The following is a 57,671-nucleotide window of genomic DNA, read 5'->3' as shown; positions in this document are numbered from 1 at the left end:
GCTGCCAAGCGATATTCAGCCGGTCATGAGACGGTGTATGGCTTGGTTGGTGGCATGGGTGTGATTGCAATTAGTTTGGCATTATTTAATTTATAACGCCTATTATTCACCATAAAATAAAGCTCTGTCAGGCGGCAGAGCTTTATTGTTATCATCACGCAATTGGCGAATGATTATTTACCAACCCATTGACGGATTTTTTCACGTTCTTCTTCACTGGCATTGAGCCATAGTTGCATAAAGCCATCCAAGTTGTTAGCCTGTGGTGTGCTAACAGGTGCTGTTGGTGCAGGTGTTTGGCTATTGATGGCTGCGATGGCTTTTTGGTTTGCGACGACAGCTGAATCACCACGACCAAACATACCACCGATTGCACCTGTGATGCCAGTTAGGATACCTGTGCGATTTTCGCTGGTGTTCTCTTGGGCGATGATTGTGCCATTGTGCGATACAGCTAGGCTTGGTGCTTTGGCATATTCTTTGGCAGCGGCATAGTGATTTGGCTGATTTGGCATGATCAGCTGATAAGTTTGATTGTCCGCCAAATCTACAGTGATGGTCACATTGCCTGATTTGAGATAATCGTGATCATTGCTGTTTAGGTTGAACAGGCGATCATAGCGTGCAGTAATCACGTGGCGACCAGCATCCAGTGTAAATTCACGCTGCAATGGCTGTAGCAGACCGTGGCGAATCTCATTACCATTGATGGCGGTAACTTTGATGTTATCATCAACTTTTAATTGCACAGCAGCGAATGCTTGGGTGCTCATGACAGTGGTGATGGCTGCCAAGGCTAGGGCGGTATATTTCATAACTTTATCCTGATAAATAAACTTTTTATAAAATAGCATGATTTATGGGTTTTTGCCACAACTTTATCCATCATTTGAAGAAAATATCAACTGTGCAAGTCTTCATGCTCAATAATCTCAAGCATAAAGGTCTCTCGTAGAATGATATTTTTGGCTTCGGTGATGGTTTTTTTGGGGATTTGCACGCGAGATAGGCGAGTCAACAGCGGTGTGATGTGCTTGAGCACCGTATTGATGTCACCTGCATTGCGTGGGCCTTCTTGGAGTAGATAATCCAAAATCTCATCAGGCAGACGCCAGTTTTTCTTTTTTAGGATGGTATCGAGCAAAATTTTGCGGTCTTCGACATCATCATGAGTAGGCAGAGTGAGCATAGGCGCTAATGATAGGCGAGTGTGTAAATCAAGCAGGCCAATTTGTAGCTCTCGTGCTGGATTGTCTGCTAGATACAAAATCTGCTTTTGGTGCTCTCGAATACGATTGATAAGATGAAACAGACCTTCTTGCCATTCATAGCTGTGGCGTACCAGTTGCAAGTCATCAATGATAATCAAATCAAACATTTCAAGCCCAACCAGTGCCGTTGCGTGTGGGTCTTGTTCGATGAGTTCATCCAAATGTAGGCTAATCGCCATGCGTCCTGTACGCTTGGTATAATAATCGTGAATAGCGTTCGCCAAATGTGTCTTGCCAAACCCATAACCGCCGACGATAAACAGCTCGCGCAGGCTTCCTTCGGTCATCTTATCAATGGCGTCAAGAATAGGGCGAAAACCTTTGGACTTAAAGTCATCCAAGCTGGCTTCTTGGCGAATGTCAATATTCAGCGAGTCTTGGGTAAGTAGGTCGGTCATGGTAACGGTGAGCTCTTAATTATTATCGTTGCGATTATCTTCTATGAAATCAGGCTTTTATCAACTTTTTCAACTGATATATATAGCATATTTACTGGATTTTAAGCAAGATAAATTTCACAAAACTGCACTTAAGTGATGAATTTTTCACCACATAAAAAGCTATTCATCAAACAAGCGATACTATCTGCGACCTTGATGCCAGTCGCTATCAAGATAGGCTTGATAAGCATGATAAAATAGCACATTAATCACCGCTGAAACAGGTAGGGCAATCAGCATACCCACAAAGCCGAACATCGCAGCACCAGCAAGCACAGAGAAAATTACCCACAGTGGCGACAACCCAATCTTATTGCCAAGCAATAGGGGCTGTAGCACATAGCCTTCGAGCACTTGCCCCACCATAAACGCACCGACAATCAGCCCAAGCTGTAGCCAGTCAAAGCCAAATTGAAACACACCAGCAATCAGCGCAGCAATGATACCGACGCCAAAGCCAAGATAAGGCACAAAGCTTGCGATACCTGCCATAATCCCAATAATCAGCCCAAGCTGTAAGCCAATCAGCTCAAGCTGTACTGCATAAATCGTGCCAAGCAGTAGCATGACCAGTAGCTGACCTTTGGCAAAGCTCATCAAGGCATCGTTACAGTCTTGGGCGATTTGTGTGACTTTGGCGGTGTAGGGCTTGGGAATGGCTGATTGCCACGTGGCAAGACGCTTATCCCAACCAAGCAAAAAATAAAACGCAAGCACAGGCACCATCACCACAAGCCCAAAGCTGTTGGCAAAGTTCATCCCTGAGCTTAGGGCTTTTTTGATGAATCCTTGCGCATCGGCAAATTGATAGTTTTTTTGCAAAAATTCTAAAGCAGCATTGGATAAGACATTGGCATCAAGTGGCAACAAATCGGCATTAGTATGCATCGAAATCCAAGGACGCACGACATCATTGTACCAAAGCACCGCAGCAGGCAGCGATTCCCACAGAATCTCAAGCTGTGCCCACAGTAGCGGTACAAGCCATACAAAAAACGCCACCGCAAGCACGGCGCTACTGAGATATACTAGGCTAATCGCCAAAATGCGGGGCATGATACGGCTGACGGCACTGACCAATGGATTCAAAAAATACGCCAAAATAAACGCCGCCACAAAAGGCGTGATGACTGATTTCATCAAAAATAGGGCGTACAACAAGATGCCAATACCAGCCAAAATCAGCAATCTGCGAAAAAATGGGTCAATGCCAGTGCGATACATTAATAAAACTTTCCAATCGGTGAATCACTGTGGACTATTCTAAGCGATTTTGCGCTTTTTAGATATATAAGGCTCAAGATTTTTTGACAAAACTTAAAAAAACTCAATAATTTTGACAACAGAATAAAACTTAACCGAAAAATTTGCTATAATAAACGGCAATATTTTTCCGCCAAATGGCATTGCTTTTTTACAAGGGTAGCTATGACACAGCAAACTTCACTCAGTTATAAAGACGCAGGCGTGGATATTGACGCAGGCGAAGCGTTGGTTTCTCGTATCAAATCAGTGGCAAAAGCCACTTCTCGCCCTGAAGTGATGGGTGGCTTGGGTGGTTTTGGTGCGCTTTGCCGTATCCCAACAGGGTATAAATCACCGCTATTGGTTTCAGGCACGGACGGCGTAGGTACAAAGCTTAAGCTTGCACTACAGCTCAATCGCCATGAGACCATCGGTCAAGATTTGGTGGCGATGTGTGTCAATGACCTATTGGTTTGTGGTGCAGAACCGCTATTTTTCCTAGATTATTATGCGACTGGTAAGCTGGATGTTGATACAGCGGCGACGGTGATTGCAGGGATTGGTGATGGCTGTCAGCTTGCCAACTGTGCGCTCATTGGCGGTGAGACTGCTGAGATGCCGGGAATGTATCAAGATGAAGATTATGACTTAGCAGGCTTTTGTGTTGGCGTGGTCGAAGAGTCTGAAGTCATCACAGGCGACAATGTCCAACAAGGCGATGTGCTGATTGCGCTAGCATCAAGCGGCGCACACTCAAATGGCTATTCGCTGATTCGTAAAGTCATCGAAGTGACTGGCACGGATGTCGCTAGCGAAAAATTGGGCGAGCGTTCATTAGCTGATGCACTGATGGCACCAACTCGTATTTATGTCAAATCGGTCAATGCCCTACAAAAATCACTGGGCAATGCCAATATCCATGCGATGGCACACATCACCGGTGGTGGTCTGACTGAGAACCTGCCACGCGTATTGCCTGAGAATTTGGCGGCGCAAATCGATACTAACAGCTGGCAGCTACCTGAAGTGTTCCAGTGGCTACAAAAAGGCGGCAATATTGAGACGCTTGAGATGTATCGCACCTTTAACTGTGGTGTAGGCTTTATCCTAGCTATCCCAGCAGATAAAGCTGAGCAAGCGATGAGTGAGCTTGCTGCCAGCGGCGAAACTGTCTGGAAAATCGGTGAAATCGTCGAGCGTACCGACAAAGCTGTGGTGTATATCTGATGAGCAATCGTCGTCTCAAGGTCGCTGTGCTGGTCTCAGGTAGCGGCTCAAACCTGCAAGTGATGATTGATGCGATGCAGGCAGGTACTTTGCCAATCGACATCATCGGCGTGATTAGCAATCGTGAAGATGCTTATGCCGTCACACGAGCCACGACTGCCAATATCCCTGTGGCAGTGCTATCACACGCACCAAGTGGCAAGCGGATGAGTATCGCCACTTTTGAAAAGCACGCATTGGCTCAGCTTGAAGCATGGTCGCCTGATTTGGTGGTATTGGCAGGCTTTATGCGTGTACTATCTGCTGAGTTTATCCATGCTGTACCGTGTGCGATGATTAATCTACACCCGTCGCTACTGCCTGCTTATAAGGGGCTGGACACTCATGCACGAGTGATTCGCTCGGGCGACAAGCACCATGGCTGTAGCGTACATCTGGTGACGCCTGAGCTAGACGCAGGGCAGGTATTGACCCAAGCTTGGCTGTCGGTCGATGAGCATGATACCGCTGAGTCGCTTGGCAAGCGAGTGCAAAAGCTTGAGCATCAGCTTGTGCCATATACGCTAGAGCTGATTGCCAAAGGCGTGCTTGATTTGGATGTCATCATGGCAGGTCAAATCGATGGCTTTGTATCTTTGCCATATCGACTGTGGCTTGATTAATCTGTGATTAGTTAAAATAAAATAAATAAGGCTATCGATATGGATAGCCTTATTTTATTGGGTTGGTATAAGAAATCGGATTAATGATTTTCTTTGGCGTGGTTTAGCGTGTATTTTGGAATCTCAATCACCAAATCTTCATCAGCGACGATACACTGACAAGCTAGGCGAGAATCAGGTTCAAGACCCCATGCACGGTCAAGCAAATCACCTTCGATATCATCCATCTCTTCTAGGCTGTCAAAGCCTTGACGGACGATAACATGGCAAGTGGTGCAGGCTTTTGACATATCGCAGGCGTGCTCAATCTTGATGCCACGCTCAAGCAGAGCTTCACACAGATTTTCACCTGAATTAATCTCAACGGTCGCACCTTCTGGGCAGATTTCGTGGTGGGGTAGTAGGGTTACAGTGGTCATAAGTATCTCTTTTGCGTTTAAATTTTACAATAAATTCGTCATTACCAATCACTGGTGCGTGTGCCTGCAAGTGCATCTTTGACATTTTTGTCCATGATGACGCTAGCAAAGTGGTCGCTGGCAGGCTTAAGCTTGGCGACAGCATCATCAAGCACGGCCTTATCATTGCTATCAATGGCTTCACGCACCCCATTCATCAGCACTTGCAAGGTGGCTTGTTCGTCATCGCTCAGTAGTGCACCAAACTCTGCCAATGCTGAAGTCAGCGCAATCAGCTCACGGTCGGCTTCGACTTTGGCTTCGATGAGCATACGGGCTTTTTTGTCTTCATTGGCGTGCGTAAAGCCTGCCATCAGTAGCTGTTCTTGTTGTGCTTCGGTCAGTCCATAGCTTGGGTTGACTTCGATGTGGCTTTTGACGCCGGTGGTAGTTTCTTCGGCAGAGACGGTCAGCTGACCATTGGCATCAATGCTAAAGGTCACTTCGATACGAGCCAAACCTGCTTTCATCGGTGGGATGCTATACAGCTCAAAGCGTGCCAAACTGCGACAATCTGCGACGGTATCACGCTCGCCTTGGACGACATGGACAATCATGCCTGTCTGACCATCTTGGTGCGTGGTAAAGGTCTGACGACGAGCCACAGGAATGGGTGTGTTGCGTGGGATGATGACTTCGACAAGTCCGCCCATCGTCTCAAGTCCAAGCGATAGCGGTGTGACATCAAGCAGCAATAGGCCATCGCCTTTTTTATTAATCAGCTGGTCAGCGGCGATACTTGCGCCAAGTGCAACGACTTCATCAGGGTTGATGCTACACAGTGGCGCACGATTAAAATGCGCTTCGACAGCACGGATAATCACCGGCATACGAGTTGAGCCACCGACTAGGATGACATCATTGAGCGCTGATTTGTCAAGCTTGGCATCCAGTAGCACCTGCTCACAGGCTTGTAGCGTGCGACGGATGACGGGCTCAATGATTTGGCTAAGCGTTTGATTATCAAGCTGTAGCGACAGTGGTGTGCCGGCGATGGTGGTATCAACTGTGACACTGTCGGTATCGGTCAGAGCTTGCTTGTAGTTTTTGGCAAGCTTGGCAAGGCGAGATTTTTCGCTATTATCAATCTGTGCTGGGTCAAGATTCGCCTGCTTAATCAGCCAATTGGCAAGTAGGCGGTCAATATCATCACCGCCTAAGGCTGAGTTGCCCCCTGTGGCAAGCACTTCAAACACGCCATCACTTAGGCGTAGGATAGACACATCAAAAGTACCACCGCCCAAGTCATAAACCAAATAAGTCCCGTGATTGGTCGCCTTATCCAAGCCATAAGCGATGGCGGCGGCGGTCGGCTCATTGAGCAGGCGAAGTACGGTCAAGCCTGCTGCGGTGGCGGCATCTTTGGTGGCGGTACGCTGTGCATCATCAAAATACGCAGGCACAGTAATCACCGCCCCTTGGATACTGTCATTAGGCAAGGCAGCGGCGGCGTGACGATATAGGCGATTTAGGATGTGTGCCGATGTCTCGACAGGGGATTTTTCACCTTGCGCAGTGACAAAGGCGGGCATGGTGGCATCATCGCCAGAGAGTGTATAAGGATGTGAGAATTTGATATCACTGCGAGCTCGCCCCATAAAACGCTTGGCTGAGATGATGGTATTGGCGGTATCATCAGCAAAAGCCAGCGCCTGTTTGCCAGTCAGTGGCGTATCGCTTTGGTCGCCATAATAGACGACAGATGGTAGTAATGGTGTGTCATCAAACGGCAAAACCTGCGCCTTGCCCGAGCGAACCACGCCGACCAATGAATGTGTCGTGCCAAGGTCAATGCCGAGTGCAAAACGATGTTGGTGGGGATTTTTGCTTTGATTGGGTTCGCTGATTTGTAATAATGACATGGCAAATTCTTTAAAATAAATAAAATAAAAGGTGGCTAGTGAAAAGTAAGTTTTCAGTGGCTAATTATACTAAATTTTGATGCCTTATCCAAAGCGCTTCATCACAAAAACACGCCAAAGGGCATCAATTTGGCGTGTGATTTTCCTAAAATTTCCCTAAAATCAAGCGATTAGACATACAAATCGTCATCATCGTTATTTTGGTGCAGGCTTTCGCTGAGCTTGGCGATGATGTCATCGTGTAGTTTGCCGACGAATTGTAATTTTTGGGCAAGGTCACGAGCAGTCGTCCAGTTTTGGGCTTGATAAGCATCATCAAAGCCATCTGCCAACGCTTGACTGGTTTGGCTGACTTCATTTGCCATCTTATCAAGACTTGCTTTATCATCGGTATCATCAAGCGCAATGCGAACTTCCATCATCTCGCCCAAAAAATCCCAATCGCTGATGGATTTATCCAAATCGATATCTTCACCATTTAAGCTAAGCAAATACGCAGCACGGCTATCATCACGCTTTAGGGTGTCATAAGCATGATTAATCAATGATGCGTTTTGGGTGATGGCGATGCTGTCACCGTCTTGGCGGTCAGGGTGATGAGTTTTTTGTAACTCAAGCAAGCGGGCCTTGAGCAGTGTTTCATCAATCCGAAAGCTGATAGGTAAACCAAACAGCGCAAAAAAATGGTTATTCATAGCGTGCCTTAGACAGTGAATGACTCACCGCAGCCACATTCACCTTTTTGGTTAGGGTTGGTGAATTTAAAGCCAGAGTTTAGCCCTTCGGTGACATAATCCATCTCAAGACCGTTGAGATATACCAAGCTTTTTGGGTCAACAAAGACATTCACGCCGCCGCTTGAGAATTTCTCATCGGTATCATTTGGCTCATCGACGAACTCAAGCACATAAGCCAATCCAGAACAGCCAGCCGTACGCACACCGACACGGATGCCTTCGCCGCTACCACGGTTTTCTAAGAAGTCTTTGACATGCTGTGCAGCACGAGCGGTTAGGGTAATCATGACAATTTCCTTCACTAAATTGGCGATGACTGCCGATGTGTATCGGCAGATGTCTAAGTGTTGAACAGGATAATCAAGCGAGCGTCAAACAAGCATTTCATAAATTATGCTTGTGCTTTGGCTTGATAATCTTCAATCGCAGCTTTGATGGCATCTTCGGCAAGTACCGAGCAGTGTACTTTAACCGGTGGCAAAGCAAGTTCTTCTGCGATGTCTTTGTTTTTAATCGCAGCGGCTTGGTCTAGGGTTTTGCCTTTTAGCCATTCGGTGACTAGCGAGCTTGATGCAATCGCTGAGCCACAGCCATAAGTCTTGAATTTTGCATCTTCGATGATGCCATCATCGCTGACTTGGATTTGTAGGCGCATCACATCACCACAGGCTGGTGCACCGACCATGCCAGTGCCGACATTCTTAGCGTTTTTGTCTAGATTGCCCACATTGCGTGGATTTTCATAATGGTCAATGACTTTATCTGAATATGCCATAACTGTATCTCTTATAAGTTTGGTGAATTGGCAAATCGTGCGATGGCTGGATTTGCCAAATTTTCTACTAAATTTTAATCTGTTGTGTTGCAATTAGTATTAGGTAGGCAACACTCGGTAATCGTTTATTTATAGGTGGCTGGTGCTAGGTGGGTAAGCGACGGTGTACTTATGCACATCGAGCATCAGTTCTATAAATAACTATTGTCGAAGTGGTTATCGCCTAGTGCTAGGCAGGCGAACGATGGTGTACATCTAGTACATCAAGTGAGCCTAACGACGCAATAGGCATAACCACACAGACAATCAGTGTTCTTGCCATTCAACGGTTGATAAGTCAATCCCTTCTTTGAACATATCCCACAGTGGCGATAGTTCACGCAGTTTCTCAACCGCTTCATGGATTTGGGCAAGCACACGGTCAATGTCTGCTTCGGTGGTATAGCGACCGATACTAAAGCGAATCGATGAATGTGCCAGCTCATCAGGGCGACCGATGGCACGCAGGACATACGATGGCTCAAGGGTGGCTGATGTACACGCCGAACCTGATGATACTGCCAAATCTTTTAGGCTCATCATTAGGCTCTCGCCTTCGACGAAGTTAAAGCTGACATTAAGCACATTTGGGATACCATGCTCAAGGCTGCCGTTTAGATAGACTTCTTCGATGTCTTGTAGTCCATTCCATAGCTTATCACGCAAAGCCTTGATGTGGGCATGGTCTTCATTAAAACGCTGTACCGATAGGGCAAACGCTTCGCCCATACCGACGATTTGGTGTGTCGCTAGTGTGCCTGAACGCATACCACGCTCATGACCGCCGCCGTGCTGTTCTGCTTTGATGCGTACGCGTGGCTTACGACCGACATACAGTGCGCCGATACCTTTTGGGCCATAGATTTTGTGTGCTGAGAAGCTCATCAAATCGACTTTTAGCTCGCCTAGGTTGATTTTGATTTTGCCAACGGCTTGAGCAGCATCGACATGGAATAGCACGCCTTTGGCACGAGTGATTTCACCAATGGCAGCGATGTCTGTGACTGTGCCTAGCTCGTTATTGACCGCCATTAGGCTGACCAAAATGGTATCATCACGCAGCGCAGCTTCGACCTGGGCAGGGGTAATCAGACCTGTACCTTGTTCTGGCTCAAGATAAGTAATCTCAAAGCCTTCTTGCTCTAGCTGACGGCAGGTATCTAGCACAGCTTTGTGTTCGATTTTGCTTGTGATGATGTGCTTACCTTTTGTGTGATAAAAATGTGCCACACCTTTGATAGCAAGGTTATCTGACTCGGTTGCGCCACTGGTAAAGACGATTTCGCGTGGGTCAGCGCCGACAGTCTGGGCGATTTGGTCACGAGCGTGCTCAACCGCTTCTTCTGCTTGCCAGCCAAAGCCATGCGAGCGAGAAGCTGGGTTACCAAAGATACCGTCAAAAGTTAGATATTGTACCATCTTGTCAGCCACTTCTTTGGCAACTGGTGTGGTGGCAGCGTAGTCAAGATAAATAAGTGATGTCTGGCTCATGCTAGATTTCCGATTAAATTGATTGTTGTGATTTGTGAGTCTTTTTTTGCCCCGCAGACCCGACTTTCTTGGCGGTCAGCGATGGCTTGTGTGTTCTTGGTTTCTAATAACTGCGCTAGGGTGACATTCTTTAGGTATGATTCGATGTGTGCAGACAAATTATGCCACAAATCATGCGTCAAGCACATCGAACCATCATGGCAATCGCCTTTACCACCGCACTGCGTGGCGTTGATGCTCTCATCGACAGCGGTGATGATGCTCATGATGTCAATTTCACTAAGTGGCTTGGCAAGATGATAACCGCCAGATGCGCCCCGTGTGCTATTGACCAGCCCTTTTTTGCGTAGCTTTGAAAATAGCTGTTCGAGATAGGATATGGAGATGGATTGGCGTTTTGCAATGTCGGACAAAGACACAGCACCTTGATGGCGGTTCTCTTGGACAGCCAAATCAAGCAAGGCAGTAACGGCATACCGTCCACGAGTGGTTAAACGCATTGTCTAATCTTCCAAAAAAAATTGCCGAGTTTGAATCGCTCAAACTTAGGTAAACTTACATTTGCCAATGTCTTGGCTTGTTATGATGTGGCTTATTATAATAATTCCGAGTAAATAGGTCAAGATTATTTGTACAAAAAATCCATCAACAAAACTGATTGATGGATTTGATTTGGTTTATCTTGGCTTGGGTGCTTGATAAAGCATCATGCCACGCTTGCTTGATGAGTATCAGATAAAAAAGTGCGACACGATAGCAACAAGTGCAATGACAGACGCCACAATCAGACCGGCAACGGTGGCTTTTTGTTTGTTTTGGGATTCGGCAAGCTGTGTCTTTAGCCGAGCGATGTCTTTGGCTTGCTCATCGATACGCTGATTTTGTTCATTGATTTTGGCACGAAGCTCTGAGAGTTTTTCGGCTTTTTGTTCGGGCGTGGGCTTATTTTCGGGATTGCCACGCAGTTTGTTGATGAGATTTTGGATAGCGCCACCGACGCCGACACGCACCAAGAACGCTTTGACATCAGCGACATCTTGGGTCTCGCCACGGATTTGTAGCGCATCGATGGTGGATTCGCTGTGATTCATCAAGGCATTGACCAGCTGAAAGCTGTAAGCATTGATGATGACATCAGGCGCTTGCTTATTGGCAGGCAATGTGTCATCAAGCAGTACGCCACGATAACCAAAAGTGGCATAAATCTTGGTATGCGGTAGGTAGGTGCGGATACACACCACCTTACCTGATTCGGCAAGTGGATAGGCAAGTTGGCGTAATTTTGGGTCAAATCTTAGCATCAGCGTGATGGCAGATTCAACAAATACCAATAATACATTTAAGATACCACGAGAGATGACACCGTTTGGCTCGCTTGATGAAACGGCGTCGGGTGAGTTCTGTGTCGTCATAATAATCCTAGTTGTTGGGCGGTGCGATTTGTTTTTGGATCACTTGTTTTGTATAAAAAGCCATCAATCACCGCCAAAAAAAATCACATTAGTTGCCATGATACTGTAATTTTGACGAAAATTCAGCGATTTTTTATGACTTTTTCGTTAAAACTGATAATTTTTGCTTGCTTATTGGTGTTAAGCTTGATATAAAGTAAAGCAAAGTTAAATCAAAAGCCTGAATGTGTCGCCAATTTTGCAAGGACATTACTCATTGATGGCAAAATTATGCATATTTTTTGCAAATTCTTGCGAAAAAATGATTTTTTTGCTTGTAAAAGCTTGGCTATCCCCTTACAATGCACACATTATGGCGAATGCCGAACCTTTTCGTTAATCGTAATCTTATGAGGATTTTTTATGAACAAGTCAGAATTAGTTGACAGCATCGCTCAAAGCGCTGGTCTAACCAAAGAACAAGCAGCTAAAGCTGTAAACGCATTCACCGAGAGCGTACAAGGCGCACTACAACGTGGTGATGACGTTGTATTGGTTGGTTTTGGTACTTTTAGCGTCAAAGAGCGTGCAGCTCGCACTGGTCGTAACCCAAAAACTGGCGAAGCGCTAGAAATCGCTGCAAGCAAAGTACCAAGCTTCAAAGCTGGTAAAGGTCTAAAAGACGCTGTTAACTAATTAGCGGTATTTAGACAAAGAGCCACCCAACAGTGATTGGGTGGTTTTTTTGTGCCTTTATTGCATAAAAGTTGGTGAAATTCGCAAACAGATACAAAAAGTATTTTGAGTATTGATAAGAATTAGCGTATCATAGTAAGGTTTTTAAACCAGATTTTGTTTTATATTTGCAAAGTAGCGATTGATATGGAAAAGATGCGTAATTTTCTCCAAAGTTGGCCGGGTAAGCTGATTTTGGTAGGTACATTAATCCCGATGGCATTTTTGGGGGTGCAGGGTACGTTTGGCGGTGCTTCTATTCAGCCGAACCAATTAATCAAAGTGGGCGAGCAAGTGGTGGATGTCAGCACATTCCAAGCTGAAGTGAATGCTGAACGTAATGCCTTGCTCCAAAAAGGCGTGGATGCTAGCTTGATTAACGAAACAGCACTTCGGCAGATGGTGCTAAAGCGTCTGACCGATAAAGCTTTGCTTGAAAATCAGGCATCTGTACTGGGCATGACCGTGTCTGATGAGATGATTACTCAGCTACTACAGCAGTATGAGATTTTTCAGGATAATGGACAATTTTCGAATGACCGTTTTGCTAGCTATTTGCAACAAAATGGGCTAACCAAAGATGCACTGTTTCATCTTGAGCGTCTGCGTCTAAGCTTGCGTCAGCTGATTGGCAGTATCGTTGGTACGGCGATTTATCCAAATAGTCAAATTGCACATTTGCTTGATTTACAGCTTGAAGCCCGTGAAGTGTGGGTGCATCGCTATTCGTGGCAAAATTATGTGGATCAAGTCGAAGTGACTGATGCACAAATCCAAGCATATTATGATGAAAACAAAGCAACGCTAGTTAAGCCTGCAACGGTGGATTTGGCGTATCTTGAGCTAAGTCCCTTGCTGGTCAAAGTTGATTTGCCAACCGAAGATGAAATCAAAGCGCAATACGCGTCCTATCTCAAAGAAAAAGGCATCAGCGATGGGCGTGAGCTATCGCAAATTTTATTGACCGGTGATAATGCCGAAAAACAAGCCCAAGAGATTAAAGCCAAGCTAGATGCAGGCGAGTCGTTTGAGTCATTGGCAAAACAATATTCGCAAGATCCAAGTGGCGAAAATGGCGGTGCAATCGGTAGTTTCAATCCTGCTGTTTTTGGTCAGGATGCAGCGACGGTTGAGCAGGCTTTGAGTGGTTTGACCGTAGGTCAGGTGTCAGCAGTCGTCAAGACGAATTTTGGTTATCAAATCTTTAAGGTAACCAAAGTTAATGACAATGCACCAAGCATTGAGAGCCTGCGTGATGAGCTGATGGATCGTGCTGCGACCTATAAGCGTCAAGCGGTGTTTGCTGATTTGTCAGCCAAGATCAATACGCTGGCAACCGACGGTGTGGGCGTGGCGGATATCGCCAAAGAAGTCGGTGTCGAGCTCAAAGAAATCAAGGCGTACCCACAGACGGATAACACAACCGATCTATCTCAGCCTGCGGTGATTGCAGCTGCATTTGATGAATTCACCATCCAAGATCAAGGCGTAAGCCCAAATATCGCTGTCGGTGACAAAAATATCTGGGTTCAACCAAGCAATTATCAAGCATCTCGTCCGCTGAGCTTTGATGAAGCAAAAGATCAAATCAAGATGACGCTAGCCAAGCAAAAGGCGATTGAGCTTGCGATGGCTGATGCCCAAAAAGCAGCTGATGAAGCCAAAGCAAATAGTGGCGCATCACTCAAAGTCCCAAGTGCCAATATGGGTATGTCAACACGCGCCAATCCAAAGCTGTCACAGCTTGAGTCTGCAAGCTTATTCCTACACCAATCAGCTGAAGGCGATGATGTGTGGGTGGTGCAGACCGAAGATGGTGCAAGTGTGATGGTGGGCGGCCCTGTTGATAAAGCCACTGAATCTCAGCTTGCGCCTGCTGATCGTCTGCGTGCCATGCAGGTGATTCGTGATAATATCGGCGCTGATCAGCTTGAAGACTATGTACGCTACCTGCGTGATACATCTGAAGTCATTATCAATGAAGATGCGCTAAAGGCTCAGCATTGATTTGTTGATGATAATAAGACACTAAGCCTATAAAACAAGCCTGATAAAATAACTATCGGGCTTGTTTATTTATGCTTATCAGTATCAGTATCAGTGTCGATATAGATGATGTAGATGCGTGCCTTGTTCTTAGCTTAACCTTAAGCCTGTGGCTGATGGTTATACGTGATATATGTGATAAGGTATGAAAAGAAAAAGTCTGGTATTGCTACCAGACTTTTTGTATCGACAATATGTTGCTATTGTCAATTACCACTCAAAGTTCACACCAGCGTGATATGAAACATCGCCACCGTTGGTATTGAATGCCAAACCAGCTTTGGTTGCAACGTTTTCGTTCAGGCGATAGCCAGAGCCAACAGCAACGGCGGATGATGACTTGTACCCACCAACTGCAACTGAAACGTTTACTTTGCCAACATTGTATGGCTGGAATAGACCGCTTAGTGCTGCTTGGTTTGCTAGGCCGCTACGTAGATCGTTATTAAGCTCTTCGATGCGTGCTGTGTTGTTGCTGACACGCTTATCTAGTGCATCTACAGTTGATTGATCTGCTTTGGTTGCAACGGTTGCGCTCAAGGCTGCAACATCAGATGCATTCGCTTTAGTACCTACAACAGTGGTTAGAGCATCAACTGTAGCTTGATCTGCTTTAGTTGCAACAGTGTTTTCCAGTGCTGTAACAGCAGTTTTGTCAGCTTTAGCATCAAGTGCAGATTTATCCGCTTTTGTATCAACTACTTTAGCTAGAGTATCAACTGTAGCTTGATCGGCTTTAGTTGCAACGGTATTTTCAAGTGCTGTAACAGCAGTCTTGTCAGCTTTAGCATCCAAACCTGCCAATGCTTCATCAGCAGTTGCTTGAGCGTTGTTAGCTGCAGTTTGTGCTTTAGCAGCCGCTGCATCTACTTTAGAGATTGATTGACCGTTGGTGATTACAAGTTCACGTAGGTAATCAACTTTTGCTTTATCGGCTTTAGTATCAACTGTTGCTGCCAACTCATTTACGGTAGCTTGATCAGCTTTAGCTGCAACGGTATTTTCAAGTGCTGTAACAGCAGTCTTGTCAGCTTTAGCATCCAAACCTGCCAATGCTTCATCAGCGGTTACTTGAGCATTGTTAGCCGCAGTTTGAGCATTATTTGCTGTAGTTTGTGCTTTAGCAGCCGCTGCATCAACTTTAGAGATTGATTGACCGTTAGTGATTACAAGTTCACGCAGGTAATCAACTTTTGCTTTATCGGCTTTAGTATCAACTGTTGCTGCTAATTCATTTACGGTAGATTTATCAGCTTTTGCCGCTAAATCAATTTTAATCGCTTCATCAGCAGCTTCACGAGCAGCTACCTCTGTAGCAATTGCTTCAGCACGAGCAGTTTCTTCAGCAGCAACACGCTCATTCAATGCTTTAACCGCTGCTGTACGAGCAGTCTCTTCAGCCGCTAATTTTTCAGATTGTGCATCCAATTGACCTTGGATTGCTGCTGATTTGGTAACAAATTCTGCTTTGTCTAGTTTATCGGCTTCGAGTGCTTCTGCAGCCGCCTGACTTGCATCGGCTAATGCGCTGATGGTTTTTAGTAGTTTGGCATCTTGAGCATCAACATAGGTTGTATCAGCTTTGGCGTTTAGCTGAGTGGTTGTCGCTTTGCTTTCTAGGTCTTCATGGACCATTTTTAGTGCATCAACCAAAGTTGGGTTGTCGCCGTAGATGTCTTTAAATGCATCATCAACGACGCCAATGCTGTCGATTTTAGCTTTTGTTTCAGCATTTAGGGCGTCGGTATTACCTTGTTGAATGCCTGCAACTGTATTTTCAAGTGCGGTCAAATCATTATCAAGAATGGTTAATGATTCATCTGCAGCAGTCATAAAATCATCAACGCCGGCAAGATAGGCTACAGTTGCATCTTTGAATGCAGTGTAGTCAGCTTTATCAGCTTTTGCCGCTAAATCAATTTTAATCGCTTCATCAGCAGCTTCACGAGCAGCTACCTCTGTAGCAATTGCTTCAGCACGAGCAGTTTCTTCAGCAGCAACACGCTCATTCAATGCTTTAACCGCTGCTGTACGAGCAGTCTCTTCAGCCGCTAATTTTTCAGATTGTGCATCCAATTGACCTTGGATTGCTGCTGATTTGGTAACAAATTCTGCTTTGTCTAGTTTGTTAGCTTCAAGCTCAGCAACTTTTTCGTTGGTTTTGGCCAATTCTGTTTTATCAGCTTTTGCCGCTAAATCAATTTTAATCGCTTCATCAGCAGCTTCACGAGCAGCTACTTCTGTAGCAATTGCTTCAGCACGAGCAGTTTCTTCAGCAGCAACACGCTCATTCAATGCTTTAACCGCTGCTGTACGAGCAGTCTCTTCAGCCGCTAATTTTTCAGATTGTGCATCCAATTGACCTTGGATTGCTGCTGATTTGGTAACAAATTCTGCCTTGTCTAGTTTGTTAGCTTCAAGTTCAGTCAAACCATCGCGCATAGTTTCAGCCAATCGCGTTGTTACGGTTTGTGTTGCTTGTAGTACAGCTTCAAGAGCGGTTTGACTCGCTTTTTCGCTAAGTGCAGTTGTGACTTCGCCTTTATAAGTGTCAAAATCAGTGGTGCTTACTTTATCATTAAGCGCTGTATTATTGCTGACTTTTACTTCCTCAAGCTTTTGAGTTAGGACGGACGCCTCAATTTTGCTACCAATTTGGCTTTCAAGGTTGGCAACACGTGGCTCAAGCTCATCAGCTGTTACAGCGTATGATGACATAGAGATCATTGAACCGGCTACCAAAGTGGCTAGAGTTGATTTCTTGAAATTCATTGAAAACTCCTTGTGGGTAATGAAGTTAAAGAGAGCTACTTTTGTTATGTTATACATAAACTAAAGTGTACTAAATATATACAAACCATTACATTATGTCAATCAATTTTTAAGAAGTTATCAGCCTGATTGCATAAAAAACATACAAAAAGTAGGGAATTGACAATCAGTACTGTCAATTCCCTACTTTTTACATTGTGATTTTGCATATAATGGCTCAAATTAACCTGTACGACCTACTTAACCAGTTCATCCGTCCGAGCTGCCAAAATAAAGTCATTCTTGTGCAATCCACCGGCTTCATGTGACCACCATGACACGGTTGCCTTGCCCCATTCTAATAAGATGGCAGGGTGATGGCCAGCTGATTCGGCGATGTCGCTGACTTGATTGGTAAAGGCAAGTGCTTGCTTGTAATTTTTGAACTTAAACACTTTGGTCAGTCGTTTGATGCCATCGACTTCAACCATCTGCCAAGTGGGGATTTGTTCAAGTAGCACGGGCAATTGGTCGTCGCATAACAGTGGTGCATCTAGGCGACAGACTTCACAGGCTTGGTCTTTAAGTGGGGTGGTCATGATTATCTCCTTATTTATCAATCAGTTAGTCAGTTAATAGGCTTGGGTGCATCTCATACAGTCCATCGCTTTGTGCTTGGCTGATGGCGGTCAGCAGGGTAGCTTCATCAAGTCCAAACGGCGTATCAGGCGAGTCGATGACATAATAAATCGGCTGAATCTTGTCAATGCGATAGGGCGTACGCAAAATATCATTGAGATTAAACGGGCGATATTCAGGCTTGCCCGACAGTGCGTATTCGGTCTCGGCCGGCGAGCTTAGGATGCCGCCACCATAAATACGCAATCCATCAGCGGTATCAATCAGCCCGAATTCCATCGTGAACCAATATAGCCGTGCCAAAAATACCCGCGTCGCTTTGTCCGATTTTAGTCCAAGCTTGCCATAGGTGTGGGTGAATTTGGCAAAGGCAGGGTGGGTTAATAGCGGACAATGCCCGACAATTTCATGAAAAATATCAGGCTCTTGGATATAATCAAAGTCATCACGAGTGCGAATAAAGGTCGCGACGGGGAATTTTTGGTCGGCAAGTAGCCCAAAGAATTTGGAAAACGAAATCAGTGCAGGCACGGCAGCGGTGGCAAAGCCAGTCGTCTGCTGTAACACACGGTCAATATCGGCAAGCTGTGGAATGTGCGTGCTTGACAGTGCAAGCTTATCAAGTCCATCAAGATAATCTTGGCAAGCCTTGCCGACGATACTGGACTGCTGACGGACAAATAGGTCATGCCAAATGGCGTGCTCATCATCGTGATAAGCAATAAATCCTGACGCATCTGGCGTGTGTGCTTGGTAAGTGGTACTCATATCAAATCCCTGATTGTGATGATTATGCCACAATGGTAGAAAAATCAAAGAGTTTCGTCAAATGAAAAATCGTTCGCCTTATGGGCTGATTATTAACTTTTTGTTATTATAATTATTATTTATATAAAATTTGGTTTAATTTATCGGGTTATCCAATGTAAAAAAATAAGCACAACCCAAAGGCTGTGCTTATCATCAAGGTTATCAAATCAATGACGGAAATGGCGCATACCGGTAAACACCATAGCAATGCCATGCTCGTTTGCAGCGGCGATGACTTCATCATCACGCATTGAGCCGCCTGGCTGGATGATGCATTTGATGCCTGCAGCAGCGGCATTGTCGATACCATCACGGAATGGGAAGAACGCATCCGATGCCATGACAGCACCTTCGACGACTAGACCTGCGTGCTCTGCTTTGATGGCGGCGATACGAGCTGAATTGACACGGCTCATTTGACCTGCGCCCACGCCGATGGTTTGGCGGTTTTTGGCATAGACGATGGCATTTGATTTGACATATTTAGCCACTTTCCAAGCAAAAATCAAATCATCCAGCTCGGCATCGGTCGGTGCTTTGTCGGTCACGACTTTTAGGTCGTCTTTGGTAATCATGCCAAGGTCTTGGTCTTGGACAAGCAGACCGCCATTGACACGCTTGAAGTCAAACTGGCTAGCACGCTCATCAATCGCAGGTAGCTCACCGCAGACAAGCACACGGACATTTTTCTTAGCGCCGGTGATTTCTAGCACGCCATCAGCCACGCTTGGGGCGATGATGACTTCGACGAATTGACGCTCGACGATGGCTTTGGCAGTCTCGACATCTAGCTCACGGTTGAATGCGATGATACCGCCAAAGGCCGATTCAGGGTCGGTGGCATAAGCCAAATTATACGCATCTAGGATGCCATCTAGAGAGACGGCGACACCGCATGGGTTGGCGTGCTTGACGATGACGCAAGCAGGCTTGGCAAATGATTTGACACACTCAAGTGCAGCATCGGTATCGGCGATGTTGTTGTATGACAGCTCTTTGCCTTGTAGCTGTTTGGCGGTAGAAACAGATGCTTCACGGGCATTGCTCTCAACATAAAACGCCGCTGATTGATGTGGGTTTTCGCCATAGCGCAAATCTTGGGCTTTGATGAATTGGCTGTTGAATGTGCGTGGGAATTGGGTGTTTGCTGTGGCATCATCACTAGGCTGTGCATCGCTGTCAGCAGGTAGGCGAGCACCAAGCCAGCTTGCAATCATACCATCATAAGCTGCAGTGTGTTCAAAGGCTTTGACCGCCAAATCAAAACGAGTGGCAAAGCTTAGGCTGCCCGCTGTGCCAAGCTCGGCAAGTACACGCTCATAGTCAGCAGGATTTGTGATGATGCCGACATGGGCATGGTTCTTGGCAGCAGAGCGTACCATCGCAGGGCCGCCGATGTCGATGTTTTCGATGGCGTCGCCCATAGTTACATCAGGCTTGGCAACGGTGGCAGCGAATGGATATAGGTTCACCGCTACGATGTCAATGCGGTCAATGCCGTGCTCTGCCATGATAGCATCATCCACGCCACGACGACCTAGGATACCGCCGTGAATTTTTGGGTGCAAGGTCTTGACACGGCCGTCCATCATCTCGCTAAAGCCAGTGTGTGCCGAGACTTCGATGGCATCGATACCGCTGTCGGTCAATAGCTTAAAAGTACCGCCAGTTGATAAAATGCCAAATCCTGCATCCACAAGACCTTTGGCAAACTCAACGATGCCTGCTTTGTCAGAAACAGACAATAAAGCAAAACGCTTTGAACTCATAACTCACCCCAAAAAATTGTGATTACACTGCAATTGATAGCCAAAGCATCAATTTACAATCCAAAAACAAAATGATACCATTGATTACAAATTTTATAAAGCTAATTTGGGTATTTATCCAAAAATTTTCTCAATATATCAGCCATTAGATGTACAAAACAAAAAACCCAAAGCGAATGGCTTTGGGCGATATGACTAAGCGAGATATGATAAGCGATTAAAGCAGACCGTGTGCTTTGAGCTTGGTGCGTAGCGTACCACGATTGAGGCCAAGTAGCTGTGCGGTCTTTGACTGATTGCCACGGGCGTATTTGAGCGTCGCAGTCAATAAAGGTCGCTCAAGTTCGGCAAGAAAAATTTCATAAAGATTGTCGGCATCTTCACCGTCTAGGCTGTCAAAATACTGCTGTACTGCCTGCTCGACATGAACATGAAGTGGCGTCTTTTCTGTATAATTTTTTGCTGTCATCATCTTATTCGCCCAAAAGTTGCTCAATTCATTTGATCTAATTAGTGTGCAAATAGTAGCAAAACACGCCATAACTGCCTATGATTGTTGTGTTATAGCGTGTAGCAAGTTTGTAAAAAATTTGAGCAATCTGTATAAGCGGTGGCGTTATTTTTTGTGACCGCTTAGGCGATTCCAATGACCATCTTCAGCATTATCATAGGCATACGGCGCATCGATGTCAAAGTATGGCGTGTAGGCATTGATGACATCTTGGGTTTGGTTTTGGATAAGGCCTGCCAGCACGATACTGCCACCGTCTTTGAGTAGCTCGCTAAAGGTTGGGGCAAAGTGAATCAATGGCTTGGCAAGAATATTGGCGGTGATGGTGTCGCACAGCTCAGGATTGTCTTTGCGATAGGCGACAAAGTCTTCGGGCAAAAAGGCAATCAGCTTATCTGCCACGCCATTTAGGGCGGCATTTTGGTTGGTGGCAAGTACCGCCTGTGGATCGATGTCCACCGCAAGCACTTGTCGTGCACCCAGTAGCAAAGCCGCCACACCTAAGATACCCGAGCCACAGCCATAGTCGATGACAAGCTTATCAGTCAAATCCTGCTCAGATAGCCAATCTAGGCACAGGCGAGTGGTGGCGTGATAGCCTGTGCCAAAGGCAAGACCAGGGTCTAAGATAAGATTGGTCGCATCAGGCTCGGGCGCATCTAGCCATTCAGGGACAATCCACAGATTGCCTGCGCATTTAATCGGCTTATAATAAGTCATCCATTCTCGTGTCCAGTCCTTGTCATCCAAACGAGTGAGCCAAAAACGAGTGGCATCTACTTCGGTGGCAATCTCGCTAGCAAGGCTTTCAAAATCCGTACTGGCAAAGCTATCATCACTATTGGTATCAAAAATCGCCGTGATAACCACATCGCTCCACAGTGGCTCTTCGCCCGGTAGTGGCTCAAACAGTGGCTCATCGCCGGCATCTTCGAGCAAGATAGAGACGGCGCCGACTTCATAAAATAAAGCTTCGGCAAGCTCAACGGCGGATTTTGGGCATTGTAGATGAAGTTGTTGCCAAGACATAAATTTTCCTAGAATAGATAAAAATCAGCCGATATTATAGCAAATATTGACTGATGATGGGTAAATTGAATGGTATGATTTGTTTGGGTAGTGATTAATATCCTGCCTGTTTGAGCTGGCGGTACATATCACAGCCGTCTTGACTGCCACCATCACACGCTTTGCCGTACCATTCTTTGGCAAGGGTTTTGTTTTGGCGTACGCCTGTACCATCGTAATAAAACGATCCAATGTTTTCTTGGGCAATGGTATTGCCTTGTGCGGCAGCTTTGGCATACCAATTAAACGCTGTTTTGTCATCTTGACGCACGCCTTGACCTTCAGCGTACAATACCCCAAGATTTAGCTGAGCATCTGAGATGCCTTGATTGGCAGCTAGTGTGTACCAATAAACCGCTTGGTGATAATCTATCTGAACACCAAGACCAAGATGATAGGCGAGTCCGACATTAAACTGATTTTCGGGAAAGCCTAGTTCTGCCAAATCTTTATTGTAAACAAATGCCTGCTCTTCGTTTTTTGTCACGCCTAAGCCTTCGCTGTACATAGTTGCAAGCAGTGATTTAGCAGCATTTGCTTCGGTTGTGTATAACAACTGTGTTAGATAGCCGTGTGCATGGGTGTACATACCCAGCTCATAGTAATAGCTCGCAAGCATCGACATGCTTGAATTGAGGAGTTGTTGAGAGCTATCTTTAACTAACCCATCTATCTGCCTCGCCAATTCGCCTTGTATTTGCGAGATGGTTTTTTTGTAATATTCAATGGCTTTGGTGGGGTTTTTGGCTACACCAAGACCATTGCGATATAAGTTGGCGACAATCGCGCTGCCATAGCTAGAATCATTATCGCTAGCAAGACTTGCCCAATAATAGGCTTGCTGATAATCTATGGCTGTACCAATGCCTGTTAGATATAAGGACGCCAACTGAGACTGAGCATATGGATTGCCTGTTAGGGCGTGCTTATGTGTCCAATAAAAATATTTAGTATTGTTTTTTGGGCATTGTGGATATAAGGTATTGTGTATTCTAAGTTCCTTATCGGTAAACTCTTGATAGATAAATTCAAGAAAAAGAAATGCAGAATCATCACCTTGATTGGCGGCTTTTTCAAGCCATGCGATACCATCGTTGCAGTTATTCTGACCAATCAGTCGTAAACCAAAACTGGTTTGTGCTGTTGGGTAGTTTAATTCAGCAGATTGGCGCAAAAATTCAAATGCTTTTTGCTCATCGTTTGCTGTGTATTGACTATTACTATACAACAATCCCAAATAGTATAGAGCGTTGGTATCGCCTTGATGGGCGGCTTTGGTTAGCCATTCATTGGCTTTTTGATAATCCTGTTTGGTTTCTTTGCCAAGATAGTACATAGTGCCAAGTTCAGATTGAGCGGAAACATCACCACCTTGTGCCTTAGTTAAAATTGTGTAAAAATCTGCTGACCATGCTGATACTGATAATATCAAGCCCGCCACCAATGCTGAAAACTTCTTCACTGTTTACACCTTATAAAAAGATAATCAATAACTTAATTAGTATAGCAGTTTCTATTCGGGTGCTCAACATATGGTTGCAATAATTTACCTAAACAAGTTTATAACATGAATTAAAATAATATACCAATCATTCGCCATACTTGCTATTTTTGCGTTTATTAACAACCCTTGATGATTAATAACCTTCTTGAGTGCTTGACATCGTTTGTTCGACATATTCATCAACGATATAGTTATCCTGCGGTGAGATTTCGGGCTCAGGCGTATATAATGGCTCGCCTTCGATATAGTAGCCGCCCATATCCACGAGATTATCGCCGAGCGACTGGATTTGCGCTTGGAGTTGTTGTTGATACAGCATATCGGCGGCGCATGAGCTCATCTGTGATGGGCGATACGCATCAATGACAGGTAGCCATAGTGCGCCGGTACAGCCTTGTGCTGATAGTGCGCCACTGTAGCCATCCATCCATTGCCAAGTCACCCCTGATGGCACAGGCAGATTGACAGGGCTTAGGGTGAGCCTACGCATATAATCTGTCCAAATCGGCAATGCACCTGTACCGCCTGATAAGCCGATTGGCTTGTTATCATCACGACCGACCCACACCACACTGACATAGTTGCCACTGTAGCCTGCAAACCATGCATCACGATGGTCATTGGTTGTGCCTGTTTTACCGGCGAGCCCCAAATCTTTATTGATGTCATTGGCAGCCTTGGCAGTGCCTGAGCGGATGACTTCTTGTAAGCCACGATTCAGTAGATACACCGCCTGCGGTGGTGCACGGAACTGCTGTTGTCGTTGACTGCGTTGTAGTACACGACCTTTTTCGTCAATCACCGTGCGGATGGTATGAATCGGCGTATAAGCACCACCATTGGCAAAAATCTGATACATCCCAAGCATCTGCATCGGTGTCAAATCAATCGCCCCAAGCATCACTGATGGATAAGGCGGAATTTCGGTGGTGATGGATAGATTTGCCATCTGCGCCTTAAACGCAGGCATCCCAAATTCAAGACCGACATTCACCGCCGCTTGGTTGTATGAATTTGCCAAAGCGTTCAGTAGTGGCGTGCTACCATGCGATGCGCCGCCGTAATTTTTGGGCGTCCAGTTGCTACCATTGACCTTATAAGTGACTTGGCTGTCATTGACAGGCGTGGTCAGATTGTAGCGACCTGATTGTAGAGCGGTGAGATAAATCACAGGCTTGAGTAGCGAGCCAACTTGACGCTTAGCATCGATAGCACGGTTAAAGCCAGTAAACTCACTGCCTGAGCCAACCAACGCCACAAGCTCGCCTGTGGCAGGATGTGCACTGACAAGTGCGCCTTGTAAGTCTTTGGTGGCACTGCCTTTTTTGCGTAGGCTAGATAGCTGTGATGCCATCGCCGAATCAGCAGCTTGCTGAGCGATTGGGTCGAGCGTTGAGATGATTTTTAGCCCTTTATTTTGTAAATCTTCTTTACGATAATAGGCTTGTAATTCTCGCTGTACCGCATCCAAAAAATCAGGAAATCTAGATTTGGCGATGGCAGGGGTTTTGACCACGCCAAGCGGTTTTTTGATGGCTTTTTGATAAGTGGCGTTGTCAATTTTGCCAGTAACGAGCATATTATTAAGCACGGTGTTGCGTCGCTCCAGTGCTCGTTCGGGATTTTTGCGCGGATTATAATGACTTGGCCCACGAGCCAAGCCGACCAATAGGGCGTATTGGTCAAGGCTAAGTTCATTGAGTGGCTTGTCAAAATAAAACTGCGATGCAATCCCAAAGCCATTCACCGAGCGATTGCCATTTTGCCCTAGATTGATTTCATTTAGATAAGCTAACAAAATTTCTTGCTTGCCATAGCGAGCTTCGAGCAGTAGCGCCATGATGGCTTCATTGGCCTTACGCTTGAGCGTGCGTTCAGAGTTTAGGTAGAAATTCTTGACAAGCTGTTGAGTAATAGTTGAACCACCTTGCATCGGCTGACCTGTGGTATTGGCGACGATGGCACGGCTGATACCACGCAAAGATACACCGTGATGCTCATAAAAACTGCGGTCTTCGGTGGCAATCAGCGCATCGATGAGCTGTTTTGGCATTTGCTCTTTGGTGATGAGCTGACGGTCTTCGTTGCTCTCAGGATAGATGCCGCCGATATTCACCGGCTCAAGGCGTACAATCCCCGTACGGCTTGGCACGGTGCTTTTGAGCCCGCTGATTTGATTGTCTTTAAAGGTGATTTCAATCAGCTGTTTGGCGTCGGTGTCGTTATCGCCATAGCTAAAGCCCCGTGTGTAGATGGTGTAGGTGTTGCCCGATTTTTGGTAACTGCCTGTCTTGGTGGGTTTGGCTTGGCTGTATCGCAAGAGCTTAAGCCAAGATTCAAGCTCGGCAGGGGATAGGCTTGCGCCTTGATACAGCATGAGCGGACGAGAGTAGAGCGTTGCTGGGATGTCCCAACGACGACTTTCAAACTTTGAGACGACAGTCGCATTTAGGTACATGGCGTACAACGCCACAGCGACTATCGCCATCAGTATCAATAGCACCAACAATAACCCAATAAAGCCCGACTGCGTACGGCGAGTTTTTGGCATTATAAATCCACCCACAAAATCAAAAATCATACTATCGCCCAAATTCGTTCAATTTTCAAGCAAAATCAGCGTAGAAAATTGGCTAAGATTTGCTTGATTGTAGGATTTTTGTTGGGTGTGTTAAGGGTTTTTGATGCCTGTGATGATAATTATTTAATAAAATTAATCAATTTTTTAGAAATAATTGGCACACATGGCAACATCATAATCTGTCTTTGGTAGCTTGTTTTGTTGATATAGCCAGTTGGCGACTTCATGCCAAGCATACAAAGCTGAACCTGATTGCACGCCATAAACAGGCTTAGGAAAATTGCCATCGCCACGGGTTGCTTTGGCATAGTGGCTGAGTGCCATACGAGACAATCCCAAGCGTTTCGCCATCTCTGCCAATGAAGATACACCTTTTTCTTGCAGGATTAAATCATGAAATCCTGCGGTATGTAGATTATCAAATGCTGAAGCGATGGCGTCTTTTGCACTATTTGCCATGCGGTCAAACTCAAGATAAACGGTATCATCCAAGGTGCAGATTAGTGCATCATCACACCCTGATTGATAAAGTAAATCTTCAAGATTGTCATCAAAAATGGCATCTCGAACAACGATGGTAAAATGGTAAGTATTCATATTATTCCCCCTGACATTCATCTACTTTGCGGATGATTTGTTTGGCGTGATTTTGTGGGTTTTTGGGTGTGCTCCAAACGCTCATTTGGTGTGTGCTATGCCCAAAATTACATCGCAATCGACAATAGGCGTGCGATGATTTACCACTTGCCACGATATGCCAACCATTGGCAATAGCATAAGCGATAGCATCACTAATTTCTTTGTTGGGATGGTGTTTCATTGGTATTTGATTAATAGGCTGATAAGTTATTATAGCTAAGGTGTTTATATTTGTAAACACTTTTGACGGCTTTGCCATTGAGTTCATGTAGGTCATTTTGTGCTATAATACCTTATTTCCCACCATTTGATGACCATCATGACCGCAAAGAGCTCGACTGATTATCAGACTGATACCGACACCCTAGAACAAAGCTTGATTTTGCCCCCTGATGGCAGCTGCTTTCACTGTGGTGAAGTGTTGCCAAAAGAGCCGTTTTTTACCGTGATTTTTGATAAGCCACGAGCGATGTGCTGTCTGGGCTGTCAGCTGGCGAGCCAAAGCATCGTTGAAGCCAATCTTAGCCAATATTATCTTGACCGCCGTGAAATCAGCCCAACGGCAAGCCTGCCTGATGCCATCAATTTTAGCGCCTATGACCATGCCGATATCAAGGGGCAATTCGTCTATGCCGAAAATGGCGGTAGCACCGCTGAATTATCCGTCGCCAATCTCAAATGCTCGGCGTGTACTTGGCTGATTGAGACTCGTCTGCGGTCGATGGCAGGCGTGAAATCTTGTCAAGTCAATCTCACCCAACAGCGGATGCGGGTGAATTGGGACGATGATGTTTTGCCGATTAGCGAGATTCTAAAAGCGGTACATTCGGTGGGCTATGATGCCAAGCCATACCGCCAAGATACGCACGAAGCAATGCTCAAGCGTCAAAACAAAAAGATGCTCATCCGTCTGGGTATCGCTGCGCTTGGGGCGATGCAGGCGATGATGTTCTCTATCGGGATGTATTTTGGTGAGTACAGCGGGATGCTGATTGAGCATCGGGATTTTTTGCGGTATGTGTCGCTGTTTGTGAGTATTCCGGTGTTTTTTTATTCGGCGTTGCCGTTTTTTGGCTCGGCGTTTTATGCGATTCGGGCGCGCCAAGTCAATATGGATGTGCCGGTATCGATTGCGCTGATTACTACATTTGCCGCAAGCCTTTATGCGACCATCATCGGCGGTGGCGAGACTTATTTTGACTCGGTGGCGATGTTTATTTTCTTTTTGCTTGCTGGGCGATTTATCGAACAAAATGCTCGCCTAAAAGCATCGAACATGGCATCGGATTTGGTGGTGATTGAGCCGACTTTGGTCAAGCGATTGGACGAAAATAGTTCGCTCATCACCCAAGTACAAGCAGGGACTTTGGATGCGTCCATCATTGATGCATGGTGGCAGGATGTCGGACGGCATTTATCCAAATCAGCACTCGATGGCACGGACAAAATCCTAGCCCAAAGTGTCAAAGTCGGTGATATCATCGCCATCGATGCAGGCAGTCAGATTGTCGCTGATGGAATTTTGTTGTCCGAGACGGCGACGGTGTCGCAGAGTCTATTGACCGGTGAGAGTGATTTGATTGTCAAAACTCGGGGTGATGTAATGGTGGGCGGTGCTCAAAATGACTCACAGCCTTTTGTGATGCTCGTCACTGCGGATGTGGATAATAGTCAAATTGCACTCATCGACCGCTTGATGAACCGTGCGATGAGCGAAAAGCCAAAAATCGCCCAAGATGCCGACCGTATGGCTCGCTGGTTCGTGGCTCGGGTGCTGGTGCTGTCGCTACTGGTGTTCGCCGTCTGGTGGTTTATTGATAAGCATGAAGCGCTGTGGGCGACGGTGGCGGTGCTGGTGGCGACTTGCCCGTGTGCGCTCTCTTTGGCGACACCGATTGCGCTGACGGTGGCGACCAATCGCTTGGCAAGCTTTGGCTTTTTGACCACACGGGGGCATACGGTGCAGACGCTCTCGACGGTGACAAAAGTCGCATTTGATAAGACAGGGACGCTGACCACAGGACAGGCAAATTTGCTTGTGGTGATTGGCGATGATGATAAATCAGAACTTCTTGCCAAAGCGGCGGCACTTGAGATTGGCAGTCGTCATCCGGTGGCAAAGGCGCTGTTGACAGCGGCACATGGCTTGCACCTGCCTAAGGTTGTGGATGTCGTGCATCACACCGCAGGCGGTATCGAAGGGGTGATTGATGGCGTGCGTTATCGCATTGGCCATCTACGCTTTGTCGGTGATTCTGCTGTGGATGGCGATAGTCCGTCACTGGGGCAATTTGCCGAAAACTTAAGCGACTATCAAGCCAATATGTCGGTACTGATGTCAAGATGGCAAAATGATGCTTGGCAAATTGTCGCTCGCTTTTATTTTAATGACTCACTGCGAGCCGATGCCAAAGCGATGATTGATGGGCTAAAAGCTCGTGGCATCACACCGCTCATGCTCACAGGCGACCCCAATCCCAATGCACTACAAGTCGCTGCCGATTTGGGTATTACAGAAGCTTATTATGGACTAAGTCCCGAAGATAAAGTCAATCATATCAAACGCTTACAAGCAAATGGCGAGACGGTGCTGATGGTCGGTGATGGTATCAATGATGCACCCGTGCTCGCTGCCGCCAATGTCTCTACATCCATCGCAGGTGCTGCCGACCTTGCCCAAGTTTCAAGCGATAGCGTGTTACTTGGTGGTAAGCTCATCGCCATTGACCGTGCTATCGGACTGTCTATTAAGAGCCAAGCCATCATCCGCCAAAACCTGCGCTGGGCATTGATTTATAATACATCGGTGCTGCTGCCTGCCGCCTTTGGCTATGTACCGCCTTGGCTGGCTGCCATTGGCATGAGCTTATCAAGCCTAGCTGTAGTGGCGAACGCCATGCGTATCAAGCGTGGCTGATTGTTGATGCTTTACTAAGCGGTTGGCTTTGTGTATAATGTCGCATACTTTATTTGGGCCTATAGCTCAGTCGGTTAGAGCAGAGGACTCATAATCCTTTGGTCGCAGGTTCGAGCCCTGCTGGGCCTACCAAATTTATGTAATAACATCAAAGACTTGCAGTTTGACTGTGAGTCTTTTTTGTTTTATGTATCATTTATCATCACTGATTTTGTTACTAATAACCAATGAATAACCATCAAAAGCACCCATTCAACCACAAGTGGCAAGATTATTGGTCAAAACCGTCACAATTTTGAAATAATTCACACAAAATCACTTGTTCACCCATTAACTGTATGCTAAACTCAGCGTTAAATGGCAATTTTGCCAAAGCTTTTTATTTTATTTTCCTTGACAAGGAGTCCGCCATGAAATTTTTAAAAACTACCCTTTGGGCAAGCATCACCGCCTTAGCATTGACCGCCTGTGGTGGTGATAAGCCAGCTGATAATGCAGCCGCCGCTGCACCTGCTACCGAAACTAAGACTTTGGCAATCACTGCTTATGTAGAGCATCCTGCACTGGATGCAGCTCGCACCGGTGCGATTGAACAACTGGCTGCCGAAGGCTTTAAAGAAGGTGAGAACCTAAAAGTTACTTTTCAATCAGCTCAAGGCAACATGGCAACTGTAGGTCAGATTGCTAAACAATTTGCCGGGGATAAGCCGGATGCGATTTATGCCATCGCTACACCATCAGCGCAATCGGTGGCAGCAGCGACCACTGAGATTCCTGTGATTTTCTCAGCGGTGACTGACCCAGTTGAAGCTAAGCTTGTCGCTAGCCTAGAAAAATCAGGCAACAATGTCACCGGTGCATCAGATGTGCTACCGTATGAGCCACAGATTGAGCTGATTCGTGAGCTGATTCCAAATGTCAAAAATGTCGGCTATGTCTATAGCCCAGGTGAAGTGAACTCAACTGTCGTGCTAAAAAATCTAAAAGAAAAGCTGGCACCGCTTGGTATCAATGTTATTGAATCGTCCGCACCAAAATCGACCGATATTACTCAAGCGGCAAAGGCTTTAGAGGGTAAAGTGGATGTGATTTATACCTCAACAGACAATAATGTCATCAATGCGTATGAAGCGCTGTACCAAGTCGCTAAAGAGGCAAAAATTCCATTGATCTCAGCTGATACCAGTACAGTTAAGCGTGGTGCGGTGGCAGCGCTTGGTGTGAACTACACAGACCTTGGTAAAGAGTCTGGTAAGATTATCGCCAAAGTACTAAAAGGTGAAAAACCAGAAGCCATCCCTGTGTATATTTCACAAAATCTTGACCTATATGTCAGCAAAAAACACGCCGAAGAGCAAGGCGTAACCTTGCCACAAGCTGTCTTGGATCGTGCTGCCAAAGTGGTTGAGTAATCTACGGCTGTACTATATCGCCCAATGACTATGATATGAATATGAATTGGGCGATTTGCTCAAACCCAAGTGCAACGATTGACTTGGGTTGTTTTGCGTTTTAATAACGATTTATTAATTTTGTTTCTATCATGACAAGGATTTTGTTATAATAGGCGTTTTGTATTTTTAGTGGCGAGTATTGCCTATGACTTTGATTGCGTTGTTCGGAGCACTAGAAAGTGGTCTGATTTATGCCCTGATGGCACTGGGTGTGCTGATTTCGTTTCGTATTTTGGATTTTCCAGATTTGACTGCTGATGGTAGCTTTCCTTTGGGTGGCGCAGTGGCAGGCGTGGCGATTGTTGCAGGTCTAAATCCGTGGCTGGCGTGTGCTTTTGGCATGATGGCGGGGATGATGGCAGGGATGATGACGGCTTGGCTGCACGTCAAATTGGGTATTTTGCACCTATTGGCAGGTATCTTGATGATGACAGCTTTGTACTCGGTGAACCTACGCATCATGGATGCGCCAAACTTGCCACTACTGGGTCAACCGACTGTCTTTACGCCATTTATTGATGGCGGCAATGGCTTTTGGGTGCGTGTTGCTGTCGTGGCAGGCGTGGTGGTGCTGGTCAAGCTTGCCTTGGATTGGTTCTTTAGTACCGAGACAGGTCTTGCGATGCGTGCCACAGGCTCAAACCTACGCATGGCACAAGCGCAGGGCATTAATACGCCGTGGGTGATTATCCTAGGCATGGCGATCTCGAATGGCTTGATTGCTCTATCGGGTGCGTTGTTCGTACAGACTCAAGGCTTTGCTGATGTATCGATGGGTATCGGTACGATTGTCATTGGTTTGGCTGCGGTGATTATCGGTGAAGCGGTTATTTCTGCCAAGCGGATTTTTTGGATGACTTTGGCGGTGGTGATTGGTGCGATTTTGTACCGTTTGTTTGTTCAAATTGCACTATCGAGCGATTTGCTGCGTGGTATTGGCTTTAAGTCACAAGATTTGAACTTAGTCACATCGCTACTGGTGGTGATTGTACTGATGCTACCAAAAATCAAGTCCAAGCTACTTGCCAAAAAAGCCTAGGGGATAGATATGTTACAAGCAACTGATTTACGCCTGACATTTAATGCGGGCACCCCGATTGAAAATCCTGCCTTGCGTGGGCTGTCGCTATCGATTGCTGATGGTGAGTTTGTCACCGTGATTGGTACAAACGGCGCAGGCAAATCAACTTTTTTGAACGCCATCAGTGGGGCGGTGCGTGTCGATAGTGGCTCGATTTTGATTAATGGTCAAGATGTCACTCGCCAAGATACGCATAAGCGTGCCAAGCAAGTCGCGCGTGTATTCCAAGACCCGATGGCAGGTACTTGTGAAGCTTTGACCATCGAAGAGAATATGGCATTGGCGTATAAGCGTGGTGGTAGTCGTGGGCTAGGCGGCGCACTCAATGCCAAAAACCGTGAGCTATTTCGTGAAAAGCTCTCCATCCTAAAGCTCGGTCTAGAAAATCGTCTAACCGACCGTATGGGTCTGCTCTCAGGTGGTCAGCGTCAAGCGGTGAGCCTGCTGATGGCAAGCTTGCAACCGTCTAAGATTTTACTACTGGATGAGCACACCGCTGCTCTTGACCCAAAGACCGCTGCCTTTGTGCTTGAGCTGACGGATAAAATCGTCGGTGATGGTAAGCTTACCACCATGATGGTCACGCACTCGATGCAACAAGCGTTGACACACGGCACTCGCACAGTGATGCTACATCAAGGCCAAGTGGTGCTTGATGTTTCTGGTGATGAGCGTCGTGGCATGACGGTGCAGGATTTGTTGAATATGTTTGAAAAAACTCGTGGCGAAAAAGTCGAAGACGACAGTCTGATTCTTGGCTGATTTGCCCGATAAGCATATCTTGGAAAGTTGTGAAAAGGACATTGGCTATCAGATGTCCTTTTATTTTTAAAATATTAAGAGTAAGATTATGAGTAATTGTGAAGGCTGTGAAAGCGAAGTAGCACGCTTGTTGGTCACTTGTGAAGACCAATCAGGTATCGTGCAGGCGGTATCGGGATTTTTGTACCATCAAGGGGCGAACATCATTTCGCTTGACCAGCATACCACCGAAGCTTATGGCGGTAAGTATTTTATGCGAGTTGAGTTTCATTTAGATGGACTTGCTATCAAAAAAGATGCCTTGATGCAGACCTTTGCTACCAATGTTGCCACCAAATATCACATGACTTGGCAGCTAAATTGCAATAAAGATCTGAAAAAAGTCGGCATTTTGGTATCTAAAGAAGATCATGCCTTGCTTGAGTTACTATGGCGATACAGTCGTGGTGCATTACCCTGCCAAATCACCCAAGTGGTGTCCAATCATGATGATTTGCGTGCGTCGGTGGAGTCGTTTGGCATTGAGTTTGTGCACATTCCTGTGGATAAAGATAATAAGCAAGCGGCGTATGATCAGATTCATGAAGTGATGAAAGATAATGATCTGTTGGTGCTCGCTCGCTATATGCAGATTTTGAGCCCGTCATTTGTCGATCAGTGGCAGGGGCGTATTATCAATATCCATCATTCGTTTTTGCCGGCGTTTGTTGGGGCGAACCCTTATAAGCAGGCGTTTGACAAGGGCGTAAAGCTGATTGGTGCAACGGCGCATTATGTGACGAGCGAGCTTGATCAAGGCCCAATCATCGAGCAGGGCGTGGAGCGGGTCAGTCATGGCTTTAGCGTGAGCGATTTGCGAGAATTGGGGCGTGATATCGAGCGTGATGTGCTTGCCCGTGCGGTCAAATGGCATCTTGAAGACCGTATCATCATCGATGGCGCTAAGACGGTGGTGTTTGATTAAGCCGAACCGCTTTAGGCAAAAGACTGGATGCTTTCCAGTCTTTTTTGTTGATTAATCGGTAAAATAGGTTTGGATTAAACAGTCTTTTAGACGAGTACGGCTGTCAGTATCTGATAATAACTGTGCTAATTCATCATCTAAAATAGCACCATAAACCAGTGTTTTGAGCTGATTTAGGCTATTAATGGTGGATTTATCTTTCATTATTTCATCAAAATTTGGATGAGTGTCCAATGTCCAAAAACCTTCATTGCTCAGATGATAAAAAGGTGTTGCCAACCGCTTTTGGTGCGTTGTTTTGACATAATTATCCCACTGCCAACTAAAGGCGTGTTCAAGTGCCGATGAAATCTCAATATAAGCACTGCTGATTAATCCTTTTTCAAATAAATCAATCACAGCGAGTAATAAAATTGGCTTATGGGGTGCTACACCAAGCTTAGATGTCGAGCGCCGCAAATTGGTGAAACGAAATAGGTAGTCGGATAAAGTTTTCATAAAACACTCAAAATTCAGCATATTGCATGATTTATCTTATCAAATACTTAAAATAAATACAAATCAAACCCAAATCATGACTTGTCAGTCGCTTTCCAAATATTGCATGATTGTTGCCTTTGGCTTATTTTATAGACATCTTAATTTGTCAAAAAAGGAATAACATATGCAATACACAGCACCCCTTCGTGATATGAAATTTGTCATGCATGAGCTACTTGATAGCCAAGCACATTATGCACGCCTGCCTGCGTATGCCGAGCTTGATGCGGATACGGTCAATAGCTATCTAGAAGCGGCGGCTGATTATGCGCAGTCGGTGATTGCACCACTTAATCGCACAGGCGACATCGAGGGCTGTACTTTTGATAATGGCAATGTCTATACGCCATCAGGGTTTAAAGAAGCTTATGAGACTTATTGCGAGCTTGGATTTCCTGCGATTGCCGCCGAGCCTGAATACGGCGGTATGGGCTTGCCGACATCATTATCAAGCGCGGTGAGCGAAATGATGGGTACGGCAAACTGGTCTTTTGCCATGTATCCAGGTCTGTCGCATGGGGCGATTGCCACCATTGAGCATCATGGCACGGATGAACAAAAAGCCACTTATCTTGAGAAGCTCAACACAGGTATTTGGTCGGGTACGATGTGCTTGACCGAAGCGCATGCAGGCTCGGATTTGGGTATCATCAAAACCCGTGCCGTGCCTAATGATGATGGTAGCTATGCTATTACTGGGCAAAAAATCTTTATCTCAGCTGGTGAGCATGATTTGACCGAAAACATCATCCATATCGTCCTAGCTCGCCTGCCTGATGCGCCTGCAGGGACGAAGGGGATTTCGCTGTTTATCGTGCCGAAGTTTTTGGTGAATGCTGATGGCTCAATCGGCGCTCGTAATGGCGTGGTGTGTGGCTCAATTGAGCACAAGATGGGTATCAAGGCATCCGCCACTTGCGTGATGAACTTTGATGGGGCGACGGGTTATCTGATTGGCCCAAAAAATCGTGGCCTAAACTGTATGTTCACCTTTATGAATGTCGCTCGTATCGGCACGGCAATTCAGGGCTTGAGTGCTGCGGAGTTTGCATTTCAAGGCTCGCTTGCTTATGCCAAAGACCGCACCGCCATGCGTTCAATCTCAGGGGTTAAGGACAAAGGCAAGCCTGCTGACCGCATTATCCACCATCCTGCCGTGCGTAATATGGTGCTGACAAGCAAAGCCTTTGCCGAAGGTGGTCGTGCGCTCGTGTACTATCTATCGCAATATGCTGATATCGTCGCCAAAGGTGGTGATGCTGATGGTGTGGATGTCAAATTTGCCGATGATATGCTGTCGCTATTGACGCCGATTGCTAAGGCGTTCTTGACCGAAACAGGCTACGAGTCTGCCAATCACGGCGTACAAGTCTATGGCGGACATGGCTTTATCAGCGAATGGGGCATGGAGCAAAATGTCCGTGATACCCGCATTGCTTGCTTGTACGAAGGCACGACAGAGATTCAATCGCTAGATTTGCTTGGCCGTAAGGTGCTGGGCTCACAAGGGCGTATGCTTGCCAACTTTACCAAGATTATCCATAAATTCTGCAAAGAACATGAAGAGAATGACGAACTTGGTCAATTTATCCGCCCACTTGCCAAGCTCAATAAACAATGGGGTGATATTACCGCTCGCATCGGACTACAAGGCACGCAAAACCCTGATGCCATCGGTGCAGCGGCGGTGGACTATCTGTACTTCTCAGGCTATGTGACGCTGGCTTATCTATGGGCACGTATGGCTGTCGTTGCTAAGTCAAAATTAAGCGACTTTGATGCCAACCTTGATAGTGATAAATCACTGCACGGCGATTATGGATTTTATGATGCCAAAGTTAAGACTGCGCAGTTTTATTTTACCAAGCTATTGCCACGCACGGCGGTTCATGTTGCACGCATTAATAGCGGCGAAGAGTGCTTGATGGCGATGGATATTGAGCAGTTTGCTTATTAATCACTCATCTAAAAAAGTACAAACAGCTGATTGTCGCCATGCAATCAGCTTAGGTTAAAAAATAAGGAAATTTTATGACGCTGACTTATACTGCACCGCTTGATGAGATGCGTTTTACGCTCAAAGAAGTGTTTGATGCGCCAAGTTTTTGGCAAGCTCATGACAAGCTTAGCCATGTCGATGAAGACACGGTGGATATGATTTTGGATGAGATGGCAAAGTTTGCCACCGAAGTACTATTACCGCTCAATCAATCAGGCGATGATGAAGGGGCGAAGTATCTGGGTGATGGTAAAGTTGCCACGCCAACGGGCTACAAAGATGCCTTTGCTCAATATGCTGAAGCAGGCTGGATTGGGCTTGGCGGTGACCCAAACTATGGCGGGCAGGGTATGCCAAAGATGGTCACGATGCTGACCGAAGAGATGATGTTCGCCACCAACCAAGCATTTGCTCTGTATCCCAATCTCACCGTAGGTGCTAGCATCTGCCTGCTTGCGGCGGCAAGCGAAGCGCAAAAAGCGATGTATCTTGAGAAGTTATACGCAGGGCAGTGGGCAGGCACGATGTGCTTGACCGAAGCGCACGCAGGCACGGATTTAGGGATTATCAAAACTCGTGCTGTGCCAAATGGCGACGGTAGCTATGCCATCACGGGGACTAAGATTTTTATCACTGGTGGTGAGCATGATTTGGCGGAGAATATCATTCACTTGGTGCTTGCCAAGACACCAGATGCGCCTGCTGGCTCAAAAGGTATTTCGCTGTTTATCGTGCCAAAAGTCATGGTGAATGATGATGGCAGTCTAGGCGAGCGCAACAATGTCAAGGCAGGCTCTATTGAGCATAAGATGGGTATCAAAGCATCAGCGACTTGCGTGATGAACTTTGATGGAGCGACAGGCTATCTTGTGGGTGCTGAAAATACAGGGCTTGCAGCGATGTTTGTGATGATGAACTATGAGCGTGTCACGATGGGGCTACAGGGTTTGGGTGCAAGCGTACTGGCTTATCAAAACGCCGCTGCCTATGCCCAAGACCGCCTGCAAGGTCGTGCTGATACAGGTGTCGTCAATGCTGATAAACCTGCTGATGCCATCATTCATTTTGCTGATGTGCGCCGTATGCTATTGAACGCTAAGACCAATAGCGTCGCTGCTCGTACCTTTGCGATGTATGTCGCCAAAAATCTCGATATCGCCAAATTCAGCGATGATGCCGATGCGGTGCAGGCAGCCCAGGCGAAGGTTGCGCTACTGACACCGATTGCCAAAGCATTTGTCACTGACAAATCATTTGATGCGACCATCGACTGTCAGCAGGTCTTTGGTGGGCATGGTTATATCAAAGAATGGGGTATGGAACAAATCGTCCGTGATACGCGTATCTCGCAGATTTATGAAGGGACGAACGGTATTCAGTCGCTGGATTTGCTTGGTCGCAAGGTCATCAAAGATGGCGGCAAGGCGATGTTTGCGTTCTTGGATGAGATTGCAGCTGCTTGCCAAGCAAGTACAGCAAACCATGCCATCGTCACAGCGACGGCAGAGTCTGTAAGCACAGTGCGAGCCTTGACCGAGTCGCTGATTGAGACTGCCAAATCCGACCCGCACGCCATCAACGCTTCTGCGGTGGATTATCTGCACGCTGTTGGCTATCTGTGCTATGCTTATATGTATCTGTTGATTGTCAATGCAGCTGATGGCAAGGCGGGCGAGTTTTATGAATCACGCCACAAGCTTGCTGATTATTTTGTGGCACGCAGTTTGCCTGATTTGCAGACTCATGCCCAGATGGCAAAAGCAGGCTCTGCGACACTGATGGCATTTGACCAAGCGTTTTTTGTCTAAAGACGCATTAATCCTATTTGTCGTTATCCAAAGCAAATCACCCAGTGTGGTTTGCTTTTTTTATCAATTGTATCAATTTTCATCAATGCAATTATTTAACTGATATTATCAATTTACATAATAAAAATTCAAAAAATACAAGATTTTGATACAAATTTTGTCCAATAAATTCACTTTTGGAATTTGGCAAAATGGGTGAAGTGTGTTACAGTGTGGCAAGTTTTATCAGAAAAATGCGTGATTTTATTGGCAAAACTTAGCAATAACACCTGTAATGACAAGTGTCAATCGTCCCAAGATTGCACCGCATTTTTCAAAGCCATCAGTTGAGTACGGAGCCCTTTGTGACTTTATCAACCAGTCAAGATTTACAGCATATCCTGCAACATATCGCCATGCTACGGGAATTGCCTGAGCCTGAGTCGCTCAAGCGATTGATTGACGCATTGCGTGTGGATAGTGATGATGTGGATGGGGCGAACGCCAAGATTGATGAGCTCATTGAGCTATTGCAAGCCAATCCTGAATACGGTCAGGCGCTGGCGGCATTTATCCTAAGACTGATTACCAAATATCGCCAAATTCCTTTATATACCGATGCGGGGATTGCGTCGGATGAGACTTTTTTTGGTAGTGTGACCAAGCTGATTGGGCATCGCTTTTTGCCATTATTGCCCAACGAAGAGCTGGTGGTCGAGCTTGCCAATTATCTATTTGACCAAAAAAATGACTACAAATGGATTGCCAATATCGATGCGGACAAATGGGATACGCTCGTTGATTTGGTGCAAGTCGGCGCTGATGATTTAAGTTTGGTTGCGCAGATTAAGAATAATATTCTAAATGCGATTGTTATCCTATCTTATCGTGTCAGTGGCATGGGTCTGCACGCAGAGTTAATGGAATTTTATCCTGAGCTACTCAATCACTCGGCTGCCTTTGTCGCCCAAAACCAAGAAGCTATCTTGTTCGTCAATCAGTACCGCCAAGCACATAAGCTGGATGAGATGACCGATGAGATGCCTGAAGTGGACATTGACCCTGCGCCATTATTGGTGATGGTGGAGCAGTGCCAAGACATCGTGACTAGCGTGCGTAAGCGGGTGTATAAGACGGGCATTTCGATTCGCATGACGAACCTGCTTGTACGTCTGGAGCAAAGCTTGCATCGGATGCAGGTGCTGGTGGATTTGGTGACGGATAAAGATGCCAACCGTGATAAATCCATCGTGGAGCTGGCATCGTCTGTGGTGCGTACTGCCAATACTCGCTATCGCTTTGGCTCATTGATTGAGAGTAATACCAAGCTATTATCACGCAAAGTCACTGAGAATGCCAGCCGTGTCGGTGAGAACTACATCAGTACCGACCCAAGTGGCTACAAAAAAATGTACCGTAAAGCAGCTATCGGTGGTCTGTTTATCGGCTTTATGGCGACGCTAAAAATCTTGGGCTCATATCTTGTGCTTGCGCCGATTGGCAAAGCATTTATCAATAGCATGATTTATGGCTTGGGCTTTGTGTTTATTCATATCGCCAAAGGTACGGTCGCAACCAAACAGCCTGCGATGACAGCAGCGGCAATTGCATCGACGATTTCAGAATCATCGGGCAAAAAAACCCAACAAATGACCAAGCTTGCCGAGCTGATTGTTGATATTTTGCGGACGCAGTTTGTGGCGATTTTGGGGAATATTTCGGTGGCGATGCCGGTGGCGTTTTTGATTGCTATCAGTTGGAAATACTTAAATGGCGCGCCGATGATTGATGGTAAGATGGCAGCATATCTACTGCATGACCTAGACCCAATCCGCTCGCTATCATTGCCACACGCTGCCATTGCCGGGGTGTTCTTGTTCGTGTCGGGGCTGATTTCGGGCTATTATGACAATTTGGCCGCTTATAATAAAATCGGTGAGCGTATCCGTCGCCATCCATTGCTCAAAAAATTCTTATCCCCTGATTGGCAAAATAAGCTAGGCACATTTGTAGAAGCGAATCTTGGCGCTATCATGGGCAACTTTATCTTTGGTTGCTTTCTTGGTAGTACGGCGACGGTTGGTTATATGCTTGGCTTGCCGCTGGATATTCGCCATATTGCCTTTGCGTCAGCGAACTTTATTCATGGTATTTTCCATCTATCGCCACAGGATTTGACTTGGCAGGTGATTACCTTGTCATTTGTGGGTGTGCTACTGATTGGTATGGTCAACTTGATGGTGAGTTTTTCTTTGGCATTGATGGTGGCACTGCGTTCAAAAGGGGTGAAATTCTTTGAATGGAAACGCCTAAATCGCCTAGTATTTGACCATTTCAAAAGCCGTCCTTTGGACTTTGTATGGCCACGCAAAGAAGCGGTCAAATATGCACAGATTAACAGTGATGGCGAGATGATTCATGACGAAGTCAAAGACAAAGAAACCCGCTTTTTCTCTGATGCCATCGTCCGCCGTCTAGGCTTTAAGCCAAAAGATGCTAAGGAAATCTCACAAGACATCAGCGAAGCGACTTTTGAGCCGGTGAGTGATGAATATTTGGCGCAGGCAGATAATGGCGAAGAGCAACATTCATCCCTGCCAAAGCCGGATAATAAGCCAAAACTGCCCAAATAACTAGTCCAAATAAACCGCCCAAATAATTTGCCAAATAAATAAAAATTTTGGCAAATTATCATTGGGGTGATTGACTGTTGATGTGGTAGGATGGATAATAATTCACCCTGTTTTTTGTACCAAATCATGCTGATAGCGATACTTAATATCCGCCCTTTGTGTGTTGTCATCAATTAAGGAATGATTGAATGGGCTTGCCGTTTGCAAAGCTATTTTTAACAAAATCCCTAAGTGGTGTGCTTGGGGTGTCCGTGCTGTCTATGCTGTTGTCAGGCTGTATGACTAATGAAGAAAAACAAAACATTCAGCACCTACAAGACACAACAGCGATGGTGTGGCAAAAATGTAAAACCGATTACCCTGATTGGTTCGCTGATAAGCCTGATAATAAGCTGTACTGCACCACCTTGTCCGTACCGCTAAACCAATACGCACCAACTGCCGAGCGTGTGTCATTGGCGCTGAGCGTGTTGCCTGCCACCCAAAAAGCCATTGGCAATCTCATCATCATCGCAGGCGGGCCGGGTGAGCATAGCCTTGATATGTCGCTTGAATGGCTAGATGCCAACGCGCCACAACTTCAACAACTACGTAAGCAATACAACATCATCGGCTATGCACCGCGTGGTGTTGCACCATCGACACCCGCCATCAGCTGTGGCGATACACCAATTGATGAATTGCCAAGCGACACCGAGCCAAAAGATGTGATGGATTTGTGCGAAAAACATACAGGCAAAGCCGTGCTTGCACACATCAGTAGTCGTGATGCGGTGCTTGACCTTGAGCGGATACGAGTGGCATTAGGTGGCAATCAGCTCAATGCCATTGCTTATTCGTACGGGACAAAGGTGCTGATTGCTTATGCTGAACAATTCCCCACCCATCTGCGTGCAGGTGTGCTTGATGGCGTGGTGGATGTGACGCAGACATCAGCGCAGTGGCGAGCCAAGCAAGAGCTTGGGATGCAAGATGCCTTTGAGCGATTTGTGGCGGATTGTTTGACACATTATGACTGTGTCTTTGAAAGCTTGACACCTGACCAAGACAGTATCAATTATCAAACTGGGGCAATGCTTGAGCCTGTGCCAAGTTTTGCTGAGCAATTTCATCAGATTCTAAGACATATCGATAGCCAAAAACTAACCGATCGCTATGAGCAAGTCATCACCGCCGATTCGGTGCTATCCGTATTTAGCGAACTGTTGTATTATCAAGAGACTTGGAAAGATGCTAGGTGGGTGCTGGACGGCTTAAGCCAAGGCAAAACGGCATTTTATAATGAGTTTGCCAAGCCAAAACAGCAGGTTTTTGAAGAAAATTCACGTCTTGTAGCAATCAACTGTGCTGATTCTGCCACACCTTGGCATGAGCGCAACAAGTCAGCCCAAAGTGATGAGCGAGCGCAAATCGATGCCTTGACGAGCTTTGATGATTATCCGTCAAATTCACAATCGCATTTTGCTGATTTGTGCTTTTATTGGCCTTATGATGGCACAGATAGCTATGCGATGCCAAATAAAGGCGCAGGCACGCCGCAGCTGTTATTCGTGGCGCAGACCCGTGACCCAGCCACCCCTTATGATAATGCCGTCAAGATGGCGCAAGTCTTTGGTGCACCGCTCATCACTCGCAATGCCAACGGGCATACGCTTGCACTACAAGGACTAAGCCAATGCGTGGATAGTGCAGTTGCAGAGTATTTGAGCGAGCCAAACAAACCGATGGCGTCGCAAACTTGTCAAGACTAATTAAATTGACCGATGTTGATAGAGTGGGCTTTTTTGATGGTATCAATCCATAAATCGTGGCTTTGATACGGCGTTTGACTGTTGTAAGCCATCATCTTGTATCGTGCAGATAATGTTAATAACAAAAATGTACACGCAAATGAAAATTGCTAATAAATAAGAGTATCAATCAATTAATAAATAAGTGCTATGCTTGATTTTATTGGGTTTATCAGACTTGTTACGCCAAGATTGCAAATTTGCACTATTTTATTTATCTGCACAATATATCTAGATTCTCCAACGACATTGAAGTATAATCGCCAACTTGTATTGTATATGGCATTTGTGGGTAATCTTTATGACATCACAGCACTCTTGGTATCGCTACTCCATCAATCCTTTTGTACTGATGGGTTTGGTGGCGTTATTTTTGGCGGCAACAGCGAACCTGACATTTTTTGAAAAAGCGATGGCGGTCTATCCTGTATCGGATAACTTAGGCTTTATCATCTCAATGGCGGTTGCACTGATGGGTGCTATGCTATTGATTGTCGTGCTATTATCCTATCGCTATGTGCTAAAGCCTGTGCTGATTTTATTACTTATCATGGGTGCGGTGACGAGCTATTTTACCGATACTTATGGCACGGTCTATGATACCACCATGCTCCAAAATGCCATGCAAACCGACCAAGCTGAATCTAAAGACTTGATGAATTTGGCGTTTTTTGTGCGGATTATCGGGCTTGGCGTGTTGCCAAGTGTGTTGGTCGCATTTGCCAAAGTCAATTATCCAACATGGGGCAAAGGCCTGATTCAGCGTGCGATGACGTGGGGTGTCAGCCTTGTGCTGTTGCTTGTGCCGATTGGGCTATTTAGCAGTCAGTATGCGAGTTTCTTTCGGGTGCATAAGCCAGTGCGTTTTTATATCAATCCGATTACGCCGATTTATTCGGTGGGCAAGCTTGCCAGTATCGAGTACAAAAAAGCCACTGCACCAACAGACACCATCTATCATGCCAAAGATGCCGTGCAGACCACCAAGCCTAGCGAGCGTAAGCCACGCCTAGTAGTGTTCGTCGTCGGTGAGACGGCGCGTGCTGACCATGTGCAGTTCAATGGCTATGGCCGTGAGACTTTCCCACAGCTTGCCAAAGTTGATGGCTTGGCGAATTTTAGCCAAGTGACATCGTGTGGCACATCGACAGCGTATTCTGTGCCGTGTATGTTTAGCTATTTGGGTCAAGATGACTATGATGTCGATACCGCCAAATACCAAGAAAATGTGCTAGATACGCTTGACCGCTTGGGCGTGGATATCTTGTGGCGTGATAATAATTCAGACTCAAAAGGCGTGATGGATAAGCTACCTACCACGCAGTATTTTGATTATAAATCAGCGACCAACAACACCATCTGTAACACCAATCCCTTTAATGAATGCCGTGATGTCGGTATGCTTGTTGGGCTAGATGACTATGTCAGTGCCAATAATGGCAAAGATATGCTCATCATGCTACACCAAATGGGCAATCATGGGCCGGCGTACTTTAAGCGTTATGATGAGCAATTTGCCAAATTCACCCCTGTGTGCGAAGGCAATGAGCTTGCCAAATGCGAACACCAATCACTCATCAATGCCTATGATAATGCACTACTTGCCACCGATGATTTTATCGCCAAAAGTATCGATTGGCTAAAAACACATGAAGCAAACTACGATGTCGCTATGCTCTATGTCAGCGACCACGGCGAGAGCTTGGGCGAGAATGGTGTCTATCTGCATGGTATGCCAAATGCCTTTGCACCAAAAGAACAGCGAGCCGTGCCTGCGTTTTTTTGGTCAAATAATACGACATTCAAGCCAACTGCCAGCGACACTGTGCTGACGCATGATGCGATTACCCCGACATTGCTTAAGCTGTTTGATGTCACAGCCGACAAGGTCAAAGACCGCACGGCATTTATCCAGTAAGTTATCAGCATCACCCAATCCCAAGCCATCATACTACATCATCGTGTGATGGCAAAGGGCGGTTTTGCAATGTGTTTTGCAATGTTTTTTTAGGAATGTATCAGATGACCAATCAGCGTCGATGGATTGAATGTGCGATGGCGCTTATGCTGGCAGGCGTGGCGACGATATGGCTTGAGCATAGTGTGATTGATTTGATGATTGCCAACTGGTTCTATCTAGGCGATGGACGGTGGGTGGTGGATAAATCCGCCGTCATGCCTGATTTGATTTTTTATACCGGTATCAAGCGTGTATTAATCTTGCTTGAGCTGTATTTGCTCATCGCCTGTATTTATCGCTATTATCAAGCCAAAAAACAGCGTCAATCATCACAAGCATGGCCAAAACCCGTGCAACGCTTTTCACAACAAGAGCTTGTATATCTGGTCGTGGTCATGCTGATGATACCGACAGTGGTGGCATCGCTCAAGGCAGTCACTCATGTGGTGTGTCCAGCATATCTTGAGTTGTTTGGTGGGGAGTTGTCTTATTTACCGATGTGGCAGAGTATGCGGGCAGGATTGGATGCCAAATGCTTCCCTGCGGCACACGCCAGTAGTGGCTTTGCTTTGTATGCCTTTGCATTTTTGCCAAGTTTGAATAAATACCGTATAAAAATCGCTTTGGTAGTCACTGTGATAGCATGGCTAATGGGCGGTTATAAGATGCTGATTGGCGACCATTTTATCAGCCATACCATCGTGTCGATGTGCTTGGCTTGGGCGATTTGTGCGTTGATGGCGATGGTGTTTTTTAAGAAAAGTTAAATTGATAAGGTTTAATTAGCTTATTCGGTTGGTGGATTTTTGGTATGCTTAGATTTTTTGATTTTTGCATGACAAAGAGCATCTGACTTGCCAAAGTCGCCGTCGCAGTCACGAATAAGCCAATTCCCACCAAGATATAGCCTACGGTAAATAGCTTGCCAAGCATGGTCTGTGGCGAAAAATCACCATAATCCACCGTCGCCACAGTAATCACCGAAAAATAAAACGCATCTACCCATGACCATTTTTCAATAACATGATAAAACACAGTCGCAAGCCCAATCTGTGAAAAGCTTAGGCTCATCAAAATTTTGACCTTTGGGTTGGCAAACGCAAGGCGAATGGCATACATCAAATCCCGTACAGGATTGAGCGTATCATCATTTTGTTTCATTACAATAACTTATCAATCAGACCACCAATCAAAAATCCTGCCATGCCGATAATCACGCTCATGCCAGTATTGATTTTCTTGGCGGTGGCAAGCACGGTAGCAATAATACCGCAAATGGTGGCTATCATCGGGCTATGCTCGGTCGGCGTCTCAAAAAACGGCAACATCAAGACCATCGTCATCGCAACGATAATCGCACCACCTAAGGGGGCGAGTGGTGAATTTTCGGCGGTAAAAAATCGAATGATGGGCGAATTATCAGGTAACAAAAACGGCAATGCACGAGACAAAGCGGTCAAAATCGCCATCGCCACCACCGCAATCACCAATGTCGAAAAATTAGCTTGGCTAAACATGGCTACCCCTTATCGTCTGATGCGATTGATGACTAATTGCACAAGCACGCCCATAAAGCCTGCGACCAGTAGGGCGATTTCACCATGCCCATAGCGTGTGCAGATGATGGCAATCACTGCTGCGACGACAAGAGCAATCCGAAAGCGTGGCTCACTGATAAAAGCGTGCGTCGAGAGCGACACAAACAACGCCACAAACGCAAAATTCATCACCGCACTCATCGTCGGATAATCAGCGAGCGCCTGACCACCGACAATCCCCGCTATCGTGCCACCCCACCATGACACCCATGAGACGACAGCCAGCCCAATCAGCCACGGCTTTTGATTGCCGATGTCTTTGAGCTTTGCCATTGCGGTGGCGAACACTTCATCGGTGATGAGTGGTGCAACCCAAATCATGCCATCACTGGATTTAAGATGGCGTTTCATTAATGGGGCGTACAGTAGATGCCGTGAGTCGAGCAGGGCGCACAGGCCGACGACGGCCGTAACACTTGCGCCACTCATGATGGATGCAAAGAGTAGGAACTGACTTGCGCCTGCATAAATAAACAGGCTCATCGCCACAATCACCCAAGTGGGAAATCCTGCCGCCGTCGTCGCCATACCAAAAGCAATCGCCACAGGGATATAGCCCAGTGCGATAGGTAGGGCAGCTTGACAGCCTTGAAGTAGGGCTTGGCGATTGGACTGATTCATGATGTGCTAATGATGATAAAAATCACCATTATAACGAAGTTTGATAAATTGGCAAGCGTTAGTTATCGTAGCTATAACACATTGAAATTATTAATGTTTTATCATAAGATGAATTTAATTCATGATTTTTCAAAAATATATCATTTTTATTCATGTTAGCTTTGTGGTTTAATAGCACCTGTCGAAATTTTAACCATTTTTTAAATTGATTGACCAGATAAAAAGGTGTCCACATGACCACACAATTTCAATGCCAAGTCAAAACCATCGCCTTTGATGAAAATTACACCCCTGCCGAGAGCACTCGTTTGACGACGAACTTTGCTAATTTGGCTCGTGGTGACAACCGCCAAGAAAATCTACAAAACTGTATCCGCATGATTAATAAGCGTTTTAATGATTTGGCGAATTGGGATAACCCGACTGCCGACCGCTATTCGGTGGAACTTGAGATTGTCTCAACCGATTTGGATGTGACGGGCGCAGGCGAGTTTTTCCCAGCGATTGAAATGCTAAAAACCTATGTCATCGACCACAAAACCGGTCAAAAAATCGATGGTATCATCGGTAATAGCTTCTCATCGTATGTGCGTGATTATGATTTTAGCGTGCTACTGCGTGACTACAACCAAGACAAGTCGACATTCAGTGTACCTGATAACTATGGCGATTTGCACGGCGAATTGTTTAAATTTTTGTTAAATTCAGATGAGTTTCGCAGTGTCTCCCAAAAAGCACCAGTGATTTGCTTGTCTGTCGCCACGACCCGCACTTATCATCGCACCACCAATGTGCATCCGATTTTGGGCGTGGAATATCAGCAAGATGCCTATTCATTGACCGATGAGTATTTTGCCAAGATGGGTCTGTCGGTGCGTTATTTTATGCCGCCAAAATCAGTTGCGCCATTTGCATTTTATTTTGCAGGGGATTTGCTAAATGACTTTAGCAATCTTGAACTCATCAGTACGATTGCGACGATGGAAGCTTTCCAAAAAATCTATCGCCCAGAGATTTATAATGCCAATTCGGTGGCAGGTGAAGTGTATCAACCAAGCTTGACTTATGATGATTATTCTTTAACCAAAGTTGACTATGACCGTGTCGAGCGTACCGAGCTTGCCATCAAGCAAGGTAAATATACTGAAGCCAATTTTATCAAGCCTTATCAAGCTATCTTGGATGCTTGGCTACACAACCAAAACCAAAGCAAAACCCAAAATCAAGCCGCTTGATGGCAAAACAATAGCGATTTATTTACTTATTTAAAATTAACAAAGGCAACATCATGAGCAAATTATTATTACCAACTTCAACCGCAGGCAGCCTGCCAAAACCTGTGTGGCTCGCCGAACCCGAAAAACTGTGGTCGCCATGGAAACTGTCGGGCGATGCACTTATCGAGGCTAAGCAAGATGCGCTATTGGTCTCGCTCCAAGAGCAACTCAGCGCAGGCATTGACATCGTCAGCGATGGCGAGCAGACACGCCAGCACTTTGTGACGACATTCATCGAGCATTTAGACGGTGTGGATTTTAATCAGCGTGAAACCGTGCGTATCCGCAACCGCTATGATGCCAGCGTGCCAACGGTCGTCGGTGCGGTATCTCGTCCAAAGTCGGTGTTTGTCGATGATGCCAAATTTTTGCGCCAGCATACCGACAAGCCTATCAAATGGGCGCTGCCGGGGCCGATGACGATGATCGATACTTTGTATGATGCGCACTACAAGAGCCGTGAGAAATTGGCTTGGGAATTTGCAAAAATTCTTAACGAAGAAGCCAAAGAACTAGAAGCTGCCGGCGTGGATATCATTCAGTTTGATGAGCCTGCCTTTAATGTGTTTTTTGATGAAGTCAATGATTGGGGCGTAGCGACCCTTGAGCGCGCCATCGAAGGGCTCAAATGCGAAACGGCGGTGCATATCTGCTATGGCTATGGCATTGAAGCGAATAACAACTGGAAAAAGACGCTCGGCAATGAGTGGCGACAGTACGAAGAAAGCTTCCCAAAACTACAAGCATCAAACATTGACATCATCTCGCTAGAGTGTCAAAATTCTCATGTGCCGATGGATTTGATTGAGCTGATTCGTGGCAAAAAAGTGATGGTGGGTGCTATCGATGTGGCGACCAATGCCATTGAGACGCCTGATGCGGTGGCGGATACTTTGCGTAAGGCATTGCAATTCGTCGATGCGGACAAGCTTTATCCTTGCACCAACTGTGGCATGGCACCATTGTCTCGCGCTGTGGCTCGTGGCAAGCTTGAAGCACTCGCAGCAGGTGCGGCGATTGTGCGTGCTGAGCTGTCTTAATCAGCCTTAGTCGGCATTGCTGGATAATGAATCATCGCAAAAGTTGGGATAATTCCTGACTTTTGCTTGACTGTTTTATAATGATAAGTGAAAAAAATGGTAACCAATACAGAATTTAAAAACGCCATGTCAAAGCTTGTGAGTGCGGTGCATATCGTCACGACCGATGGCATATCGGGGCAACATGGCTTTACCGCATCGGCGGTGTGCAGTGTGACAGATGCGCCACCGACCTTGCTTGTGTGTATGAATGGCAATGCGCGCTCGTATGAACATTTTGTCGAGAATCGTGTGCTGTGCGTCAATACATTGGCGGCAGAGCAGGATAATTTATCCAATATCTTTGCATCGCCGATGACATCAGAAGAACGCTTTGCGCAGGCGAAGTGGACGACGCTAACCACAGGCGCGCCTGTCTTGACATCGTCACTGGTGAGCTTTGATTGTCGGATTGATAAGATTGAAACGGTGGGTACGCACAGTATTTTTATCTGCCAAATCATCGCCATCAAGGATGATCATGATACCGAAGCGGGCTTGGCGTATTTTGGGCGGGCGTATCATCGGGTGTCAGCTGTCCAAGATAGCTAGTGTGGCAAACACGGTGATAATGATGGCAAAGCGGTGATATTTATGACATAATGCAAACTACTCATTCATGATGATATGTTTGGTAAAAGCATTATGTTGAAAACATTCTTGGCATTTTGCCTATCTCTCCTACCCTTATGTGCATCAGCCAGCGACATTGCGCTAGCAAAGGCGAAATTTGATTTTGCACCTGTGGCATGGCAAATAGACGATGTGGCGCAGGTGAATCAGCCACACTACCAAAAGCTGATACTCACTTGGCAAACAGGGGGTGGGCAGGCGATGGTGGATGTGCATTATTTTGCCAAAGAACCAGTGCTAACCCAGCAGGATATTGTCAGTTCTGAGATGGGTGTGAATGAATTGGGGTTTTTATCATCTATCATCAAAATCACACCCCAAGCAGCCACACGCCTAGAAAAAGCAACCAAGCAAGCATTAAAAACAGGCGGTGCGCACATCTGTATCGTGGATGATTCTTTGACCAAAGTGTATGACACATTAAGCCTGTTTGAGCCATTGACTGGTGAAGAATTTGAGTTTAATTCGCCTAATCTGTTGGCATTATCAACTCATCAAAACTTGCAGTTTGTGCTGTCTGACTATGTCGCAAGAGATGGCTATACACTCAAAAATATCACTCGTATCCCACCACCTGAATCCATACAGCACCCTGTGTATTTTGCAAAACAGCGGGGAGTGAATCAAGATGACATCGAGCGGCTAACTATCATCAATCAAGGTGATATTTATGGCGTCGGGTCAGATGCCTATGTACTTGTGGCGACGCTCAAGCCATCGGCTATCGCCAAAAAAGATGCGCTGATGTTTGATACTAGTGTGGGCTTAATTATTCATCATCCGCATGAGTCGCTTTGGTATAATTATGCACCAAGTTATGAAGAGCAGCTTACCTTACCAGATAATCAAATCGCCATTGCGATGAGCTTTGAACCATCTACGCTCGCATCATTGTTTGAATAAAACTATCCCCAGTACTAGACTGGGGATAGTCATATTAACAAATCTGCATTTACATCTTCTCAACAGTCTTAATACCAAGCAAATCAAGACCTTGCTTGAGTGTCTTGGCGGTGAGATTGGCAAGCAATAGACGACTGGTCTTGGTCGGCTCATCTGCCGATAGGATTGGACAGGCTTCATAAAAGCCTGAGAACACCCCAGCCAATTCAAACAGATATTGGCAAAGCAGATGTGGCAGTCCATCTTTGGCGACGGTGAGTAGCACTTCTTCAAACTGCAATAGTTTCACCGCTAGGGCGCGCTCTTTGTCATCGCTGATGCTGATTTGACCTGTCAGCGTATCGCCATCGACGCCTGCTTTGGCAAAAATCGAGCGAATACGGGTATAAGCATATTGCATATATGGGGCGGTATTGCCTTCAAATGACAGCATATTATCCCAGTCAAAGACATAATCGGTGTTGCGATTTTTTGACAAATCGGCATATTTGACCGCACCGATGGCGACCGCATCGATGACTGCTTGTTTTTCGGCGTCGGTCAAATCGGGGTTTTTGTCATTGATGAGCACAGTGGCACGCTCGATGGCTTCGTCCAATAGGTCGTTGAGCTTGACCGTACCGCCTGTACGAGTCTTAAACGGCTTACCATCTTTGCCCAGCATCATCCCAAAGGTGAAATGCTCAAGGCTGAATGTCTCGGGCACAAAGCCTGCCTTACGAGTAATCGTCCAAGCCTGCGCCATGTGCTGCGCTTGGCGTGCATCGGTAAATACCAATGCACGGTCGCCGTGCAGGGTCTCATAGCGGTATTTGGCAGCGGCGATGTCGGTGGTGGTGTATAGGTAGCCGCCGTCCTTTTTTTGGATGATGACGCCCATCGGCTCGCCTTCTTTGTTTTTAAATTCATCCAAAAATACCACGACTGCGCCATCATCTTCGACCGCAAGCCCTTTGTCTTTGAGTGCTTGTACCACGACAGGTAGCATCGGGTTATACAGACTCTCGCCCATGACATCATTAGGGGTCAGGGTGACATTCATACGCTCATAAGTGGCTTGGCACTGCGTCATGGTGATATCGACAAGCTTACGCCACATCTCAAGACAATACTCATCACCGCTTTGGAGTTTGACGACATAATTGCGAGATTTCTCGGCAAAAGCTTCGTCATTATCATAATTTAGCTTAGCTTGACGATAGAACTCTTCGATGTCGGATAAATCCATATCGGTGGCGTTTTCGTTTTGCATCTTTTCAAGATAGGCAATCAGCATACCAAACTGCGTACCCCAGTCGCCGACATGGTTGGCACGGATGACGGTATTGCCCAGAAACTCAAGCGTACGCACGACACTATCACCGATGATGGTGGAACGCAGATGCCCAACATGCATTTCTTTGGCGACATTCGGGGATGAATAATCGACCACCACACGCTGATTTTGGCTAGTATTCACGCCCAATTTAGCATCGCTATTGGCAGTGCTGACACTATTTTCTAGCCATTGATTATTTAAGAAAATATTGATAAAGCCTGCACCTGCGATTTCAACTTTACTGGCGATATCGCTGGTATCAAGCACATCGATGACATTTTGGGCAAATTCACGGGGATTTTTGCCCAGTTTTTTGGCAGCGCCCATGATGCCATTGGCTTGATAATCGCCAAATTGTGGCTTGCCTGATTGACGCACGAGCGCTTGGACATCACTGTCTGCACCTGCCGCAATCATGGCTTGTTTGATTTTGTCATTTAAAAGCTGTTGAATATTCATAATTGACCGTTATATTCAAATTGATTGTGAATTGTATAAAAAATCGCCGACTAAAAACGGCTTATCATAGCAAATTTTTACAAAAAAATCTTGGGTTTTGGCAAGATTACTGGCGTTATTGCTGGCGTTTTGATGTGATGATTGGTAAGTGAATAGGGTTAGCTGCCTTGCTCTGCCCATTTTTCTTTATCTTTAAACATACATTCATCAAAAACCACACAAGCACCGCATTTGGGACTGCGAGCCATGCAGGTGTAGCGACCATGCAGGATAAGATAGTGGTGTGCATCGACGAGAAATTCTCTAGGAATGCGTTTCATCAGTGCTTTTTCGACCGCTAGGACAGTCTTGCCGGTAGCAAGTCCTGTGCGGTTGCCCACACGAAAAATATGCGTATCGACCGCCATCACAGGCTCGCCAAAGGCAGTATTGAGCACGACATTGGCGGTCTTGCGACCCACACCTGCTAAGGCTTCAAGCTCGGCTCGGGTGCGTGGCACTTGACCGCCATGCTTATCCAGCAAATCTTGGCAGGTTTTCATCACATTGGCGGCTTTTGAATTATATAGCCCGATTGAGTTGATATAAGATTTTAGCCCATCTAATCCCAAGTCCAGTATCGCTTGCGGGGTATTTGCCACCTTAAATAGCTTGTCGGTAGCGATATTCACGCTCTTATCTGTCGCTTGGGCTGAGAGCATGACAGCGATGAGCAGCTCAAAGTCACTGCTATAATTGAGCTCGGTGACTGGCTCTTTGATATGCTCGCTGAGTTTTTGGAAAAATGATAAACGCTTGGCATCATTCATCGGGCGAGATGCAGGCGTGTCGGCGGTCTTGGCGGTGGCAAGCTTGGCTGTCTTGCCATCTTTGACGGCGCTGATGGCTTTGGATTTGGTGGTCATACGATTGCCTAAGTCAAAAGTTGAACGATAGCTGATACGCTGATTAATTATTTTTTCTTAACTTTATTGCCTTTGCTGTCTTTGTCGTCTTCGTCATCTTCCCAGCTTTCTAGGCGTTTGGCGATTTTGCCAAAGAGCGTGGTTTTTTTGTATTCGCCGTTGCGGTTTTTGTCATCGACTGCCATGCCGGTGAGTAGGGCGAGTGCTTGACGGATGTTGTCAATGACATAGATGCCAAATTGCCCATCGGCGACCGCTTGAACGATATCATCTCTGAGCATCAGCTGGTCGATGTTGGTGCGGGGCAAGATAACGCCTTGTGTGCCGTCAAGTCCCTTATCAAGACACGCATCAAAAAACCCTGCGATTTTGGCATTGACACCGCCGACCGCTTGCGCTTCGCCCAGCTGATTCATCGAGCCTGTGATGGCAAGATTTTGGTGAATGGGTACATCACCGAGCGCAGACAGTAGGGCGCAGGCTTCTGCCAAAGTTGCGCTATCGCCATCGATGTGTGCATAGCTTTGTTCAAATGCTAGGGATGCACTGAAGTTCAATTCGTGAAATTCGCTAAACAATGAACGCAAAAAGCTTGACATAATCAGCATCCCTTTGGCGTGCAGACTGCCACCAAGCTCGACATCTCGCTCGATGTCTAGGATGTCGCCATGACCAAAATTCGGCTGAATCAGTGCGGTGAGTCTAGCAGGCAGCCCAAACTCGCTATCGGCATAGCTGATGACGGTGAGTGCATTGATTTGACCTGTGGCGAGCCCTTTGGTGGTGATGATTTGCTGACCGTTTTGGATTTCTTGCCAGTATAGCTCTTGTAGATAGCTTGTGCGTTCGTGAATGTCGGCTAGGGCAGTTTTGACATGATGCTGACTGACCGTCTTATCGCCTGCTTGCTTGGCGATACGAGCGGACTCAATGAGCAATCCTGATAGGCGGTCAGCGTGCAAATCAAGCTTGTTTTTGTCATCGGCAAGCTCGGATAATTTATCAATAATCACGGCAAAGGCGGTATTGTCAAACACAGGCAGCTCATAGCCTTTAATCATATCTGCCATCTTATAGACCATGCCAAGTTCGCTGTCGTGCGTGCGTTTGATATCATCATGAAAATCTGCACGGATTTTGAACACAGAATTAAATTCAGGTTCAAATTCTAGCAGTTCATAATACAAATCCGCTTCGCCAAGCAAAATCACCTTGACATCCAGCCCAACGCTATCAGGCTCAAGCGACAGACTGCCTGTCAAAGTCAGCATCTGCTCAAGGCTTGAGATTTTGATTTGTTTGGACTGCAAGGCACGCTTTAGCCCTTGCCATGCATAAGGATGCTCAAGCAGGCTTTGGGCTTCGAGCAGTAAATACCCGCCATTGGCTTTGTGCAGTGCGCCTGCTCGAATCATGCTGACATCGGTAAGCACCGAGCCAAGTTCGGTGGTGTATTCGATATGCCCAAGCAAGTTGAGATGCGTGGGCAAATCTTCAAAAATAATCGGTGCGCCGCTACCTGCCTTGTGGCTGACCAGTACGTTGACCGCATAACGGCTTGGCACATCGCTAAGCACCGCCGCCACAAAGTCTTCGTCGTCTTCGTTGATGATGCGAGCGACATTTTTGACCATGTCATCTTGCATGGCGTGCAGATGGCGGATGGCTTTGGGATAGTCCTTAAAAGCCGTCAGCACAGGGCGAAACATCGGCTCAAGCACCTTGAGCGCTGTGCTTTGGTGTAGTTTATCAAGCTCATCATGCGTGCTGTCTTCTAGGTCTTCTAGCTCAAGCTGTGCATTGGCAAGCTGTTTTTGTAGTTTGGCAAGCGCATCAGTATCAATGGGTTTTTGCTCGTCGATGGCGACAAACTGCGTGCGACCATCGGCAGATGATTTTAAGATAAGATTAAAATTCACTGCATTGGCATTGATGGCGGCGAAGTGGTCATTTTGGGCGGTGGTGATGACGGCTTTGATGGCGTCAATGTGACTTTGGTGGGTATCGCCAAGCAGTTTGGCAGCCAGTTTTTTCTTGGCAAGTTGCCAAAGCTTGTGCGTTTTTTGTTGGAAGCTTTTGGCAAGCCCTGCCGGAAAATCGATAGCAATCGGACGGCGAGAATCTTCAAAATTATGCACATAAACCCAGTCATTTGGCGTGGGCATGGTGCTTGCACGCTCGGCAAGTAGGCGGGTGATGAGCGTGCGTTTGCCTAGACCATTTTCACCGACGGCGAACACATGATAGCCATTGGCACGGATATCAAGCGCAGTATTGATGGCTTTGATGGCACGCGATTGCCCAAAGCTGATATCGGGTTTTGGCAGGCGAGCACGGCTATTTTTGGGTAGGCTATCGGGGTCGGTATAGCGTTTTAGCTCGCTGACATCGAGTTTGTGTTTGCTTAGTAAATCTTGATAATCTTCGGGTTTCATAGTAGTGGCAAATTAGGCAATGGCTATCGTTGTGATGGACGATGTTGAATTTGGTGGCGGTTTTGGGCATTGATGACCGCAAGTTTTCAAAAAATCTCAATGAGAATACTTAAAAAAGGGTATTTTAGCAGATTAAAGCATGATAAAATAGTTATCTTTGTTTTAGCCAAGAATTAAGCCGATGACCGCTGTCGTTTTACCAAAATTTTCAAAAATCAGCCACAAAGCAGATGGCTTTGCCGAGCAGATTCGCCAAGCTGCCGATACGCTTGCCATCACGGTGAGTGATGCGCAGATTGTGCAGATTTTGCGCTATTTGGATGGATTGCTACTTTGGGGCAAGGCGTACAATTTGACCGCCATCACCGACCCTGATGAAGCACTGATTAAGCATATTTTTGACTGCATGGCGATTGTGCCAGATGTGCCATTTGCTGATTGTCGTGATATTCGAGTGCTGGATATTGGCACGGGTGCAGGTCTGCCGTCGGTGATTTTGGCGATTTTGCGTCCTGATTGGCAAGTGGATGCGCTGGATAGTAATTCTAAGAAAATTCGCTTTATCCGTCAGATAGCGAGCGAAATTGGACTTACCAATATTACGCCGATAGCCAGCCGCATTGAGCATCATCACGCCAATGAGCCAAAGGCGTATGATGTAATTACTTCTCGAGCGTTCGCATCGTTGGTGGATTTTGTCAATTTGGCGACACCATGCCTTGCTGATACAGGCGTGCTATACGCCATGAAGGGCAAAGTACCGACCGCTGATGAACAAGCAGGCTTAGAAAATTGGCAAATTGACATCAAAAAAATTCAAGTGCCAAAGCTGTTTGATGACCGCTGTGTGGTTTATCTGAAAAAATAAATTTTTTGAAAAAATAAATTATTTGACAAAGTATTTATAGATTATTTTATAAAGGTTGTATCATGGAAATCATCGCAATCGCCAACCAAAAAGGCGGCGTGGGCAAAACCACAACGACAGTCAATCTGGCAGCAGCACTGAATTTGATTGCCAAGAAAAAAGTACTCTTGATTGACCTAGATTCTCAAGGCAATGCGACCACAAGCGTGGGGCTTGATAAAAATTCGCTACAATATACGATGGCGGATGTGCTACTTGATGGCGTTGCGTTGTCTGATGCGATTACGCCATCACCGATTGGGCTAGATGCCATCGGTGCAAACCGTGATTTGGCGGGGATTGATGTGTCATTGGCAGGGGTGTCTGATGCGCCGTTTTTGTTAAAGCAAGCGATTGAAGATGCCAAAAAAGCTGGCAAGCTTGACTATGACTACATCATCATGGACTGTGCGCCAAGTCTTAGTATGATTACGGTCAATGCCTTTGCGGCGACTGATGGCGTCATCATCCCAATGCAGTGCGAGTATTATGCGCTCGAAGGGGTGGCGGATTTGATTGCGACCATTGATAAGCTAAAAACCATCAATGACAAGCTACATATCCGTGGCGTGGTGCGTACTTTGTTTGACCATCGCAATACATTGGCACAGGATGTATCTGATGAATTGGTGCGTCATTTTGGCGAGCTTGTGTATCAAACGAGCATCCCACGCAATGTGCGATTGGCCGAAGCGCCAAGCTTTGGGCAGTCAATTTTTGGCTATGAAAAATCATCCAAAGGGGCGATTGCTTATCATAAGCTCATGGATGAAGTACTGGCACAGACTAAGGCTCGCTAAGGGAATACCATGAGCAAAAAACGCGGACTGGGGTCAAATCGTGGGCTAGATGCCTTACTTGCCAATATCCAAACGGCTCGTCAGCTCGATGGTGTGGTCAATGAAGCGCATCAGGCGACGCTTGCTGATAAAAAAGTGAGCGAAAAAGGACTTGACACGCTGATACCCAAAATGCAAACTGAACCAGTTGAACCAGTT

Annotated in this window: 50 protein-coding genes, 1 tRNA gene and 1 pseudogene (1 of these 52 cut by a window edge); 24 read left to right on the top strand and 28 right to left on the bottom strand. The window is 46.2% G+C overall.

What is annotated here, in order from left to right; genetic code table 11:
- Window positions 1–96, top strand: the 3' end of a protein-coding gene (gene zupT, locus B0680_RS06765) for a zinc transporter ZupT (RefSeq protein WP_078254331.1). 696 nt of this gene lie to the left of the window's left edge; the window shows 96 of its 792 coding nt (coding positions 697–792); its start codon lies beyond the left edge, outside the window; it ends in the stop codon at window positions 94–96.
- Between the two features lie 77 nt (window positions 97–173).
- Here zupT and B0680_RS06760 read toward each other — a convergent pair whose 3' ends face one another.
- The 3 genes from B0680_RS06760 to B0680_RS06750 form a co-directional block, all read right to left on the bottom strand.
- Window positions 174–815, bottom strand: a complete 642-nt coding sequence (locus tag B0680_RS06760; RefSeq protein ID WP_078254369.1) for a DUF2057 family protein — start codon at window positions 813–815, stop codon at window positions 174–176.
- An 86-nt stretch (window positions 816–901) separates the two neighbouring features.
- Window positions 902–1,669, bottom strand: a complete 768-nt coding sequence (locus tag B0680_RS06755) for a DnaA ATPase domain-containing protein (protein ID WP_078254330.1) — start codon at window positions 1,667–1,669, stop codon at window positions 902–904.
- Window positions 1,670–1,852: 183 nt separating this feature from the next.
- Window positions 1,853–2,935 (bottom strand): AI-2E family transporter, encoded by a 1,083-nt coding sequence (locus B0680_RS06750; RefSeq protein ID WP_078254329.1) that lies wholly within the window; start codon window positions 2,933–2,935, stop codon window positions 1,853–1,855.
- A 204-nt stretch (window positions 2,936–3,139) separates the two neighbouring features.
- On the opposite strand from B0680_RS06750, the gene purM reads away from it, so the two are divergent.
- Window positions 3,140–4,183: a phosphoribosylformylglycinamidine cyclo-ligase gene (purM, locus tag B0680_RS06745; protein WP_078254328.1), complete on the top strand. Its 1,044-nt coding sequence runs from the start codon at window positions 3,140–3,142 to the stop codon at window positions 4,181–4,183.
- Window positions 4,183–4,845, top strand: coding sequence for a phosphoribosylglycinamide formyltransferase (gene purN, locus B0680_RS06740; RefSeq protein WP_078254327.1), 663 nt, complete (start codon window positions 4,183–4,185; stop codon window positions 4,843–4,845). The genes purM and purN overlap by 1 nt, the downstream gene beginning before the upstream one ends.
- 80 nt (window positions 4,846–4,925) lie before the next feature.
- Here the strand turns inward: purN and fdx are convergent, their stop codons facing one another.
- From fdx to B0680_RS06700, 8 genes are all read right to left on the bottom strand, one after another.
- Window positions 4,926–5,264 (bottom strand): ISC system 2Fe-2S type ferredoxin, encoded by a 339-nt coding sequence (fdx, locus tag B0680_RS06735; protein ID WP_078254326.1) that lies wholly within the window; start codon window positions 5,262–5,264, stop codon window positions 4,926–4,928.
- Window positions 5,265–5,305: 41 nt separating this feature from the next.
- Entirely contained in the window at window positions 5,306–7,165 is a 1,860-nt protein-coding gene (hscA, locus tag B0680_RS06730; protein ID WP_078254325.1) for a Fe-S protein assembly chaperone HscA, read from the bottom strand.
- 170 nt (window positions 7,166–7,335) lie between these two features.
- A complete protein-coding gene (gene hscB / locus B0680_RS06725; protein ID WP_078254324.1) occupies window positions 7,336–7,860 on the bottom strand; it encodes a Fe-S protein assembly co-chaperone HscB in 525 nt (174 codons plus the stop codon).
- An 8-nt stretch (window positions 7,861–7,868) separates the two neighbouring features.
- Window positions 7,869–8,189, bottom strand: coding sequence for an iron-sulfur cluster assembly protein IscA (iscA, locus tag B0680_RS06720; RefSeq protein ID WP_078254323.1), 321 nt, complete (start codon window positions 8,187–8,189; stop codon window positions 7,869–7,871).
- Window positions 8,190–8,293: 104 nt separating this feature from the next.
- Window positions 8,294–8,677: a Fe-S cluster assembly scaffold IscU gene (iscU, locus tag B0680_RS06715; RefSeq protein ID WP_078254322.1), complete on the bottom strand. Its 384-nt coding sequence runs from the start codon at window positions 8,675–8,677 to the stop codon at window positions 8,294–8,296.
- Window positions 8,678–8,983: 306 nt separating this feature from the next.
- A complete protein-coding gene (locus tag B0680_RS06710; RefSeq protein WP_078254321.1) occupies window positions 8,984–10,207 on the bottom strand; it encodes an IscS subfamily cysteine desulfurase in 1,224 nt (407 codons plus the stop codon).
- Window positions 10,204–10,707 (bottom strand): Rrf2 family transcriptional regulator, encoded by a 504-nt coding sequence (locus B0680_RS06705; RefSeq protein WP_078254320.1) that lies wholly within the window; start codon window positions 10,705–10,707, stop codon window positions 10,204–10,206. The genes B0680_RS06710 and B0680_RS06705 overlap by 4 nt, the downstream gene beginning before the upstream one ends.
- Before the next feature lie 231 nt (window positions 10,708–10,938).
- Entirely contained in the window at window positions 10,939–11,619 is a 681-nt protein-coding gene (locus tag B0680_RS06700) for a hypothetical protein (RefSeq protein ID WP_078254319.1), read from the bottom strand.
- Window positions 11,620–12,021: 402 nt separating this feature from the next.
- Here B0680_RS06700 and B0680_RS06695 point away from each other — a divergent pair, with 402 nt between their 5' ends.
- A complete protein-coding gene (locus tag B0680_RS06695) occupies window positions 12,022–12,294 on the top strand; it encodes an HU family DNA-binding protein (protein WP_078254318.1) in 273 nt (90 codons plus the stop codon).
- A 195-nt stretch (window positions 12,295–12,489) separates the two neighbouring features.
- Window positions 12,490–14,340, top strand: coding sequence for a SurA N-terminal domain-containing protein (locus B0680_RS06690; RefSeq protein WP_228143763.1), 1,851 nt, complete (start codon window positions 12,490–12,492; stop codon window positions 14,338–14,340).
- A gap of 249 nt (window positions 14,341–14,589) precedes the next feature.
- On the opposite strand, the gene B0680_RS06685 is transcribed toward B0680_RS06690, so the two are convergent.
- The 10 genes from B0680_RS06685 to B0680_RS06640 form a co-directional block, all read right to left on the bottom strand.
- A complete protein-coding gene (locus tag B0680_RS06685) occupies window positions 14,590–17,151 on the bottom strand; it encodes a YadA C-terminal domain-containing protein (protein WP_158078309.1) in 2,562 nt (853 codons plus the stop codon).
- A 236-nt stretch (window positions 17,152–17,387) separates the two neighbouring features.
- The gene (locus B0680_RS06680) at window positions 17,388–17,729 is read right to left on the bottom strand and encodes a 4a-hydroxytetrahydrobiopterin dehydratase (protein WP_078254315.1); all 342 of its coding nucleotides are present in this window, start codon (window positions 17,727–17,729) and stop codon (window positions 17,388–17,390) included.
- A 25-nt stretch (window positions 17,730–17,754) separates the two neighbouring features.
- Window positions 17,755–18,537 (bottom strand): phenylalanine 4-monooxygenase, encoded by a 783-nt coding sequence (gene phhA, locus B0680_RS06675; RefSeq protein WP_078254314.1) that lies wholly within the window; start codon window positions 18,535–18,537, stop codon window positions 17,755–17,757.
- Between the two features lie 209 nt (window positions 18,538–18,746).
- Window positions 18,747–20,348, bottom strand: coding sequence for a bifunctional phosphoribosylaminoimidazolecarboxamide formyltransferase/IMP cyclohydrolase (gene purH, locus B0680_RS06670; protein ID WP_078254313.1), 1,602 nt, complete (start codon window positions 20,346–20,348; stop codon window positions 18,747–18,749).
- A gap of 217 nt (window positions 20,349–20,565) precedes the next feature.
- Window positions 20,566–20,889, bottom strand: coding sequence for a DNA-binding transcriptional regulator Fis (gene fis, locus B0680_RS06665; protein ID WP_265734176.1), 324 nt, complete (start codon window positions 20,887–20,889; stop codon window positions 20,566–20,568).
- 75 nt (window positions 20,890–20,964) lie between these two features.
- Window positions 20,965–21,888 (bottom strand): 50S ribosomal protein L11 methyltransferase, encoded by a 924-nt coding sequence (prmA, locus tag B0680_RS06660; RefSeq protein WP_078254312.1) that lies wholly within the window; start codon window positions 21,886–21,888, stop codon window positions 20,965–20,967.
- 94 nt (window positions 21,889–21,982) lie between these two features.
- On the bottom strand, window positions 21,983–23,389 hold the full coding sequence (locus B0680_RS06655) for a tetratricopeptide repeat protein (protein ID WP_078254311.1): 1,407 nt from the start codon (window positions 23,387–23,389) through the stop codon (window positions 21,983–21,985).
- Between the two features lie 175 nt (window positions 23,390–23,564).
- Window positions 23,565–25,982 carry a penicillin-binding protein 1B gene (gene mrcB, locus B0680_RS06650; RefSeq protein ID WP_078254367.1) on the bottom strand — a complete coding sequence of 806 codons (2,418 nt, stop codon included), beginning with the start codon at window positions 25,980–25,982 and terminating at the stop codon, window positions 23,565–23,567.
- Between the two features lie 174 nt (window positions 25,983–26,156).
- Entirely contained in the window at window positions 26,157–26,609 is a 453-nt protein-coding gene (locus B0680_RS06645) for a helix-turn-helix transcriptional regulator (protein WP_078254310.1), read from the bottom strand.
- Between the two features lies 1 nt (window position 26,610).
- Window positions 26,611–26,832, bottom strand: a complete 222-nt coding sequence (locus B0680_RS06640) for a hypothetical protein (protein ID WP_078254309.1) — start codon at window positions 26,830–26,832, stop codon at window positions 26,611–26,613.
- Window positions 26,833–26,970: 138 nt separating this feature from the next.
- Here B0680_RS06640 and B0680_RS06635 point away from each other — a divergent pair, with 138 nt between their 5' ends.
- The 6 genes from B0680_RS06635 (at window position 26,971) to purU (ending at window position 33,829) form a co-directional block, all read left to right on the top strand.
- A complete protein-coding gene (locus B0680_RS06635; protein ID WP_228143762.1) occupies window positions 26,971–29,568 on the top strand; it encodes a heavy metal translocating P-type ATPase in 2,598 nt (865 codons plus the stop codon).
- A 55-nt stretch (window positions 29,569–29,623) separates the two neighbouring features.
- Window positions 29,624–29,700: transfer RNA gene (locus B0680_RS06630), tRNA-Ile, on the top strand.
- Between the two features lie 278 nt (window positions 29,701–29,978).
- Window positions 29,979–30,980 (top strand): ABC transporter substrate-binding protein, encoded by a 1,002-nt coding sequence (locus tag B0680_RS06625; RefSeq protein ID WP_078254307.1) that lies wholly within the window; start codon window positions 29,979–29,981, stop codon window positions 30,978–30,980.
- 187 nt (window positions 30,981–31,167) lie between these two features.
- Window positions 31,168–32,061 (top strand): ABC transporter permease, encoded by an 894-nt coding sequence (locus B0680_RS06620; protein WP_078254306.1) that lies wholly within the window; start codon window positions 31,168–31,170, stop codon window positions 32,059–32,061.
- 9 nt (window positions 32,062–32,070) lie between these two features.
- On the top strand, window positions 32,071–32,865 hold the full coding sequence (locus B0680_RS06615) for an ABC transporter ATP-binding protein (RefSeq protein ID WP_078254305.1): 795 nt from the start codon (window positions 32,071–32,073) through the stop codon (window positions 32,863–32,865).
- 88 nt (window positions 32,866–32,953) lie between these two features.
- Window positions 32,954–33,829, top strand: coding sequence for a formyltetrahydrofolate deformylase (gene purU, locus B0680_RS06610; RefSeq protein WP_078254304.1), 876 nt, complete (start codon window positions 32,954–32,956; stop codon window positions 33,827–33,829).
- 51 nt (window positions 33,830–33,880) lie between these two features.
- On the opposite strand, the gene B0680_RS06605 is transcribed toward purU, so the two are convergent.
- Complete coding sequence (locus B0680_RS06605) at window positions 33,881–34,327, bottom strand: hypothetical protein (RefSeq protein ID WP_078254303.1); 447 nt, start codon at window positions 34,325–34,327, stop codon at window positions 33,881–33,883.
- A gap of 166 nt (window positions 34,328–34,493) precedes the next feature.
- On the opposite strand from B0680_RS06605, the gene B0680_RS06600 reads away from it, so the two are divergent.
- The 6 genes from B0680_RS06600 (at window position 34,494) to B0680_RS06575 (ending at window position 45,305) form a co-directional block, all read left to right on the top strand.
- Window positions 34,494–36,326, top strand: coding sequence for an acyl-CoA dehydrogenase C-terminal domain-containing protein (locus B0680_RS06600; protein ID WP_078254302.1), 1,833 nt, complete (start codon window positions 34,494–34,496; stop codon window positions 36,324–36,326).
- A gap of 74 nt (window positions 36,327–36,400) precedes the next feature.
- Complete coding sequence (locus B0680_RS06595) at window positions 36,401–38,176, top strand: acyl-CoA dehydrogenase C-terminal domain-containing protein (RefSeq protein WP_078254301.1); 1,776 nt, start codon at window positions 36,401–36,403, stop codon at window positions 38,174–38,176.
- A 395-nt stretch (window positions 38,177–38,571) separates the two neighbouring features.
- Window positions 38,572–40,788 carry a site-specific recombinase gene (locus B0680_RS06590; protein ID WP_078254366.1) on the top strand — a complete coding sequence of 739 codons (2,217 nt, stop codon included), beginning with the start codon at window positions 38,572–38,574 and terminating at the stop codon, window positions 40,786–40,788.
- A 188-nt stretch (window positions 40,789–40,976) separates the two neighbouring features.
- On the top strand, window positions 40,977–42,539 hold the full coding sequence (locus tag B0680_RS06585; protein WP_078254300.1) for an alpha/beta hydrolase: 1,563 nt from the start codon (window positions 40,977–40,979) through the stop codon (window positions 42,537–42,539).
- A gap of 340 nt (window positions 42,540–42,879) precedes the next feature.
- Window positions 42,880–44,496, top strand: a complete 1,617-nt coding sequence (locus B0680_RS06580; protein WP_078254299.1) for a phosphoethanolamine--lipid A transferase MCR-2.2 — start codon at window positions 42,880–42,882, stop codon at window positions 44,494–44,496.
- Between the two features lie 104 nt (window positions 44,497–44,600).
- Window positions 44,601–45,305: a PAP2 family lipid A phosphatase gene (locus tag B0680_RS06575; RefSeq protein WP_143821376.1), complete on the top strand. Its 705-nt coding sequence runs from the start codon at window positions 44,601–44,603 to the stop codon at window positions 45,303–45,305.
- On the opposite strand, the gene B0680_RS06570 is transcribed toward B0680_RS06575, so the two are convergent.
- From B0680_RS06570 to B0680_RS06560, 3 genes are read right to left on the bottom strand one after another with little or no spacing between them, the layout of a single operon-like run.
- The gene (locus B0680_RS06570) at window positions 45,292–45,699 is read right to left on the bottom strand and encodes a potassium channel family protein (RefSeq protein WP_078254297.1); all 408 of its coding nucleotides are present in this window, start codon (window positions 45,697–45,699) and stop codon (window positions 45,292–45,294) included. The genes B0680_RS06575 and B0680_RS06570 overlap by 14 nt on opposite strands.
- A complete protein-coding gene (locus tag B0680_RS06565) occupies window positions 45,699–46,055 on the bottom strand; it encodes an AzlD domain-containing protein (RefSeq protein WP_078254296.1) in 357 nt (118 codons plus the stop codon). Before B0680_RS06565 ends, B0680_RS06570 begins: the two co-directional genes overlap by 1 nt.
- A gap of 9 nt (window positions 46,056–46,064) precedes the next feature.
- The gene (locus B0680_RS06560; RefSeq protein WP_078254295.1) at window positions 46,065–46,757 is read right to left on the bottom strand and encodes an AzlC family ABC transporter permease; all 693 of its coding nucleotides are present in this window, start codon (window positions 46,755–46,757) and stop codon (window positions 46,065–46,067) included.
- 233 nt (window positions 46,758–46,990) lie between these two features.
- Between B0680_RS06560 and B0680_RS06555 the strand changes: the two genes are divergently transcribed.
- From B0680_RS06555 to B0680_RS06540, 4 genes are all read left to right on the top strand, one after another.
- Window positions 46,991–47,992 (top strand): DUF1852 domain-containing protein, encoded by a 1,002-nt coding sequence (locus tag B0680_RS06555; protein WP_078254294.1) that lies wholly within the window; start codon window positions 46,991–46,993, stop codon window positions 47,990–47,992.
- A 53-nt stretch (window positions 47,993–48,045) separates the two neighbouring features.
- Window positions 48,046–49,074, top strand: a complete 1,029-nt coding sequence (locus B0680_RS06550) for a methionine synthase (protein WP_078254293.1) — start codon at window positions 48,046–48,048, stop codon at window positions 49,072–49,074.
- Window positions 49,075–49,170: 96 nt separating this feature from the next.
- Window positions 49,171–49,665, top strand: a complete 495-nt coding sequence (locus B0680_RS06545) for a flavin reductase (RefSeq protein WP_078254292.1) — start codon at window positions 49,171–49,173, stop codon at window positions 49,663–49,665.
- A gap of 93 nt (window positions 49,666–49,758) precedes the next feature.
- On the top strand, window positions 49,759–50,649 hold the full coding sequence (locus tag B0680_RS06540) for a hypothetical protein (RefSeq protein ID WP_143821375.1): 891 nt from the start codon (window positions 49,759–49,761) through the stop codon (window positions 50,647–50,649).
- Between the two features lie 49 nt (window positions 50,650–50,698).
- On the opposite strand, the gene argS is transcribed toward B0680_RS06540, so the two are convergent.
- The 3 genes from argS to B0680_RS06525 all read right to left on the bottom strand — a co-directional run bounded on the left by argS (window position 50,699) and on the right by B0680_RS06525 (window position 55,766).
- The gene (gene argS / locus B0680_RS06535) at window positions 50,699–52,426 is read right to left on the bottom strand and encodes an arginine--tRNA ligase (RefSeq protein ID WP_078254290.1); all 1,728 of its coding nucleotides are present in this window, start codon (window positions 52,424–52,426) and stop codon (window positions 50,699–50,701) included.
- A gap of 158 nt (window positions 52,427–52,584) precedes the next feature.
- Window positions 52,585–53,235 (bottom strand): endonuclease III, encoded by a 651-nt coding sequence (gene nth / locus B0680_RS06530; protein ID WP_078254365.1) that lies wholly within the window; start codon window positions 53,233–53,235, stop codon window positions 52,585–52,587.
- A gap of 143 nt (window positions 53,236–53,378) precedes the next feature.
- Window positions 53,379–55,766 (bottom strand): Lon protease family protein, encoded by a 2,388-nt coding sequence (locus B0680_RS06525; protein ID WP_078254289.1) that lies wholly within the window; start codon window positions 55,764–55,766, stop codon window positions 53,379–53,381.
- Between the two features lie 181 nt (window positions 55,767–55,947).
- Here B0680_RS06525 and rsmG point away from each other — a divergent pair, with 181 nt between their 5' ends.
- The 3 genes and pseudogenes from rsmG to B0680_RS10825 all read left to right on the top strand — a co-directional run.
- Entirely contained in the window at window positions 55,948–56,634 is a 687-nt protein-coding gene (gene rsmG, locus B0680_RS06520) for a 16S rRNA (guanine(527)-N(7))-methyltransferase RsmG (RefSeq protein ID WP_078254288.1), read from the top strand.
- A gap of 62 nt (window positions 56,635–56,696) precedes the next feature.
- On the top strand, window positions 56,697–57,473 hold the full coding sequence (locus B0680_RS06515; protein WP_078254287.1) for a ParA family protein: 777 nt from the start codon (window positions 56,697–56,699) through the stop codon (window positions 57,471–57,473).
- Window positions 57,474–57,482: 9 nt separating this feature from the next.
- Window positions 57,483–57,671 (top strand): annotated as a pseudogene (locus B0680_RS10825) (ParB/RepB/Spo0J family partition protein); the annotation flags it as partial.

It is taken from the genome of Moraxella pluranimalium, assembly GCF_002014825.1.
GTDB lineage: Bacteria > Pseudomonadota > Gammaproteobacteria > Pseudomonadales > Moraxellaceae > Moraxella > Moraxella pluranimalium.
Note: the sequence above shows the minus strand (reverse complement) of the source record. Positions and strands in the feature narration are given on the sequence as shown.

Bases quoted from the DNA above. Each gene is read 5' to 3' on its own strand.
- B0680_RS06690 (WP_228143763.1), top strand. From the start codon at position 12,490: ATGCGTAATTTTCTCCAAAGTTGGCCGGGTAAGCTGATTTTGGTAGGT.
- prmA (WP_078254312.1), bottom strand. From the start codon at position 21,888: ATGTCTTGGCAACAACTTCATCTACAATGCCCAAAATCCGCCGTTGAG.
- B0680_RS06590 (WP_078254366.1), top strand. From the start codon at position 38,572: ATGCTACGGGAATTGCCTGAGCCTGAGTCGCTCAAGCGATTGATTGAC.
- B0680_RS06570 (WP_078254297.1), bottom strand. From the start codon at position 45,699: ATGAAACAAAATGATGATACGCTCAATCCTGTACGGGATTTGATGTAT.
- hscB (WP_078254324.1), bottom strand. From the start codon at position 7,860: ATGAATAACCATTTTTTTGCGCTGTTTGGTTTACCTATCAGCTTTCGG.
- B0680_RS06595 (WP_078254301.1), top strand. From the start codon at position 36,401: ATGACGCTGACTTATACTGCACCGCTTGATGAGATGCGTTTTACGCTC.
- B0680_RS06750 (WP_078254329.1), bottom strand. From the start codon at position 2,935: ATGTATCGCACTGGCATTGACCCATTTTTTCGCAGATTGCTGATTTTG.
- B0680_RS06700 (WP_078254319.1), bottom strand. From the start codon at position 11,619: ATGACGACACAGAACTCACCCGACGCCGTTTCATCAAGCGAGCCAAAC.
- B0680_RS06515 (WP_078254287.1), top strand. From the start codon at position 56,697: ATGGAAATCATCGCAATCGCCAACCAAAAAGGCGGCGTGGGCAAAACC.
- nth (WP_078254365.1), bottom strand. From the start codon at position 53,235: ATGAATGATGCCAAGCGTTTATCATTTTTCCAAAAACTCAGCGAGCAT.
- purM (WP_078254328.1), top strand. From the start codon at position 3,140: ATGACACAGCAAACTTCACTCAGTTATAAAGACGCAGGCGTGGATATT.
- hscA (WP_078254325.1), bottom strand. From the start codon at position 7,165: ATGTCATTATTACAAATCAGCGAACCCAATCAAAGCAAAAATCCCCAC.
- B0680_RS06605 (WP_078254303.1), bottom strand. From the start codon at position 34,327: ATGAAAACTTTATCCGACTACCTATTTCGTTTCACCAATTTGCGGCGC.
- fis (WP_265734176.1), bottom strand. From the start codon at position 20,889: ATGGCGTGTTTTGCTACTATTTGCACACTAATTAGATCAAATGAATTG.
- B0680_RS06760 (WP_078254369.1), bottom strand. From the start codon at position 815: ATGAAATATACCGCCCTAGCCTTGGCAGCCATCACCACTGTCATGAGC.
- B0680_RS06620 (WP_078254306.1), top strand. From the start codon at position 31,168: ATGACTTTGATTGCGTTGTTCGGAGCACTAGAAAGTGGTCTGATTTAT.
- B0680_RS06565 (WP_078254296.1), bottom strand. From the start codon at position 46,055: ATGTTTAGCCAAGCTAATTTTTCGACATTGGTGATTGCGGTGGTGGCG.
- B0680_RS06575 (WP_143821376.1), top strand. From the start codon at position 44,601: ATGACCAATCAGCGTCGATGGATTGAATGTGCGATGGCGCTTATGCTG.
- mrcB (WP_078254367.1), bottom strand. From the start codon at position 25,982: ATGCCAAAAACTCGCCGTACGCAGTCGGGCTTTATTGGGTTATTGTTG.
- B0680_RS06555 (WP_078254294.1), top strand. From the start codon at position 46,991: ATGACCACACAATTTCAATGCCAAGTCAAAACCATCGCCTTTGATGAA.
- fdx (WP_078254326.1), bottom strand. From the start codon at position 5,264: ATGACCACTGTAACCCTACTACCCCACCACGAAATCTGCCCAGAAGGT.
- B0680_RS06710 (WP_078254321.1), bottom strand. From the start codon at position 10,207: ATGAGCCAGACATCACTTATTTATCTTGACTACGCTGCCACCACACCA.
- B0680_RS06755 (WP_078254330.1), bottom strand. From the start codon at position 1,669: ATGACCGACCTACTTACCCAAGACTCGCTGAATATTGACATTCGCCAA.
- B0680_RS06600 (WP_078254302.1), top strand. From the start codon at position 34,494: ATGCAATACACAGCACCCCTTCGTGATATGAAATTTGTCATGCATGAG.
- B0680_RS06635 (WP_228143762.1), top strand. From the start codon at position 26,971: ATGACCGCAAAGAGCTCGACTGATTATCAGACTGATACCGACACCCTA.
- B0680_RS06545 (WP_078254292.1), top strand. From the start codon at position 49,171: ATGGTAACCAATACAGAATTTAAAAACGCCATGTCAAAGCTTGTGAGT.
- B0680_RS06680 (WP_078254315.1), bottom strand. From the start codon at position 17,729: ATGACCACCCCACTTAAAGACCAAGCCTGTGAAGTCTGTCGCCTAGAT.
- argS (WP_078254290.1), bottom strand. From the start codon at position 52,426: ATGAATATTCAACAGCTTTTAAATGACAAAATCAAACAAGCCATGATT.
- B0680_RS06585 (WP_078254300.1), top strand. From the start codon at position 40,977: ATGGGCTTGCCGTTTGCAAAGCTATTTTTAACAAAATCCCTAAGTGGT.
- B0680_RS06695 (WP_078254318.1), top strand. From the start codon at position 12,022: ATGAACAAGTCAGAATTAGTTGACAGCATCGCTCAAAGCGCTGGTCTA.
- B0680_RS06540 (WP_143821375.1), top strand. From the start codon at position 49,759: ATGTTGAAAACATTCTTGGCATTTTGCCTATCTCTCCTACCCTTATGT.
- B0680_RS06685 (WP_158078309.1), bottom strand. From the start codon at position 17,151: ATGAATTTCAAGAAATCAACTCTAGCCACTTTGGTAGCCGGTTCAATG.
- B0680_RS06525 (WP_078254289.1), bottom strand. From the start codon at position 55,766: ATGAAACCCGAAGATTATCAAGATTTACTAAGCAAACACAAACTCGAT.
- purN (WP_078254327.1), top strand. From the start codon at position 4,183: ATGAGCAATCGTCGTCTCAAGGTCGCTGTGCTGGTCTCAGGTAGCGGC.
- B0680_RS06615 (WP_078254305.1), top strand. From the start codon at position 32,071: ATGTTACAAGCAACTGATTTACGCCTGACATTTAATGCGGGCACCCCG.
- purU (WP_078254304.1), top strand. From the start codon at position 32,954: ATGAGTAATTGTGAAGGCTGTGAAAGCGAAGTAGCACGCTTGTTGGTC.
- B0680_RS06560 (WP_078254295.1), bottom strand. From the start codon at position 46,757: ATGAATCAGTCCAATCGCCAAGCCCTACTTCAAGGCTGTCAAGCTGCC.
- B0680_RS06705 (WP_078254320.1), bottom strand. From the start codon at position 10,707: ATGCGTTTAACCACTCGTGGACGGTATGCCGTTACTGCCTTGCTTGAT.
- B0680_RS06640 (WP_078254309.1), bottom strand. From the start codon at position 26,832: ATGAAACACCATCCCAACAAAGAAATTAGTGATGCTATCGCTTATGCT.
- B0680_RS06550 (WP_078254293.1), top strand. From the start codon at position 48,046: ATGAGCAAATTATTATTACCAACTTCAACCGCAGGCAGCCTGCCAAAA.
- B0680_RS06580 (WP_078254299.1), top strand. From the start codon at position 42,880: ATGACATCACAGCACTCTTGGTATCGCTACTCCATCAATCCTTTTGTA.
- rsmG (WP_078254288.1), top strand. From the start codon at position 55,948: ATGACCGCTGTCGTTTTACCAAAATTTTCAAAAATCAGCCACAAAGCA.
- phhA (WP_078254314.1), bottom strand. From the start codon at position 18,537: ATGAGTACCACTTACCAAGCACACACGCCAGATGCGTCAGGATTTATT.
- B0680_RS06645 (WP_078254310.1), bottom strand. From the start codon at position 26,609: ATGAATACTTACCATTTTACCATCGTTGTTCGAGATGCCATTTTTGAT.
- B0680_RS06625 (WP_078254307.1), top strand. From the start codon at position 29,979: ATGAAATTTTTAAAAACTACCCTTTGGGCAAGCATCACCGCCTTAGCA.
- iscU (WP_078254322.1), bottom strand. From the start codon at position 8,677: ATGGCATATTCAGATAAAGTCATTGACCATTATGAAAATCCACGCAAT.
- iscA (WP_078254323.1), bottom strand. From the start codon at position 8,189: ATGATTACCCTAACCGCTCGTGCTGCACAGCATGTCAAAGACTTCTTA.
- purH (WP_078254313.1), bottom strand. From the start codon at position 20,348: ATGAGTTCAAAGCGTTTTGCTTTATTGTCTGTTTCTGACAAAGCAGGC.